The organism is Streptomyces sp. NPDC029466 (assembly GCF_055574515.1).
On sequence record NZ_JBVHZH010000004.1, the window covers coordinates 1 to 55,741 of the forward strand.

At 70.9% G+C, this 55,741-nt stretch carries 51 protein-coding genes and 2 tRNA genes (1 of these 53 cut by a window edge); 31 read left to right on the forward strand and 22 right to left on the reverse strand.

Annotated features, from left to right (window positions below; translation table 11 throughout):
• Nucleotides 1-245: 245 nt before the first annotated feature.
• Nucleotides 246-1,754 carry a serine/threonine-protein kinase gene (locus ACZ4XD_RS05220; protein WP_468038367.1) on the reverse strand — a complete coding sequence of 503 codons (1,509 nt, stop codon included), beginning with the start codon at nt 1,752-1,754 and terminating at the stop codon, nt 246-248.
• Nucleotides 1,755-1,812: 58 nt separating this feature from the next.
• Nucleotides 1,813-2,361, reverse strand: a complete 549-nt coding sequence (locus ACZ4XD_RS05225) for a helix-turn-helix domain-containing protein (RefSeq protein ID WP_042151031.1) — start codon at nt 2,359-2,361, stop codon at nt 1,813-1,815.
• A 127-nt stretch (nt 2,362-2,488) separates the two neighbouring features.
• Here ACZ4XD_RS05225 and ACZ4XD_RS05230 point away from each other — a divergent pair.
• Nucleotides 2,489-2,561, forward strand: a tRNA-Ala gene (locus ACZ4XD_RS05230).
• 173 nt (nt 2,562-2,734) lie between these two features.
• Here the strand turns inward: ACZ4XD_RS05230 and ACZ4XD_RS05235 are convergent.
• Nucleotides 2,735-3,445: a DUF5324 family protein gene (locus ACZ4XD_RS05235; RefSeq protein ID WP_468038369.1), complete on the reverse strand. Its 711-nt coding sequence runs from the start codon at nt 3,443-3,445 to the stop codon at nt 2,735-2,737.
• 319 nt (nt 3,446-3,764) lie between these two features.
• Between ACZ4XD_RS05235 and ACZ4XD_RS05240 the strand changes: the two genes are divergently transcribed.
• On the forward strand, nt 3,765-4,292 hold the full coding sequence (locus ACZ4XD_RS05240) for a peptidylprolyl isomerase (RefSeq protein WP_042151035.1): 528 nt from the start codon (nt 3,765-3,767) through the stop codon (nt 4,290-4,292).
• A 151-nt stretch (nt 4,293-4,443) separates the two neighbouring features.
• Nucleotides 4,444-5,361: a rhomboid family intramembrane serine protease gene (locus tag ACZ4XD_RS05245; RefSeq protein ID WP_468038372.1), complete on the forward strand. Its 918-nt coding sequence runs from the start codon at nt 4,444-4,446 to the stop codon at nt 5,359-5,361.
• A gap of 235 nt (nt 5,362-5,596) precedes the next feature.
• Here ACZ4XD_RS05245 and crgA read toward each other — a convergent pair whose 3' ends face one another.
• Nucleotides 5,597-5,851, reverse strand: a complete 255-nt coding sequence (gene crgA, locus ACZ4XD_RS05250) for a cell division protein CrgA (RefSeq protein WP_468038374.1) — start codon at nt 5,849-5,851, stop codon at nt 5,597-5,599.
• A gap of 181 nt (nt 5,852-6,032) precedes the next feature.
• On the opposite strand from crgA, the gene ACZ4XD_RS05255 reads away from it, so the two are divergent.
• The 6 genes from ACZ4XD_RS05255 (at nt 6,033) to ACZ4XD_RS05280 (ending at nt 10,691) form a co-directional block, all read left to right on the forward strand.
• On the forward strand, nt 6,033-6,803 hold the full coding sequence (locus ACZ4XD_RS05255; RefSeq protein ID WP_042151041.1) for a DUF881 domain-containing protein: 771 nt from the start codon (nt 6,033-6,035) through the stop codon (nt 6,801-6,803).
• Nucleotides 6,804-6,840: 37 nt separating this feature from the next.
• Nucleotides 6,841-7,563: a class E sortase gene (locus ACZ4XD_RS05260; protein ID WP_468038376.1), complete on the forward strand. Its 723-nt coding sequence runs from the start codon at nt 6,841-6,843 to the stop codon at nt 7,561-7,563.
• Between the two features lie 81 nt (nt 7,564-7,644).
• On the forward strand, nt 7,645-7,818 hold the full coding sequence (locus ACZ4XD_RS05265; protein ID WP_018092075.1) for a hypothetical protein: 174 nt from the start codon (nt 7,645-7,647) through the stop codon (nt 7,816-7,818).
• Nucleotides 7,815-8,471, forward strand: coding sequence for an aminodeoxychorismate/anthranilate synthase component II (locus tag ACZ4XD_RS05270; protein WP_468038378.1), 657 nt, complete (start codon nt 7,815-7,817; stop codon nt 8,469-8,471). The genes ACZ4XD_RS05265 and ACZ4XD_RS05270 overlap by 4 nt, the downstream gene beginning before the upstream one ends.
• Complete coding sequence (locus ACZ4XD_RS05275; protein ID WP_468038380.1) at nt 8,468-9,925, forward strand: class E sortase; 1,458 nt, start codon at nt 8,468-8,470, stop codon at nt 9,923-9,925. Before ACZ4XD_RS05270 ends, ACZ4XD_RS05275 begins: the two co-directional genes overlap by 4 nt.
• Before the next feature lie 25 nt (nt 9,926-9,950).
• Nucleotides 9,951-10,691, forward strand: coding sequence for a class E sortase (locus tag ACZ4XD_RS05280; protein ID WP_468038382.1), 741 nt, complete (start codon nt 9,951-9,953; stop codon nt 10,689-10,691).
• 176 nt (nt 10,692-10,867) lie between these two features.
• Here ACZ4XD_RS05280 and pknB read toward each other — a convergent pair whose 3' ends face one another.
• The 6 genes from pknB to ACZ4XD_RS05310 form a co-directional block, all read right to left on the reverse strand.
• The gene (pknB, locus tag ACZ4XD_RS05285; protein WP_468038384.1) at nt 10,868-12,856 is read right to left on the reverse strand and encodes a Stk1 family PASTA domain-containing Ser/Thr kinase; all 1,989 of its coding nucleotides are present in this window, start codon (nt 12,854-12,856) and stop codon (nt 10,868-10,870) included.
• Nucleotides 12,857-13,002: 146 nt separating this feature from the next.
• Nucleotides 13,003-14,472 carry a peptidoglycan D,D-transpeptidase FtsI family protein gene (locus tag ACZ4XD_RS05290; protein WP_468038386.1) on the reverse strand — a complete coding sequence of 490 codons (1,470 nt, stop codon included), beginning with the start codon at nt 14,470-14,472 and terminating at the stop codon, nt 13,003-13,005.
• On the reverse strand, nt 14,469-15,854 hold the full coding sequence (locus tag ACZ4XD_RS05295) for an FtsW/RodA/SpoVE family cell cycle protein (protein ID WP_388190161.1): 1,386 nt from the start codon (nt 15,852-15,854) through the stop codon (nt 14,469-14,471). The genes ACZ4XD_RS05290 and ACZ4XD_RS05295 overlap by 4 nt, the downstream gene beginning before the upstream one ends.
• A gap of 23 nt (nt 15,855-15,877) precedes the next feature.
• Nucleotides 15,878-17,446 carry a PP2C family protein-serine/threonine phosphatase gene (locus ACZ4XD_RS05300; RefSeq protein WP_468038387.1) on the reverse strand — a complete coding sequence of 523 codons (1,569 nt, stop codon included), beginning with the start codon at nt 17,444-17,446 and terminating at the stop codon, nt 15,878-15,880.
• 132 nt (nt 17,447-17,578) lie between these two features.
• Entirely contained in the window at nt 17,579-18,109 is a 531-nt protein-coding gene (locus ACZ4XD_RS05305) for an FHA domain-containing protein FhaB/FipA (protein ID WP_042151061.1), read from the reverse strand.
• Between the two features lie 10 nt (nt 18,110-18,119).
• Entirely contained in the window at nt 18,120-18,953 is an 834-nt protein-coding gene (locus ACZ4XD_RS05310; protein WP_468038389.1) for an FhaA domain-containing protein, read from the reverse strand.
• Between the two features lie 534 nt (nt 18,954-19,487).
• Between ACZ4XD_RS05310 and ACZ4XD_RS05315 the strand changes: the two genes are divergently transcribed.
• Nucleotides 19,488-19,571 (forward strand) — tRNA-Leu (locus ACZ4XD_RS05315).
• A 208-nt stretch (nt 19,572-19,779) separates the two neighbouring features.
• Here ACZ4XD_RS05315 and ACZ4XD_RS05320 read toward each other — a convergent pair.
• A complete protein-coding gene (locus ACZ4XD_RS05320) occupies nt 19,780-20,700 on the reverse strand; it encodes a LysR family transcriptional regulator (RefSeq protein WP_468038391.1) in 921 nt (306 codons plus the stop codon).
• A 113-nt stretch (nt 20,701-20,813) separates the two neighbouring features.
• Here ACZ4XD_RS05320 and ACZ4XD_RS05325 point away from each other — a divergent pair, with 113 nt between their 5' ends.
• Nucleotides 20,814-22,061: an MFS transporter gene (locus tag ACZ4XD_RS05325; protein ID WP_468038393.1), complete on the forward strand. Its 1,248-nt coding sequence runs from the start codon at nt 20,814-20,816 to the stop codon at nt 22,059-22,061.
• 264 nt (nt 22,062-22,325) lie between these two features.
• On the opposite strand, the gene ACZ4XD_RS05330 is transcribed toward ACZ4XD_RS05325, so the two are convergent.
• Complete coding sequence (locus tag ACZ4XD_RS05330) at nt 22,326-22,976, reverse strand: FMN-dependent NADH-azoreductase (RefSeq protein WP_468038395.1); 651 nt, start codon at nt 22,974-22,976, stop codon at nt 22,326-22,328.
• 125 nt (nt 22,977-23,101) lie between these two features.
• On the opposite strand from ACZ4XD_RS05330, the gene ACZ4XD_RS05335 reads away from it, so the two are divergent.
• Entirely contained in the window at nt 23,102-23,464 is a 363-nt protein-coding gene (locus ACZ4XD_RS05335; RefSeq protein WP_042151074.1) for a winged helix-turn-helix transcriptional regulator, read from the forward strand.
• 157 nt (nt 23,465-23,621) lie between these two features.
• Here the strand turns inward: ACZ4XD_RS05335 and ACZ4XD_RS05340 are convergent, their stop codons facing one another.
• A complete protein-coding gene (locus tag ACZ4XD_RS05340) occupies nt 23,622-24,056 on the reverse strand; it encodes a MarR family winged helix-turn-helix transcriptional regulator (protein ID WP_042151077.1) in 435 nt (144 codons plus the stop codon).
• 170 nt (nt 24,057-24,226) lie between these two features.
• Between ACZ4XD_RS05340 and ACZ4XD_RS05345 the strand changes: the two genes are divergently transcribed.
• The 4 genes from ACZ4XD_RS05345 (at nt 24,227) to ACZ4XD_RS05360 (ending at nt 29,264) form a co-directional block, all read left to right on the forward strand.
• Entirely contained in the window at nt 24,227-25,684 is a 1,458-nt protein-coding gene (locus ACZ4XD_RS05345; RefSeq protein WP_468038398.1) for an ABC-2 transporter permease, read from the forward strand.
• Between the two features lie 115 nt (nt 25,685-25,799).
• Nucleotides 25,800-27,293 carry a DUF2252 domain-containing protein gene (locus tag ACZ4XD_RS05350; protein ID WP_468038400.1) on the forward strand — a complete coding sequence of 498 codons (1,494 nt, stop codon included), beginning with the start codon at nt 25,800-25,802 and terminating at the stop codon, nt 27,291-27,293.
• A gap of 803 nt (nt 27,294-28,096) precedes the next feature.
• Complete coding sequence (locus ACZ4XD_RS05355; RefSeq protein WP_468038787.1) at nt 28,097-28,909, forward strand: J domain-containing protein; 813 nt, start codon at nt 28,097-28,099, stop codon at nt 28,907-28,909.
• 10 nt (nt 28,910-28,919) lie between these two features.
• Nucleotides 28,920-29,264, forward strand: a complete 345-nt coding sequence (locus ACZ4XD_RS05360; RefSeq protein ID WP_468038402.1) for a rhodanese-like domain-containing protein — start codon at nt 28,920-28,922, stop codon at nt 29,262-29,264.
• 297 nt (nt 29,265-29,561) lie between these two features.
• Here the strand turns inward: ACZ4XD_RS05360 and ACZ4XD_RS05365 are convergent, their stop codons facing one another.
• From ACZ4XD_RS05365 to paaA, 6 genes are all read right to left on the reverse strand, one after another.
• A complete protein-coding gene (locus ACZ4XD_RS05365) occupies nt 29,562-30,695 on the reverse strand; it encodes an acyl-CoA dehydrogenase family protein (protein WP_468038404.1) in 1,134 nt (377 codons plus the stop codon).
• Between the two features lie 518 nt (nt 30,696-31,213).
• Nucleotides 31,214-32,257 carry a 1,2-phenylacetyl-CoA epoxidase subunit PaaE gene (gene paaE / locus ACZ4XD_RS05370; RefSeq protein WP_468038406.1) on the reverse strand — a complete coding sequence of 348 codons (1,044 nt, stop codon included), beginning with the start codon at nt 32,255-32,257 and terminating at the stop codon, nt 31,214-31,216.
• Complete coding sequence (gene paaD, locus ACZ4XD_RS05375; RefSeq protein ID WP_468038408.1) at nt 32,257-32,754, reverse strand: 1,2-phenylacetyl-CoA epoxidase subunit PaaD; 498 nt, start codon at nt 32,752-32,754, stop codon at nt 32,257-32,259. The genes paaE and paaD overlap by 1 nt, the downstream gene beginning before the upstream one ends.
• Entirely contained in the window at nt 32,748-33,464 is a 717-nt protein-coding gene (gene paaC, locus ACZ4XD_RS05380) for a 1,2-phenylacetyl-CoA epoxidase subunit PaaC (RefSeq protein WP_468038410.1), read from the reverse strand. Before paaC ends, paaD begins: the two co-directional genes overlap by 7 nt.
• Nucleotides 33,464-33,790, reverse strand: coding sequence for a 1,2-phenylacetyl-CoA epoxidase subunit PaaB (gene paaB / locus ACZ4XD_RS05385; RefSeq protein ID WP_468038412.1), 327 nt, complete (start codon nt 33,788-33,790; stop codon nt 33,464-33,466). Before paaB ends, paaC begins: the two co-directional genes overlap by 1 nt.
• Entirely contained in the window at nt 33,787-34,737 is a 951-nt protein-coding gene (paaA, locus tag ACZ4XD_RS05390) for a 1,2-phenylacetyl-CoA epoxidase subunit PaaA (RefSeq protein ID WP_387244655.1), read from the reverse strand. The genes paaB and paaA overlap by 4 nt, the downstream gene beginning before the upstream one ends.
• A gap of 169 nt (nt 34,738-34,906) precedes the next feature.
• Here paaA and ACZ4XD_RS05395 point away from each other — a divergent pair, with 169 nt between their 5' ends.
• From ACZ4XD_RS05395 to ACZ4XD_RS05405, 3 genes are read left to right on the forward strand one after another with little or no spacing between them, the layout of a single operon-like run.
• Entirely contained in the window at nt 34,907-35,578 is a 672-nt protein-coding gene (locus ACZ4XD_RS05395) for a DUF5819 family protein (protein WP_468038790.1), read from the forward strand.
• Complete coding sequence (locus tag ACZ4XD_RS05400) at nt 35,575-36,954, forward strand: HTTM domain-containing protein (RefSeq protein ID WP_468038414.1); 1,380 nt, start codon at nt 35,575-35,577, stop codon at nt 36,952-36,954. Before ACZ4XD_RS05395 ends, ACZ4XD_RS05400 begins: the two co-directional genes overlap by 4 nt.
• Entirely contained in the window at nt 36,951-37,625 is a 675-nt protein-coding gene (locus tag ACZ4XD_RS05405) for a TrmH family RNA methyltransferase (protein WP_468038416.1), read from the forward strand. The genes ACZ4XD_RS05400 and ACZ4XD_RS05405 overlap by 4 nt, the downstream gene beginning before the upstream one ends.
• Before the next feature lie 67 nt (nt 37,626-37,692).
• Here the strand turns inward: ACZ4XD_RS05405 and paaN are convergent, their stop codons facing one another.
• On the reverse strand, nt 37,693-39,375 hold the full coding sequence (gene paaN, locus ACZ4XD_RS05410) for a phenylacetic acid degradation protein PaaN (protein WP_468038418.1): 1,683 nt from the start codon (nt 39,373-39,375) through the stop codon (nt 37,693-37,695).
• Between the two features lie 146 nt (nt 39,376-39,521).
• On the opposite strand from paaN, the gene ACZ4XD_RS05415 reads away from it, so the two are divergent.
• Nucleotides 39,522-41,042 carry a 3-hydroxyacyl-CoA dehydrogenase gene (locus tag ACZ4XD_RS05415; RefSeq protein ID WP_468038420.1) on the forward strand — a complete coding sequence of 507 codons (1,521 nt, stop codon included), beginning with the start codon at nt 39,522-39,524 and terminating at the stop codon, nt 41,040-41,042.
• Between the two features lie 2 nt (nt 41,043-41,044).
• Entirely contained in the window at nt 41,045-41,635 is a 591-nt protein-coding gene (locus ACZ4XD_RS05420; protein WP_468038422.1) for a TetR/AcrR family transcriptional regulator, read from the forward strand.
• 107 nt (nt 41,636-41,742) lie between these two features.
• On the opposite strand, the gene ACZ4XD_RS05425 is transcribed toward ACZ4XD_RS05420, so the two are convergent.
• The gene (locus tag ACZ4XD_RS05425; RefSeq protein WP_468038424.1) at nt 41,743-42,282 is read right to left on the reverse strand and encodes an Lrp/AsnC family transcriptional regulator; all 540 of its coding nucleotides are present in this window, start codon (nt 42,280-42,282) and stop codon (nt 41,743-41,745) included.
• A 225-nt stretch (nt 42,283-42,507) separates the two neighbouring features.
• On the opposite strand from ACZ4XD_RS05425, the gene pdhA reads away from it, so the two are divergent.
• From pdhA to ACZ4XD_RS05470, 9 genes are all read left to right on the forward strand, one after another.
• Nucleotides 42,508-43,701, forward strand: coding sequence for a pyruvate dehydrogenase (acetyl-transferring) E1 component subunit alpha (gene pdhA / locus ACZ4XD_RS05430; protein WP_468038426.1), 1,194 nt, complete (start codon nt 42,508-42,510; stop codon nt 43,699-43,701).
• Nucleotides 43,698-44,732 carry an alpha-ketoacid dehydrogenase subunit beta gene (locus ACZ4XD_RS05435; RefSeq protein WP_468038428.1) on the forward strand — a complete coding sequence of 345 codons (1,035 nt, stop codon included), beginning with the start codon at nt 43,698-43,700 and terminating at the stop codon, nt 44,730-44,732. Before pdhA ends, ACZ4XD_RS05435 begins: the two co-directional genes overlap by 4 nt.
• Nucleotides 44,732-46,354 (forward strand): dihydrolipoamide acetyltransferase family protein, encoded by a 1,623-nt coding sequence (locus tag ACZ4XD_RS05440; RefSeq protein ID WP_468038430.1) that lies wholly within the window; start codon nt 44,732-44,734, stop codon nt 46,352-46,354. The genes ACZ4XD_RS05435 and ACZ4XD_RS05440 overlap by 1 nt, the downstream gene beginning before the upstream one ends.
• A gap of 125 nt (nt 46,355-46,479) precedes the next feature.
• On the forward strand, nt 46,480-47,397 hold the full coding sequence (locus tag ACZ4XD_RS05445; protein ID WP_468038432.1) for a DUF6457 domain-containing protein: 918 nt from the start codon (nt 46,480-46,482) through the stop codon (nt 47,395-47,397).
• Complete coding sequence (locus tag ACZ4XD_RS05450) at nt 47,394-49,049, forward strand: molybdopterin molybdotransferase MoeA (protein WP_468038434.1); 1,656 nt, start codon at nt 47,394-47,396, stop codon at nt 49,047-49,049. The genes ACZ4XD_RS05445 and ACZ4XD_RS05450 overlap by 4 nt, the downstream gene beginning before the upstream one ends.
• Complete coding sequence (locus ACZ4XD_RS05455; protein WP_468038436.1) at nt 49,046-50,185, forward strand: potassium channel family protein; 1,140 nt, start codon at nt 49,046-49,048, stop codon at nt 50,183-50,185. Before ACZ4XD_RS05450 ends, ACZ4XD_RS05455 begins: the two co-directional genes overlap by 4 nt.
• Nucleotides 50,186-50,279: 94 nt before the next feature.
• A complete protein-coding gene (locus tag ACZ4XD_RS05460; RefSeq protein WP_468038438.1) occupies nt 50,280-51,257 on the forward strand; it encodes an NAD(P)H-quinone oxidoreductase in 978 nt (325 codons plus the stop codon).
• A 152-nt stretch (nt 51,258-51,409) separates the two neighbouring features.
• Nucleotides 51,410-52,297, forward strand: coding sequence for a hypothetical protein (locus ACZ4XD_RS05465; protein ID WP_468038440.1), 888 nt, complete (start codon nt 51,410-51,412; stop codon nt 52,295-52,297).
• 140 nt (nt 52,298-52,437) lie between these two features.
• Nucleotides 52,438-53,004 (forward strand): bacterial proteasome activator family protein, encoded by a 567-nt coding sequence (locus ACZ4XD_RS05470; protein WP_468038442.1) that lies wholly within the window; start codon nt 52,438-52,440, stop codon nt 53,002-53,004.
• Nucleotides 53,005-53,130: 126 nt separating this feature from the next.
• Here ACZ4XD_RS05470 and ACZ4XD_RS05475 read toward each other — a convergent pair whose 3' ends face one another.
• Nucleotides 53,131-54,792, reverse strand: coding sequence for a protein kinase domain-containing protein (locus ACZ4XD_RS05475; protein ID WP_468038444.1), 1,662 nt, complete (start codon nt 54,790-54,792; stop codon nt 53,131-53,133).
• A 314-nt stretch (nt 54,793-55,106) separates the two neighbouring features.
• On the opposite strand from ACZ4XD_RS05475, the gene ACZ4XD_RS05480 reads away from it, so the two are divergent.
• A protein-coding gene (locus ACZ4XD_RS05480) for a protein kinase domain-containing protein (RefSeq protein ID WP_468038446.1) crosses the window boundary here: on the forward strand, nt 55,107-55,741 show its beginning. It continues 940 nt past the right edge of the window; only the first 635 of its 1,575 coding nucleotides appear in the window; its start codon is at nt 55,107-55,109; its stop codon lies beyond the right edge, outside the window.

Genomic DNA, 55,741 nt, shown 5'->3' on the forward strand with positions numbered 1-55,741 from the left:
TGTTTTCCTTTGGGATTTGGCGGTGTGTCTTTTGTTTCCCTTTTTTCCTTTTTCGTTTGCTCCCCCCCCCCCCCCCGCCCTGTCCCCCGGGGGCCCCCCCCCCCCCCCCCCCCCGCTGCCGGGACAGTCGACGGGCTCGACCCAACAGACGCCACAGAACACCCGGTTCGGGCCGCCACAGGGCTGGTAGCGGGCTCCCGAGGGGCCGGGTGCACCTCGGGCCCCACCGGTGCCGTGCCGGTGCGTCAGGCGGCGATCAGGGCCCAGACGCCGACCGCGATGCACAGCAACGCCACGATCAGCACCGGAACCGCGACCTTCGCGGGCGGACCCGGCTTTCTGTACGGGGCGGGGTGTGCCGGGGACGGCATGGTGGCGGCGGTGCCTGCCGGGGGCTGTCCCGGGACCGGCAGCGGGCCCGCCGTGTAGGGGCGGGTCGCGGAGCGTTCCGGGTGGGCGGCGGCCGTCGGCTCGTACGTGGGCGCCGGCGGCGGGGGCGGCACCGGTGTCGGTGTCGGGAGCGGCATGCCCGATGAGGCGGGCGGCCCGGCCGGGATGTCATTGCCGGTGGGCGTACCGCCGTGGCCAGTGACGGCGTCGCCGTGGCCCGTGTAGGTGCCCCCATGACCCGTGTAGGTGCCGCCATGCCTTGAGGGGGTGTCGCCGTGACCGGTGGGTGTGCTGCCGTGGCCCGTGTACGGGTTGCCCGGCGTGGCCCTCGGCATCGGGGTGGGCGTGGGGGCCGGGGGCGGCGGGGTGGTCGGCTCGGGCGGGGCGAGCTGGAAGCTGCCGGTGTCCGACATGGAGACCTGTCCGGTGGCCCCGGTGCCCGTGGTGGCGCCGGCCGTCGCGGGTCCCGCCGGGCCACGGGGGCGCAGCGGCCCGTCCGGCCCGAAGCCGGCCGGCAGCGGCCCTATGTGGTCGAAGACCTCGACGATCTCTTCCTCGATCGTCACGTCCGGCAAGAGTTCGACCGCCGAGAGAATCGCCTTCCGCGCCCCCGTGGCCGTCTTGAACCGCGCCTCCGGATCCGGGTGCACCAGGGAGGCCAGCACCTGCCACAGCGGCTCCGGGACGCCCTCGGGCGCGTTCGGGATGCCGTGCTGGGTGAAGTGCCGGCTCATCGCCTCGGCGTCCGGCTTGGTGCCGGTGATCAGATAGAGCGCGACCAGGCCGACCGCGAACAGGTCAGCGGGGAAGTCCGGCTCGGCGCCCAGCAGTTGCTCGGGAGCGAAGTAACCGGGCGTTCCCACCACGTAGTTGGCCTCGGTGAGCCGTGGCTCGCCCTTGCGCATCGCGATGCCGAAGTCGGACAGCCGCAGATGCGGCCGCCCGGTGCCGGTGGCCTCCAGCAGCACGTTCGCCGGCTTGATGTCGCGGTGCACCACCCCTTCCGCGTGCACCGCGGTCAGCCCGGCCAGCAGCTGGTCCAGGAGCGTGCACACGAACCGCGGCGACAACGGGCCGTAATCCCCGATCAGATGCGCCAGCGAGCCGCCGTTCACCAGATCCATGGTGAACAGCACCTTGTCGTCGTCCGCTGCCCAGCTCGCCGGGGCCAGCACATGCGGATGGTCGATCCGCAGTGCCTGTTCGCGGACGAAGCGCAGCAGGGTGTGCGCGTCGCTCTGTTGCAGCACCTTGGCGGCGACGTAGCGGCGGCGCCGGGCGTCCCAGGCGCGCCAGACCGCGCCCACCCCACCCCGGCCGATCGGGTCGATCAGCTCATACCGACCGGCGAAGACCTCACCCATTGCGCCCCGTCCGCTTTCCGAATTCGCGACGTCCCCTGCGGCTGACTCCGGTGTGCCTCTAACTCTGGTGCGCCTCGTAATGGGCGACCGCGTCCGCGGTGCGACCGGCACCGTAGACCCGGAGGAACTCTGCCAGTTCGGGATGAGCCGGGGCGAGGGTGTTCGCCGCATCGATGATGTCCCCGGCATCGGCCACCGACCGCAGCAGCGACTGGATCTCCCGCACCACGCGCCGCACCGTGGTCGCCCCCGTCGACGACGTCTGCTGCGCGGTGTTGTTCAGCACCGAGCCGCCCGCCGTCTTCTTGATCTCCTCCATGCGGTCGGTGGCCTCGGCGGCGCTGACGCTGCCGTCGGCGACCTGTCCGGCCAGGTCTTGCAGCGCCTGCACCCGCTGCACCACGGCCGGGTTGCCTATCTTCGCGCGCTGCCCGCTCATCAGCTGGGACAGCATCGGGGCGGACAGACCGAGCACAGCGGCCAGCCGTGCCTGGTTCAGACCGAGATCGTCGATGAGACGGCGGAACAGCGCACCCAGAGGCTCCCCGTACCAACTGCGCTGGAGCTCCCGGGCCCGCGCGGTGGCTTCCTGCTGTGCTGAGTCCATACCGTCTCCCCTGTCTCCCCGATCGCTTCGCTGCCGCGAATCTCGCGAAGCATCCTACGGAGAGCAACGGTGTGCGGCGATACCCGGTCGGGAAAGCGGTCGGACACCGGGTACCCTGGTCCGCGAAGGGGCCTTAGCTCAGTTGGTAGAGCGCTGTCTTTGCATGGCAGATGTCAGGGGTTCGACTCCCCTAGGCTCCACTCCTCAAAGCCTTCCCGATCGGCGAAATCGCTGGTCAGGAAGGCTTTTCTGGTTCTGACGGAGAGTTGGCCGCGCTCAGTGCCGGTGCCGTCCGCCTCACGCGACCGGGCCGGGCCCGCCGCCCTCGGTGGGGTGACGGGCCCGGCCCGGTGAGGTGTCCGGTGCTCCGGTGTCAGGTCGTGCCGCCGCGGCGTTCATCCGCCTCGGCCTGCTTGGCCTGGACGTCGGGGTCCAGCGCGGCGCCCTCGCTGCCGTCGACCGCGCTCAGCCGGCCGCGGTCGCTGACCTCCGTGGGAGCCGGCGGCTCGACCAGCCAGTCCGGGTTGGCCTGCTTGTCCCACCACTTCCACGCGGCGATCGCCCCGCCGGCCAGGATGCCCAGCACGGTGAGGCGCTTGGCGAGCTTGCCGCACTTGGCCCGGCGGCTGTGCTTCCTCTGGAGCTTGGCGATCTCGGCGGCCGTCACCTGGCCACGGAGCGCGGCGAGCGCGGCGGTACCGCGGGCGACCGCCTCTTCCCGAACCGGCTCGGCCGCGGCACGGGCGTGGGTCACCGCGTGCTCCAGCCGCGGTGCCGTGTAGTCGGCAGCCTGGCGGGCCGCCTTACGGGTCCGGCAGGCAGCCCGGGTCGCCGCGGCATCCACCTTGGGCGGCAGCGTGCCTCGGGCGTGCTCGATACGCGGGTGCAGATGCGCGTCGTACTGCGCACGTGCCTGATGAGCGGCCTCGGCCACCTTGGGGGCCGCTCGTGTGCGGGCCTCGTGAGCGAAGTGCACGGCGGCTTCCTTGGCCGTACCGGCATACGGAGCCACCACCTCCGCGGCGTGCCGCACGCTGTCCTTGGCCGTATCGGTCGCGGCGCGCACGCTTTTCTTGCGGGTCACGGGATCCTCCTCCTCGGTGGCGTGTCCGGGGCTTGGGGGTTGGTCCCCCGTGTCTTCTCTGTCGCCTGTCCACCCGTTTGAAGATCATGCCCGCTCATGCGTCGTACGGCATGTGCGAGCGGGCATCCGGGTCATTGCGGACCTTCCGCCGTCTTGTTGACGACAATGCCACGAATCGCCGCTCCGGGCGCTGGAAATCCGCACGAAAACCGGCAAGAAGTGCGGGCAGGGCGGCGCGCACAGGGCGCGCGGAGGCCTTCGGCGGGCCGGTCCGTGCGAGGATCAGGAACCGTCAGTGAAGACTTATGGAAGGTAGAACGTGGCTGAGCAGCTCTACGCCACCCTGAAGACCAACCAGGGCGACATCGAGATTCGGCTCCTGCCGAACCATGCACCGAAGACGGTCAAGAACTTCGTCGAGCTCGCCAAGGGTGAGCGGGAGTGGACCCACCCGGCGACCGGCAAGAAGTCCACGGACCGGCTCTACGACGGCACCGTCTTCCACCGGGTGATCAGCGGCTTCATGATCCAGGGCGGCGACCCGCTGGGCAACGGCACCGGCGGCCCCGGCTACGAGTTCGGGGACGAGTTCCACCCCGACCTGGCCTTCAACAAGCCGTACCTGCTGGCCATGGCCAACGCCGGGCCGGGCACCAACGGCTCGCAGTTCTTCATCACCGTCGGGGCCACCGCGTGGCTGACCGGCAAGCACACCATCTTCGGTGAGGTCAGCAACGAGGCGAGCAAGAAGGTCGTCGACGCGATCGCCGCCACCCAGACCAACCCGCGCACCGACCGTCCGCTCCAGGACGTCGTGATCGAGTCGGTGGCCGTCGAGACCCGCTGACCCGCGTCGCCGGCCCCGGACGGATCCGGGGAACCATTGCGCCCCGCCCGGTCGTACATCAGGCGGGGCGCGACGCTCGTCCGCGGGGCGGAGGCCGGGCGGAAATGGCGAAGCGCTGACGTGCCCGGACGAGAAGAGGACGAGGGGACGGATGGACCAGGTGCCAGGCAGCCCGAAGGAGCCGCAGGACGCGCGGGATGACGACGGCCTGCCGGGCTGCCACCGCCACCCCGATCGCCCCACCGGCATCCGCTGCACCCGCTGTGACCGGCCCATATGCCCCGAGTGCATGGTCAGTGCCTCGGTCGGCTTCCAGTGCCCGGAGTGTGTGCGGGGCGGTGGTGGCACCGGCCACGCACCGCAGGCCGCCGCGCCGCGCACGATCGCGGGCGGCACGATCGCGGCCGATCCGCGGCTGATCACCAAGATCCTGCTGGGCCTCAACGCCGCCGTGTTCGTCGCCGTGCTGGCGACGGGCGGTGACCTGAGCCCGCTGGTCAACCGGCTCGATCTGCTCGGGCTCGCCGCCGACCCGAGCCAATATCAGCTCATCGGGGTCGCCGAGGGCGAGTGGTACCGCCTGTTGACCGCGATGTTCCTGCACCAGCAGATCGCGCACTTCGCGTTCAACATGCTCTCGCTGTGGTGGCTGGGCCCGCCGCTGGAGGCGGCGCTCGGCCGGCTGCGGTTCATCGCGCTCTATCTGCTCGCCGGCCTGGGCGGCAGCGCCCTGTCGTATCTCCTCGCCGCGCCGGGCCAGCCCTCGCTGGGCGCCTCCGGCGCGATCTTCGGCCTGCTCGGTGCCACGGCCGTACTCCTGCGGCGGCTGAATTACGACATGAAGCCGGTGCTGATCCTGCTCGGCATCAACCTGGCCTTCACGTTCCTGTGGCCGAACATCGCCTGGCAGGCCCATGTCGGTGGCCTGGTGGTGGGCGCCGTGGTGGCGTTCGGGATGGTGCACGCGCCGCGCGACCGCCGGACGCTGGTGCACGCCGCGACCTGCGCGGTGGTGTTCCTGGCGATCACCGCGGTGGTGTGGGTACGGACTCTTCAGCTGGTGGGCTGAGAGTCCGTTCCGGCACGTTGTCCACAGTGCGTGGCCGATCTTGTGCAAGCTGTGCGGAACTTTCCTTCCGCTCCGCTCCGGGCTGCGTTTCCCCAGCAAGGAACGGGGGAGCCGGCGCCCGGCGGAGGGTGCCGCCGATCACACCGGCGTCAACCTCCGGAGGGTTATCCACAGATCTTCTGAAGTTTTCCCCGGCTGTGGATAACCGTGTGGATGGCCTTGGGCAGGGCTTGCGCTACTTCCACTGGGTGGATACGCCGAAGCCCACCGCGATGAAGCCGAAGCCGCACACGATGTTCCAGTTGCCCATGGCCCCGATCGGCAGATCGCCCTCGGAGACGTAGAACATCACGATCCACACCAGCCCGATCAGGAACATCGTCAGCATCAGCGGCGCCACCCAACCACGACCTGAGCTCATCTTCAGGTTGGTGGTCTTCGCCGGCGGCGGCGTGAAGTCGTCCTTCTTGCGGATCCGTGACTTCGGCACGAGGAACTCTCCTGTCGATGCGCTGCTCCCCCGCTCTCGTGGTCGCTCGAGCGGGCGGTGCCCCCATCCGCGGGGGAGGTACGAGGTCTACGCCAGGGCGCGGACGCGGTGGGGAGCGGATTCCTTTCCCGGGCGTCCGTTAGCGTAGTGCTTCCGTGGCGTCGTAAGGAGTAAGGGTACGTTGAGCAATTCCGCTGACTCCCCCGACCGCCCCACCCGTTCCCGCCTGCGGCCCGTGCGGCTCCTCACCCTGGTCGTGTTCGCGCTCGCCGGGCTGCTGTTCTGGCTGAGCTTCGACACCGCGCGGGGCACGAATCTCCGCTCGGACGACTCGATGCTGCGGCTGTCCGACCTCATCCAGGAACGCAGCCACAAAAACGGCGCCCAGGACGACCGCAACGCCACCCTGCGGGAAGAGGTCGACGCGCTCGCGCAGCGCGACAACGGCAGCTCCCGGGCCGAGGAGGCCAAGCTCAAGGCGCTGGAGAAGAACGCCGGCACCAAGCCGGTGAAGGGGCAGGGCGTGACGGTCACGCTCACGGACGCCCCGCCCAATGCCACCGCCAAGATCCCCGGGCTGCCCGAGCCGCAGCCCAACGACCTGGTCATCCACCAGCAGGACCTCCAGGCCGTGGTGAACGCCCTGTGGCACGGCGGCGCCAAGGGCATCAAGGTCATGGACCAGCGGCTGATCTCCACCAGCGCGGTGCGCTGCGTCGGCAACACCCTGATCCTCCAGGGCCGGGTCTACTCCCCGCCGTACAAGGTCACCGCTGTCGGCAACCGCGAGGCCCTCACCAACGCGCTGACCGCGTCCCCCGCCATCCAGAACTACCTCCAGTACGTGAACGCCTACGGCCTGGGCTGGAAAGTCGACCAGCACGAGGCGGTGACTCTTCCCGGCTACTCCGGCACAGTGGATCTCCACTACGCACAGCCTGTGAAGCCGTAGCCCGCACGCCGCGGGCGCCGGGGAGGGGCGGGGCCGGATGACGCTGCGGAGCCGGACGACGGTGCGGTGGATCGTACGGACGCTCAGCGAGATCTGTGTGACCGCCGGCGCACTGATCGTGCTCTTCGTGGCCTACCTCCTCTTCTGGACCGGCGTACGGGCCGACAGCGCCATGGACGGCGAGATCGGCAGGCTCCGGCACCAGTGGTCCACGGGCCGGGGTACCGCCCCCGACCGCACACCGGCCCCCGACAGCGACGCCACTCCGGCCGAGCGGCCCCGCCGCTACACCCCGGGCACCTCGTTCGCCGTCATGTACATCCCGCGCCTGGGCGCCGACTGGACCAAGCCCGTCCTGGAAGGCACCGCGACCGACGTCCTCAAGCGCGGCCTCGGCCATTACGCCCGCACCGCCCGTCTCGGCGAGATCGGCAACTTCTCCGTCGCCGGCCACCGCCGCACCTATGGCGACCCCTTCAAGGACTTCCCGCGGCTGCGCCCCGGCGACGCGGTGGTGCTGACCGACGGCACGACCTGGTTCACCTACCGCATCGACAACCGGCCCTACACGACGCTGCCCGGCGACATCGGGGTGATCGACCCCGTCCCGCGGAAGTCCGGCTTCAACGGCCCCGGGCGCTATCTCACGCTGACCACCTGCGAGCCGGAATGGGGCCACAGCCACCGGCTGATCGCCTGGGCACACCTGGATTCCACCCAACCCGTGGCACAGGGAAGGCCATCGGCTTTGACCGGCTGACCCACCTGGGCCCGCCCTCGCCCCTTACTCTGGTGTCGCAATCGACATCGTCATCGGCATCGGCAAGGGGACAGCGACAGCATGTACGGCTGGATCTGGCGGCATCTGCCGGGCAACACATGGGTGAAAGCGCTGATTTCCCTGGTGCTCGTGCTGGCGGTCGTCTTCGTGCTTTTCCAGTACGTCTTTCCGTGGGCGGAGCCGCTGCTGCCCTTCAATGACGTCACTGTCGATGAAGGGATGGCCGCCCGATGACCGCACGGATTCTCGTCGTCGACAACTACGACAGCTTCGTCTTCAACCTCGTCCAGTACCTCTACCAACTCGGCGCCGAATGCGAGGTGCTGCGCAACGACGAGGTCGCGACGCGGCACGCCCAGGACGGCTTCGACGGGGTGCTGCTGTCGCCCGGCCCCGGCACGCCCGAGCAGGCCGGCGTCTGTGTCGACATGGTCCGGCACTGCGCGGACACCGGTGTTCCGGTCTTCGGCGTCTGCCTGGGCATGCAGTCGATGGCGGTCGCGTACGGCGGCGTGGTGGACCGCGCCCCCGAGCTGCTGCACGGCAAGACCTCGCCGGTCCACCACGAGGACGTCGGCGTCTTCTCCGGGCTGCCGTCCCCCTTCACCGCCACCCGCTACCACTCCCTCGCGGTCGAGCCGGACACCGTCCCCGACGAACTGATCGTCACCTCCTGGACGGAAGCCGAAGACGTCCCCGGCGGACGGATCGTCATGGGTCTGCGGCACCGCGAACTCCCGGTCGAGGGCGTCCAGTTCCACCCCGAGTCGGTACTGACGGAGTGGGGGCACCGGATGCTCGCCAACTGGCTCGTCGAATGCGGTGACAAGGGGGCGGTGGAGCGCTCGACGGGGCTGGCCCCGGTGGTCGGCAAGGCAGGCGGGTGACCGCCCTGCGCCCGGAACGTGAAGGGAGATCCTACGAGCCGAACGAGCCGGACCGGTCCTCCACCCCGCAGGACCCGTACCGGCAGCCCGATCCGTTCGAGGCGGCGGTGGAGCGGCTGGCCGACCCGCTGACCGATCCGCTGCCGGGCCAGGCGCCCCCGGCACCCGCGCCCGGCCCGTACGAACAGCCGGGGCGTGGCCGCCGACGGGGCAAACCCGCTCAGGAGGGCGGGAGGCAGGGCTCACCGTGGTTCCGCCCGCATCTGGAGCCCGAAGAGCCGTCCCCGCCGGATCCGCAGGCGTACGGCCCTCAGACGGCCGCCTACGGCCGCTCGTACGGCCCCGGCTACGTCCCCCGCCCCGCCACCGCCGAGTCGATATCCCGGCGCGAAGCCGCCCCGGAGGCATCGGCGTCCCCGGCCCCCGCTCCGCGGGTGAGCCCGACTCCGGCCGTGAGCCCCGCTCCGGCCGGGACCGCTGCCCCCGCCTCGCGGCAGGACGACGAGACCATGGCGCTGCGGCAGGCGGAGAAGCCCGACGGGGACAGCGTTTCACGTGAAACCGGCACGACGGTTTCACGTGAAACCGCGACAGCGACCCCAACGCCCGGGGGCCGCGCGGCCCGGCGCAAGGCCGCCCAGGAAGCCGCCAAGCGGGGCGGCAGGCGCAAACGCCACACTGGATCCGCCGCCGCTCCAGCGGCCGCTGCTTCCGCTGCTGAACCGGCCTCCGCCCCCATGTCCCGGCTGGAGGCCCGGCAGGCCGCACGAGCCGCCAAGGACAGTCCCAGCCTGATCGCCAGCCGCGCGCTGGGCGAGGTGTTCATCACCCTCGGCGTGCTGATGCTGCTGTTCGTCACCTATCAGCTCTGGTGGACGAATGTGATGGCCGAGCAGGAGGCGGGCGGCGCCGCCAACAACCTCCAGCACGAATGGGACAAGGGCGGCGGCGAGAAGAAGAACCTCGCGGACGGCGAGCGCTTCGGGATCATGTATATCCCCAAGCTGGATGTGAAGGCGCCGATAGCCGAGGGGATCGACAAGCACAAAGTGCTGGACCACGGCCTGATCGGTCACTACGACAAGAACAGCGGGATCAAGACCGCGATGCCCTGGGACAAGAAGGGCAACTTCGCGGTGGCGGCCCATCGCAACACCCACGGCGAGCCGTTCCGCTACGTCAACCGGCTCACCAAGGGCGACAAGATCATCGTCGAGACGAAGAGCTCGTACTACACCTACGAGATGGAGAGCATCCTCCCGCAGACGTCGCCGAGCAACACCAGCGTGATCGGCCCGGTGCCGCCCGGCTCGGGATTCACCGGGCCCGGCCGCTACATCACCCTGACGACCTGCACCCCGGAGTTCACCAGTACCTATCGGATGATCGTCTGGGGCAAGATGGTCGACGAGCGGCCGCGGAGCAAGGGCAAACCGGATGCGCTCGCCGGCTGAGCAAACATAAGAGGGGTGCTACGCGGTGACTGCCACCGGAAACGACGAGGCATGCGACCGGTCCGCGCCGCCACTCAAGCCGCGCCGGGTGCGCCGAGCCCTCGCCTCCATCGTCAGCGTCATCGGTGAGCTGCTGATCACGGTCGGGCTGATCCTGGGCCTGTTCGTCGCGTACTCCTTGTGGTGGACCAACGTCCTCGCCGAACGCGAAGCGCACAAGCAGGGTGACCAGGTGCGTCGGCACTGGGCGAGCGACGGGCCCAAGGGACCGGGCGAGCTGGACACCAAGGACGGCATCGGCTTTCTGCACGTGCCGGCCATGAACAACGGCGAGGTCCTGGTCGAAAAGGGCACCGACTCCGAGATCCTCAACGAGGGGGTGGCCGGCTATTACACCAAGCCGGTCAAGTCGGGGCTGCCCCAGGACAAGAAGGGCAACTTCACCCTCGCCGCGCACCGCGACGGCCACGGCGCGAAGTTCCACAACATCGACAAGCTCAAGGACGGCGACCCGGTCGTCTTCGAGACCAAGGACACCTGGTACGTCTACAAGGTCTTCGCGACCCTGCCGGAGACCTCGAAGTACAACGTGGACGTCCTCGACGACATCCCCAAGGAATCCGGCAAGCGCAAGGCGGGCCGCTACATCACCCTCACGACCTGCACCCCGGTCTACACCTCGAACTACCGCTATGTCGTCTGGGGCGAACTGGAGCGGACCGAGAAGGTCGACGCGGACCGCACGCCCCCGAAGGAACTCCGCTAGGCCGCGCGGGCCGCGGAGCTTCCCAGGAGGGCCGACGCTCCTCGGTAGAGCCCCGGCTTCCCGGCGGGGCCCCGACCCCTCCCGCCTCCGGACCCGCCTCCGCGCAACAGAAAGCCCCGGCGCCCTCTGAAGGGCTGCCGGGGCTTCGTGTCTGCCGGGCCGAAGCGGCCGGGCCGCTAGCCGAACGGTCCGCCGATGAATCCGCCGCCGTCATCGCCGCCGTTGCCGTTGCCGCCCCCGCCGATGGTGGTCAGCGTCACGGTGGTGGTCTTGGGGTCGGACGGTGTCGTCGGCTGCGGGTCCTGGGCGGCCACACGGGCGTTGTCGTCCGGCGAGCTGCCGTCGGCGAACTGGATGTTGGTGAAGCCGGCCTGCTGGAGCGCCTTCTTCGCGTCCTTCACCGTCTGGCCGACGACACCCGGAACCGGCGTCTGCGCCCCGGCCTTGCCGACCGTGAGGGTCACGGTGGAGCCGAGCTTGGCCGGGGTGTTCCCCTCAGGGCTCTGGCTCTGCACCTTGCCGACCTGGGTCGGGTCGGTGACGTCCTGTTCGATCTTGTCGACCTTGAAGCCCAGGGTTTCGAGCTGATTCTTGGCAGCCGCGAAGTCCTGGCCCTTGACGTCCGGGACGTTGGCCTTCGGGGACTCCTGAGCAACGGTGAGGACGATCTGCGTGCTCTTGGCCGCCTCGCTCTGGGCCTGGGGATTCTGGGCGATCACGGTGCCCGGGTTCCGGTCGGACTCCTTCTTGACCTGTCGGACGTTCTTGAAGCCCTTGCGCGCAAGGCGATCGACCGCCTTTTCGTACGAGAAGTCCTCCACGTCCGGAACGGTCACCTTGATGGGCCCGGTGCACAACGTGACCTTGACCGCCTCATCCTTCGCGACCTCGCCGCCGGCCTTCGGGGTCTGCGCGGTGACCTGGCCCTTCTTGACGTTGTCGCAGGCCTTGCGGCCCCCCTCGGTGACCTTGAAGCCGCCGTTCCGGCCGGAATCCTTGGCTTCCTTGAAGTACTTGCCGATGAGGCTGGGCACCGGTGTCGTGCCGCCGCCGTTGGTCTTGGTGAACATCGCCTTGCCGATGAAGATCGCACCGATCAGGACGAGGACCGCCGCGATCACCAGCAGGATCGTCGAGGTGTTGCTCTTCTTCTGGCCGCCACCGCGGCGGCGGTCGCCGCGGTCGTCGTAGCCGTAGCCCCCGTCGTCCGCGTTCATCGGCGGAAGCATGGAGGTCTGGCCGGCCGGGTCCTGCGGACGCAGCATGGTGGTCGGCTGGTCCTGGTCGTAGCCGCCCGCGCCCATCGCGGAGGCCGCCGCGACCGGCTGGCCGTCCAGCGCCGCCTCGATGTCGGCACGCATCTCGTCGGCCGACTGATAGCGGTAATCCGGGTCCTTGACCAGCGCCTTCAGGACGATGGCGTCCATCTCGGGCGTGATCTCGGGGTCGAAGTTGCTCGGCTTCTGCGGCTCCTCGCGGACATGCTGATAGGCCACCGCGACCGGTGAATCACCGACGAACGGCGGCCGTACCGTGAGCAGTTCGTAGAGCAGACAGCCGGTGGAGTACAGGTCGGAGCGGGCGTCGACCTGCTCGCCCTTGGCCTGCTCGGGCGAGAGGTACTGGGCCGTACCGATGACCGCCGCGGTCTGCGTCATCGTCATGCCGGCATCGCCCATGGCCCGGGCGATACCGAAGTCCATGACCTTGACCTGGCCGGTGCGCGTCAGCATGACGTTGGCCGGCTTGATGTCGCGATGGACGATGCCGGCCCGGTGGGAGTACTCCAGAGCCTGGAGGACACCGGTGGTCATCTCCAGCGAGCGCTCGGGCAGCAGCTTTCTTCCGGAGTGCAGCAGCTCACGGAGCGTGGAGCCGTCGACGTACTCCATGACGATGTACGGGATCGAGACACCGTCGACGTAGTCCTCGCCGGTGTCGTAGACCGCGACGATCGACGGATGGTTCAGCGAGGCGGCCGACTGGGCCTCACGGCGGAACCGGGCCTGGAAGGACGGGTCACGGGCGAGGTCCACCCGCAGCGTCTTCACAGCCACGGTGCGGCCCAGGCGGGTGTCATGCGCGAGGTACACCTCGGCCATGCCACCGCGGCCGAGCACCGAGCCCAGCTCGTACCGGCCGCCGAGGCGACGCGGCTCTTCCATAAGCTTCTCCAGCCCTCTCCGTCAGTCCCGACCGCACCGGTGTGTGGTCCGGCGGTGTGCTGTCCGGGCATACGGTACCCGCCACGCCGTACCGGACCGGGCCGGAGCCGCAACCTGATACGTGACCGCTATTGGCATGATCCGCGTCACTTCTCGCCTTCGAGTACCGCCTGCATGACGCGCTTCGCTACCGGAGCTGCGAGCTTGCCGCCGGCGATGTCATCGCGGAGCGTGTCGGATCCCTCAATGACGACGGCCACCGCGACGGGGGTGCCCTTGTCGGTCTTGGCGTAGGAGATGAACCAGGCGTACGGATTGTCCTTGTTGTTCTCGCCGTGCTGTGCGGTTCCGGTCTTGCCGCCGACGGTGACGCCCGGGATCTGGGCGTTGGTTCCCGTACCCGACTTGACCACGGTCTCCATGATGCTCTGGACCTTCTGCGCGTTCTCCGGGCTGAGCGGCTCGCTCATCTCCTGCGGAGTGTGCTGCTGGACCACATTGAGGTTCGGCGCGACCAGCTTGTCGACCATGTACGGCTTCATCAGCTTGCCGCCGTTGGCGACCGCCGAGGCGACCATGGCCATCTGGAGCGGCGTGGCGCGGTTGGAGGCCTGGCCGATGCCCGCCATCGCGTTCTGCGGCCGGTTGTCCTTGGGGAAGATGCTCTCCGAGGCACGGACCGGGGTGTAGATCTCCGGGTTGTTGAAGCCGAACTTCTCCGCCTCGGCCATCATCTTCTTGTTGCCGAGGTCGGCGCTGATCTTGCCGAACACGGTGTTGCAGGACACCCGCAGCGCTTCCCGGAGGGTGGCGTTCTTGCAGGGGATGTTGCCCTCGTTCTTCAGCTCGATGCCCGAGGTGTCGGGGAGCGTGTAGGGCAGCGGCGACCGGGTGTTGGAGTCGACGTCGTCGTAGAGACCGTTCTCCAGAGCGGCCGAGGCCGTGACGACCTTGAAGGTGGAGCCGGGCGGGTAGGTCTGGCGCAGCGCCCGGTTGAGCATCGGCTCGTCGGGGTTTTCCTTCTTCTGGAGCGCGAGGTACGCCTCGGCGTCCTTGTTGCTCATCCCGGCGAAGGTCGAGGGGTCGTAGGACGGGGTGCTGGCCAGGGCCAGGATCGCGCCGGTCTCCGGGTTGATCGCGGCGACCGCGCCCTTCTGGTGGCCGAGACCCTCGAAGGCGGCCTTCTGGGCCTTGCCGTCAAGGGTGGTCACCACGTTGCCGCCCTTCTGCTTGCTGCCGGTGAACATGTCGACCGTGCGGCTGAAGAAGAGCCTGTCGTCGGTGCCGCTGAGGATGCCGTCGTTGAGCTTCTCGAGCTGGTTGGCGTCGAAGGCCTGCGAGGCGTAGCCGGTGACCGGCGCCCACATCTTGCCGTTCTTGTACGTTCGCTTGTACTTGAAGTCGCCGCTGTCGGTGGTCGTGGAGCCGGTGATGGCCTTGCCGTCCACGATGATGTTGCCGCGCGGGGTGCTGTAGCGCTCGATGGCGACCCGGCGGTTGTGCGGGTCGTTCTTGAGCTCGTCACCCTGGACGAACTGCACCCAGTTGACGCGGACCAGCAGGGCGAGGACGAGCAGGCCGCAGAAGATCGCGACCCGGCGCAGAGGCTTGTTCACGGACGGACCACCTGGGTCATCTCGGCGTCGGTGGAGGGGGCGGGGGCCGGCGCCGGGCGGCGCGCGGTGTCACTGATCCGCAGCAGGATGGCGACCAGTGCCCAGTTGGCGATCACGGACGAGCCACCCTGGGCGAGGAACGGCATCGTCATGCCCGTCAGCGGGATCAGGCCCGTCACACCACCGGCGACGACGAAGACCTGAAGGGCGAAGGCACCGGACAGGCCGATCGACAGCAGCTTGCCGAACGGGTCGCGGGCCGCCAGCGCCGTACGGATACCGCGCTCGATCAGCAGGCCGTACAGCAGCAGGATGGCCATCAGTCCGGCGAGCCCGACCTCCTCGCCGACCGTGGCGAGGATGTAGTCACTCTTCGGCGCGATACCGAGGATGAGGCGGGAGTAGCCCTGGCCCAGTCCGGAGCCGAGGATGCCGCCGGAGCCGAAGGAGTACATGGCCTGGGCGGTCTCGGTGACACCGCCGTTGAGCAGCTCCAGCGGGTTGAGCCAGTTGTGGACACGCGTCTGGACGTGCGACTCGAAGGTCGCCACCGCGACCGCGCCGCCCGCGCTGAGCAGCAGACCGAACACGATCCAGCTGGTCCGCTCGGTCGCCACGTACAGCATCACGACGAACAGGCCGAAGAACAGCAGCGAGGTACCCAGGTCGGTCTCGAAGACCAGGATCATCAGGCTCAGCGCCCAGATGACGAGGATCGGGCCGAGGTCGCGGCCGCGGGGGAGGTAGAGCCCCATGAAGCGGCGGCTGGCCAGGGCCAGCGCGTCCCGCTTCACCATCAGATAGCCGGCGAAGAAGATCGCGATGATGATCTTCGCGAACTCACCGGGCTGGAGCGAGCCGAGACCCGGGATCGTGATCCAGATCTTCGCGCCGTTCACACCGGGGAAGAACATCGGCGCGACGAGCAGCACCAGCGCGACCACCATCGAGATGTAGGTGTAGCGCTGGAGGACGCGGTGGTCCTTGAGGAAGATCAGGATGCCCAGGAAGAGCGCGACGCCGAACGTCGACCACATCAGCTGGTTGGGGGCCATCGCCTTGCCCAGCGAGGGTTCCTGGTCCAGCCGCCAGATGAAGATCAGTCCCAGGCCGTTGAGCAGGGTGGAGATGGGCAGCATCAGCGGGTCGGCGTACGGCGCCCACTTGCGGACGACGAGATGCGCGACGCCCGCCAGCAGGCCCAGCCCGAGGCTGTAGCCCAGCACACCGGCCGGCACCGTACCGTCCTTCGCCAGACCGACGTTGACGTATGCGAACACCGGAATCAGCACCGCGAAGACGAGCATCGCGAGCTCGGTGTTGCGGCGGCTCGGGGCTCCGATGGTGCCGATGGTGGTGGTGTTGGTGGTGCTGCTGCTCATGTGATCTACGGCCCCCTACGCCCTCACTGCTGGGTGCTGCAATTCTTTTCCAGCTTCTGCTGCTCCTGGGAAGGGGCCTGGCTGGGAGTGGCTGCGGGAGACGGAGACGTGGTCGCCGCCAGCGTGCCGGCCGTGCCGGTGCCGCCGCTCTTGCCGGTGCTGCCGGGCTTGGCGCTCGGCGACGCGGACTGCGACGGGGAACCGGGCTTGCTCGGCGTGCCCGTCTGGCCGTGACCCGGGTGGCGCGCCGCATCACGCTCGGCGGCCTCCCGCTGCTCCTTACTACGGCAGGCGTTGGCCTGCTTGCTCAACTCGGCGACCTTTTCGCCCGCTTGCGTGCGGCTGTCGACCGCGATCGTCTCCTTGACCTGATTGCGCTGATACGGCGGCAGGTACTTGAGTTCGATCTCGGGGTGGTCCTCGTCCACATCATTGAGCCTGATCCACGCGAGGTCCTGGCTGATACCCCGGTAGAGCGCGATGTGGTCGGCCTTGGCACCGACGAAGTACTGGGTCTGCGTCCAGTTGTAGCCCGCGTAGCAGCCGCCGCCCACAACGGCCAGCGCCAGCGCGATGAACAGCGACCGCTTGAGCCACCGCCCGCGCCGCCGGGGCTTGACGAAGTCCTCGTCCATGAACGCGCCGAACGAGCCCTGCGGCGGCCCGCCGACCTCCGGATCACCGCTGCCGGGCGGCCCGAAGGCACCACCGGGCGCACCCGGGTGCGGCCCGCCGGGCCGGCCGAGCTCGGCGGCCCGGGCGGCGGGTGTCTGCATCGTGCTCGGGTCGCTGAGCTGGTGCTGGTTCTCCGCGACGGCCCCGACGATGACCGGGGTGTCATTGAGCTGGCCGGCCAGCGTCTCGTTGCCGTCCACGTCCAGGACGTCGGCGACGATGCAGGTGATGTTGTCGGGTCCGCCGCCGCGCAGTGCGAGCTGGATCAGCTCCTGCACCGTCTCCTGCGGACCGTGGTAGCTGGCGAGGGTCTCCTCCAGCGTCTGGTGGCTGACCACCCCGGACAGCCCGTCCGAGCAGATCAGATACCGGTCGCCGGCCCGCACCTCACGGATCGACAGATCGGGCTCGACATGATCGCCGCTGCCCAGCGCCCGCATCAGCAGAGACCGCTGCGGATGGGTGGTGGCTTCCTCTTCGGTGATCCGGCCCTCGTCGACCAGCCGCTGCACCCAGGTGTGGTCCTGGGTGATCTGGGTCAGGACGCCGTCGCGCAGCAGATACGCCCGCGAGTCGCCGACATGGACGAGGCCGAGCCGCTGCCCGGTCCACAGCAGGGCGGTCAGGGTCGTGCCCATGCCCTCCAGCTGGGGGTCCTCCTCGACCATCACCCGCAGCTGGTCATTGGCGCGCGTGACGGCCGTGCCCAGGGAGGTGAGGAGGTCGGAGCCGGGGACGTCGTCGTCGAGCTGGACCAGGGTGGAGATCACCTCGGACGAGGCGACCTCACCGGCGGCCTGGCCGCCCATGCCGTCGGCGATGGCGAGCAGCCGTGGCCCGGCGTAGCCGGAGTCCTCGTTGCCCTCGCGGATCATGCCCTTGTGCGATCCGGCGGCGAAGCGCAGTGACAGACTCATGCGCACCTCACCCGTCGGCTCGGGGTACAGCCGGTCTCTTCGAGCCACACTGCCCACCCTCCGGTCGGGAGCACGCCCGGGTCCGCCGAGTGGACCGCCGCGGCTCGCTCGCTCCGCTCGCTCATTGTCGTACTACTTCCGCAGCTCGATGACGGTCTTGCCGATGCGGATCGGGGCTCCCAGCGGAATCGGTGTCGGGGTCGTCAGTCGGGTCCGGTCCAGGTACGTGCCGTTGGTGGAACCGAGGTCCTCGACGATCCACTGGCCGTCACGGTCCGGGTAGATCCTGGCATGCCTGCTGGACGCGTAGTCGTCGTCCAGCACGATCGTGGAGTCGTGCGCTCGGCCCAGAGAGATGGTCTGGCCTTGGAGGGCGACGGTGGTGCCGGTCAGCGAGCCTTCGGAGACCACAAGCTTCGTGGGCGCTCCGCGGCGCTGCCGGTTGTTGTTGCCGCGGCCGCCTTCCTGGCGGCGCTGCTGCTGCGGCGGCGCGGCAGCCTGACGCTGCGCACGCGCTTCCTGCCCGCCGCGACGGGCGGCACCGCGTTGTGTGACGCGCGTGCCGAACAGATCGCTGCGGATGACCTGAACGGCCACGATGACGAACAGCCACAGTACGGCGAGGAAACCCAACCGCATGACCGTGAGGGTCAGCTCTGACATTGCCCCCGCTTCACCCTTCGGCTTGCCGGTAAACGATGGTGGTACTGCCCACGACAATCCGCGAGCCGTCGCGGAGATTAGCGCGAGTGGTGTGCTGCCCGTCTACCACGATGCCGTTCGTGGAACCCAGATCCTGGATCGTGGGGGGCGTTCCGACCCGGATCTCACAGTGACGCCGGGAGACACCCGGGTCGTCGATCCGTACGTCAGCGTCGGTGCTGCGGCCCAGCACGAGCGTGGGCCGCGAGATCTGGTGGCGGGTGCCGTTGATCTCGATCCAGCGCCTGGTTTGCGCCTGGGGCTGCGGTCCTGCACCGGGCGGTGCCGTACGGGGTACGGACTGTGCGCCGCCGGGAGGCGGGGACGAAGGCATGGGGGGCGGGCTCACATGGCCGCCGCCGGGCCGGCCGCCGCGAGGCGCCGCGGCGGAGCGCCGGTCGGCCGCCGGGCCCGGCTGGTCCTGCGAGGAGCTGGAGGCGAGCGTGCGGCTGCGCACGCGGTACAGGCCGGTGTCGAGATCGTCGGCCTTCTCCAGATGGACCTTGATCGAGCCCATGAAGGTGTACCGCTGCTGCTTGGCGTAGTCGCGGACCATGCTGGAGAGCTCGTCGCCGAGCTGCCCGCTGTAGGGGCTCAGCCGCTCGTAGTCGGGGGTGCTCAGCTCGACGATGAAGTCGTTGGGGACGACCGTGCGGTCGCGGTTCCAGATGGTGGCGTTGTTGTCGCACTCGCGCTGCAGCGCGCCGGCGATCTCAACGGGCTGCACCTCGGACTTGAACACCTTGGCGAAGGTGCCGTTGACGAGACCTTCGAGACGCTGCTCGAAACGCTTCAGTACTCCCACGGGGCACCTCCTTCCTCAGTCTTCGTCGGGGTCGTCCTGATCGAGTCGTCCTGATACTGCTTACTGATCGTATCCACGCGTAGGGAAATCGGCTGGTTCCCCTTTCCCGCCTTGAGGACGAGTGTCGCCCCTCACAGGGTTGCCCGGTGCTTGTCTGCTCCTTGTCCAGTGCTTGTGCACTGCGATCGTAGATGTGCCCCGAAGACAGTGTCCCGCAACCGCCGACCACTCCGGCCGGGCGGGGGCCGGAGTCGGTCGTGACGCGGGGCCGGCCGGGTCGGCCGCCCCCGAGGCGGACCGGGCGGCCCGCACCCTGATTGCGGCTACCGCGAGTGTGACCCCTAGGGGCAGCGCGCGGCGAATGCCCGGGGTGAGGCGGGGTGCCGCCCGGGTTGCCGCAGTGCGGGGACCGGGGGAAAGGCGTGTGAAGACACCCCTGACAGCGTGCTAGTGTTCTGGATGTCGGCAGGCGCTCGCACAAGACCCGGACGGAACAGCCCGGATCACGTGAGAGAATCAACCGGCAGCACCCATGCGCGGGTGGCGGAATAGGCAGACGCGCTGGATTCAGGTTCCAGTGCCCGAAAGGGCGTGGGGGTTCAACTCCCCCCTCGCGCACAGATGAGACCCCCGGTCTCCGGAGAAATCCGGCGACCGGGGGTCTTTCGTTGTGTTCGTCACGTGTTGCCCATGTCACGGGTCCGGGGCTCCGGCGGCAGCCCTCAGCCGGGCCGTTGAGGGCTACGTCACATTCGTGCCCTCCACGCCCTCGCCGGGCCCGTTTCCGCCCGCCCGCGCTCCCGATCGCCATGAGCCGTGGCCTCCGTCACCCGGCGATCTCCGTGACGACCGTACGGAAGGCGCGGACGCGGGCGTTTTCCCGGGCGGTGTGGTGGACCAGGCCCAGGACCGACCCCGGCAGGCCGGTGACGGGGACGAAGACGAGGTCGCGGCGGCCGTGGTAGTCGGCGGTGGGACGGCACAGCAGCATGCCGCCGCGGTCGGCTGCGGCGAGGGTGAGGCCCTCCTGGAGCGTGCTGACGGCGGGGCCGGCGGGGATCGGCCGCCCCTGCGGGGTGGTGGCCGGGGCGTGGGCCGCGCGCCAGTAGGCGGGCGCCGGGCCGGCCGCGGAGATCAGGGGGGTGGTCGCCAGATCCTCGGCGCCGATGGTGGCGCGGGACGCCAGGGGGTGCCGTACGGAGACGGCGAGGGTCTGCTGCTGGGCCGGGAAGACGGGGCCGAGGGTGAGATCGGGCTCGGTCACGGGCAGCAGCGTGACGGCCGCGTCGACCGCGCCGCTGCGCAGCGCGCCGAAGGGGTCGCACAGCGGGATCTCGACGATCTCGGTGGCGCAGCCCGGGTGGCGGCGGTGGAAGACGTCGAGAGCCCGCATGATCCGGTCGTCGGCGGTGCCCTGGAAGCCGACCGTCAGCCGGCCGTCGATACCGCGGGCGGCGCTGCGGGCGCGCTCCACGGTGCTGCGCAGTGCGTCGTAGGCGGGGCGCAGCGACGTACGGAACTCCTCGCCGAGCGGGGTCAGGCGGACCCGGCGGCTGGTGCGGTCCACGAGACGGGCGCCGATCCGGGACTCCAGGGCGCGCAGCAGCTGGCTGACGCGGCTCTGCGAGACATAGAGCCGCTCGCCGGTGCGGCCGAAGTGCAGCTCCTCGGAGAGCACGAGGAAGCATTCCAGTTCGCGGAGTTCGAGGCCGGGGGCGGGCAGGCCGGTGGTGGTCGGGCCGCTCATGGGTGGCTCCGGGGGTCGGTCGGTGGTCTGTGCGGTGGATCGATGAGTCCTGCTCATAGAAGCGTGAGAGGTGGGCCGTTGTTCCCCCGTGAGGGCGGGCGTTGGCTGGGGACATGACGAACATCGAGGGCGGGGCGGCGCCGAGTGGCGCCGAAGTGGCCGCGCGGGCAGGGGAGTCGGGGCGGAAGCGGGGCGGTGGGCTGCCGGCCGTCGGGGCGCTGGCCGCGGCGACGTTCACGGTCGTGACCTCGGAGATGCTGCCGGTGGGGCTGTTGACCCCGATCGGCCGGGAGCTGCGGATCTCGGCCGGTACGGCGGGCCTGACGCTGACGGTCACGGGCCTGGTGGCGGCGGTGTCCGCCCCCTTGCTGACGCTGATGGTGGGGCGGCGGGACCGACGGGCGCTGCTGGTGGCCCTGATGGGCACGCTGGCGGGGGCCAATCTGCTGGCGGCGTATGCGCCGAATGTCGTGGTGCTGCTGGTGGCCCGGGTGCTGGTGGGGCTGGGGATGGGCGGGGTGTGGTCGATCGCGGCGGGGCTCGCGGCGCGGCTGGTGCCCGCGCGGAGCGTGGCGGCGGCGACTTCCCTGATCTTCAGCGGGGTCGCGGCGGCGTCCGTACTGGGGGTGCCGGCCGGCACCTTCCTGGGCGAACTGGGCGGCCGGCGGACCGCGTTCGGGGCGATGGCCGTGGTCTGCGGGGCGGTCGCGGTCGCGCTGGCCGTTCTGCTGCCACCGCTGCCGGTAGCCGCAGCGGTGCGACTGAACGGGGTGCGGGCGGTGCTGCGCGGCGCCCCCGTACGGACCGGGCTCGTCCTGGTGGCGCTCCTGGTGACCGGGCACTTCGCCGCGTACACGTATGTGCGGCCGGTGCTCGAGGAGGTGGCCGGCGCGGACGCCGGACAGATCAGCACGCTGCTGCTGGCCTTCGGCCTCGCGGGTCTGGCCGGGAATTTCCTGGCCGGGGCCGGGACGGCGCGGTCGCCGCGGGCGGCGCTGCTGGTGATCTGCGGGGTGCTCGCGGGGGCGGTGTCGCTGCTGCCACTGCTGGCACGCGGCGCAGGGGTACCGGGGGCCGCCCTGGTGGTGACCGTATGGGGGCTGGCCTACGGGGGCGTTTCGGTCAGCACGCAGACCTGGCTGATGGCGGCCGCTCCGGAGGCCCGTGAGGCGGCCTCCGCGCTGTTCGTGGCGGTGTTCAACGGGGCCATCGCGCTCGGGGCGCTGGCCGGCGGGCGGGCCGCGGACGGCTGGGGCGCGACCGGTGTGATGTGGCTGGGCGGGGCGCTCGCCGTGGGGGCGCTGCTGGCGGTGGGGGTGGGGAGGGCGCCGGGACGGGAGGTGCGCTCGGGGCCGGGGTGAGGGCAGGTGCGCGTGAGGGGCAGGCGCGCACGTGGCCGGGGTGAGGGGCAGGCGCACGTGAGGGGCAGGCGCATGTGCGGTCGAGGTGCGGGAGTGGCGGACGCGGGTGCGGGGTGGCGGAGCCGGTGCCGGTGACCCCGGGACGGGCGCGTGGTGGGCGACCGGGCGCCGCGCCCTCCCGGCGGTGCGCGCCGGGAGGTGGCTGCGTCGGGCGCGGGCAGCCGTGCCGCCCGCCCGCGCCCCGTTCGGGTGTCCCGGCCGGGTTCAGGCGGCGAGGCGCGCGACGAGGTCCTTGGCCTTGGCCGCCGCGTCCGCGTGGGCCTTCTCGCGGGAGGTCTCGTACATCGGGATGAGCTCGGCCATCGCCGGGTTGTTCGGGGCCATGGTCAGCTCGGGGACGATGAAGTCGACCTCCAGGCCCAGCCCGCCGTTCAGGACGGCCGCCAGGTAGTTCTGGACGTACTCGAAGGACTCACGGGGCGTGCCCGGTGCGTAGGAACCGCCGCGGCTGGCCACGACGGTGACCGGGGTGCCCTTCGCCGACGGCTCCGCACCCGCCGTACGTCCCATGATGATCACCTGGTCGAGCCATGCCTTGAGCGTGGAGGGGATCGTGAAGTTGTACATCGGCGCGCCGATGACGATCGCGTCGGCCCGCTCCAGCTCCTCGATGAGCTCGACGCGCAGGGCGAAGGCAGCCTGCTGCTCGGGGGTGTGGGTGGCCGGGTCGGAGAAGGCGGCGGAGGCGCCGGCACCGTCGAGGTGCGGCAGCGGATCGGCGGCCAGATCGCGGTGGATCACGGTGCCGTCGGGGTGCTGCTCCTCCCAGGTCTTGCGGAAGGCCGCGGTGACCGAACGGGAGGCGGAACCGCCCTCGGGGAAGACGGACGAGTCGATGAGCAGAAGCGTGGCCATGGGATCGGTCCTTCGGTAGGCGGCCGGGCGGCGCTCGACCACTGGTTGAATTCCGTACGTCACTATTGATAGCACAGGAACTTACTTTTCCGCAGTAGCCAACGGGAAGGCGGTACTCTGGGTGTATGGCGGACCACGGCGAGGCGATGTGCAGGCAGGTCGACGGCAGGATGACGCGCGTCTTCGAGCTGTTCGGGAAGCGCTGGACGGGGTTGATCGTCGCCACCCTGATGCCGGGGCCGGTGCACTTCGCCGATCTGCGGCGGGCCATCCCCGGTATCAGCGAGCGGATGCTCTCCGACCGCCTCATGGAGCTGGCGTCGACCGGCCTGGTCGTCCGCGAGGTGGACGCGGGACCGCCGCTGCGCGTCTCCTACCGGCTGACCGAGGCCGGTCTGGCGATGGAGCCCGCGCTCAAGGAGCTGGGGCGCTGGGCGGAGACCTATCTCGCCGATGGCGGGCAGTGTCCGGAGCGGTTCCGGAAGTAGGAGCAGGCGTCGCGGGCTGAGGGGTGCCGGCGGGTGGTGTGGCGCTGGTGGGCGGTGTGGTGCCGGTGGGTGGTGCGGCGGTCTCCGCCTAGCTAGGGGTGCGGGCTCGGGCGGGTGCCTTGGGTGGGCGCCCTGGGGGGTGTCTTAGACGGGTGCCTTACCCCAGTCGTTCCTGGGCGGCGTTGTAGCGGCGCAGATAGGTCGCGAAGCGGTCGAGATCTTCCTCGTCCCAGTCGGCCAGCCGCTCGTGGAACGCCCGGCGGCGGCTGGCGGTGACGTTGGCGAGCACCCGGTCGCCCTTCTCCGTGGGGTGCAGCACCTGGACGCGATGGTCCTCCGGGTCGACCCGGCGCTCGACGAATCCGAGCTTCTCCAGCGCGGCGATCTGCCGGCTGACCGTGGACTTGTCCAGGAAGTAGTGCGCCGCGAGGTCCGTGGCGCGGCATCCCTGCTGGTCATCGAGGTGCGCCAGCAGGGTGTAGGAGACCAGTGACAGCTCGGGATGCATCCGGGCGGCGGTCGCGCGGGCCCGGCGGGCGAACGCGGTCATCTCCTGCTGGATGGTCTCGACGGAGTCCTCGCGGTGAGCCACGGGTTGCCTTTCGTAGAGGTAGTTGTATAGTACAACGCAGATGATGAGTTGTAATTGCCAACTGATGTCTCACGGCCGTGCCCGAGGCGTCGCGGGCACGGGCTGATGCGAAACCGGCCCCAGTGGCCCCAGTGGCGACAGCTGAGCCGACGAGCGGAAAGACCTGGCCCATGAGTGCGGTCCGACATCCCGACCACCGGAGCGCGCACCGGTCCGCGCGCGCCGCCCACACCATCGGGCTGCGTCACGTCCTGACGCACCTGATCACCCCGCTGCTGATGTGCGTCGGGATGGGCCTGGCGTACCTGGGGGCCTTCGCGCATCCCGCGCCGCACCATCTGCCCGTGGCGGTCGTTGGATCCGGCCGGAGCGCCCAGCTGCTCGCCCAGTCGATCAATGACAAGGCGGGCGGTGACCTGGAGGTACGGACTGTCGCTGACCGGGCGGCGGCGGTCGACCGGCTCACGCATCAGGACATCTTCGGGGCGTATGTGATCCCTGCGGAGAGGGCTCAGGGGGCTCAGGGGGCATCGGGTGTGGCGGATGCGTCGGGGGCGAAGGGCGGGGTGAACGGGTCCAGTGAGGCGGACGCGTCGAGTGGTTCGGCTGGGTCGAGTACGTCGAGCGGGGCGAGTGCGTCGACTACGTCGAGTGGAGCGGCGGGCAGGGGCGGGGCCGGTGAGGTGGCGCGACCCGGGAAGCCGGTGCCCGAGCTGCTGGTGGCGACGGCCGGTTCGGACACCAGCGCAACCGTCGTCCAGAAGGTCTTCACCCCGATCGCGGCGCAACAGGGCGCGCCGCTGAAGGTCACGGACGTGGCGCCGACCGCCGAGGACGACCCGACCGGTCAGGGCATTTTCTTCCTGCTGGTCGCGATCAGCATCGGCTCGTACGCGTCGGTCGCGGTGATCGGCGGCGCCGGAGCCGTGCTCCCGCTCCGGCTGCGGACGGCGCTGGCCATCGGCACCTCGTTCGTCGTCGGCCTCATCGGGGCGGCGTTCGCCGGTCCGGTCTTCCACCTGGTCGACCACGGTCTCAGCGGGCTGTGGGGGATGGCCTGGCTCTACTCGGCGGGCGTTCTGCTGATCGGCACCGGACTGCACACCTTCCTCAAGCGCTGGACGACGCTCGGGGTGATGACCCTCTTCGTGATGCTCAACTTCACGTCCTCCGGCGGGATTTTCCGCCCCGAGATGCAGAACGGATTCTTCGCGGCGCTGCACTCCTTCTGGAACGGCGCGGGCTTCGTGGAAGGCGTCCGCAGCCACGTCTACTTCGACGGCTACGGCCTGGCGGGACACCTCTGGACGCTGGTGGGGTGGCTGGTCGCCGGCCTGGTGGTGATCGGTGTGGCGGCGCTGGCAGAGAAGCGGCGGCGTAGTGCGGAGGCGGAGGCGGTGGCCCACGCCGCGGCGGTGGCGGCGGCCGCGGTGGCGGCGACGGTGCCGGAACCGGCTCGGAGCGGCCGGCCGGCCGGGGGCGCGGAGCCGGGAGAGTGGGCCACGGGTCCGCGAATGCCGCCGCGGCGCCGGCGGAGGAGCTGGAAGAGGAGCTGGAAGAGACGGTGGGCGTCTAGCGCTCCGGAGAGTTATCCACAGGCTCTGCGGGCCGCGCGGGGAGGTCGGTAACGTCATGGGCGTCGGCAGGGCGGAACCGCCCGGCGCGCCGACGAACGCAGAACACAGCGACACTGAAGCGCAGGGACAGCAAGAACACAGGTCGTGAAGGGGGAGGTGGCCCGCTATGCCGCGTGTGCCGTACGTACCGGGGTTTGCCCGTCAGGATGCCCAGGGGCCGTCGCCCAAGGCGGTGGGACGGGCGCTGCGGGAGCGGCTCCCGCGTTCCGAGCAGGCCGGGCTGTCGATCGCGGACGGGCGGCCGGACGCGGTCGCGGCGGTGGAGGAGTCCAACGCCGGCCGGCTGCCCGAGCTGACGCCGATACGGGTCGGCCGGATGGCCGCGAGCCCCTTCGCCTTCCTTCGTGGCTCCGCGGGCCTGATGGCGTACGACCTGGCCGTCGACCCGGTGACCGGCATCGGCACACAGATATGCGGAGACGCGCACGCCGCCAACTTCGGCCTCTACGGCGACGCCCGCGGCGGCCTCGTCATCGATCTCAACGACTTCGACGAGACCCTGCACGGGCCGTGGGAGTGGGATGTGAAGCGCCTCGCGACGTCGGTGGTGCTGGCCGGCCGGGAGGCGGGGGCTAGCGAGGACGACTGCCACCGGGCGGCGCAGGACGTGGCGGGCTCCTATCGGCGCACGATGCGGCTGCTGGCCAAGCTGCCGGCGGTGGAGGCGTGGAACGCGATCGCCGACGAGGAACTGGTCTCGCACACCGACGCCCGGGATCTGCTGGGAACGCTGGAGCAGGTCGCGGAGAAGGCCCGTAAGAACACCAGCGCGCGGTTCGCGGCCAAGGCGACGGAGACGACCGCGGACGGCGGACGCCGGTTCGTGGACGCGCAGCCGGTGCTGCGGAGGGTGCCGGACGCGGAGGCGGCAGCCGTTGCCGCGTCCCTCACCGGCTATCTGGACACGATCACCGAGCACCGGCTGCCCCTCCTGGCCCGGTACGCGGTGCACGATGTCGCCTTCCGCGTGGTCGGCACGGGCAGCGTCGGCCTGCGCTCGTACGTGGTGCTGCTGCTGGACCACCGGGGCGAACCGCTGGTTCTTCAGATGAAGGAAGCACGCGGTTCGGTGCTGGCGCCCTTCGTGGAGAAGGCGGGCTTCCCGGTGCCGTCGGTGGCGCACGAGGGCCGCCGGGTGGTCCTCGGCCAGCGCCGGATGCAGGTGGTCAGCGACATCCTGCTGGGCTGGACGACGGTGCCGGGCATGGGGGCGTCGGGGGTTGGTGGCGGCACAGGTGGTGGTGCGGCGGGCACGGGGGGCGCGGCGGGCTGGGGTGGTGCGGGCGCGGACGACGCCCCGCACGACGGAGTGCCCTTTCAGGTCCGCCAGTTCAGAAACCGCAAGGGGAGCGTGGACCCGACGCAGCTGTCCGGCGACCAGATGGACGACTACGCCCGGATGACCGGCGCCCTCCTGGCCCGAGCACACTCACACAGCGCCGACCCGCGCCTGCTGGCCGGCTACTGCGGCAAGAACGAGGAACTGGACGAGGCCATAGCGACCTTCGCGGTCTCCTACGCGAACCGCACGGAAGCAGACCACGCGGCCCTGACCACAGCGGTGAAGAACGGCCGGATCGCGGCAGAGATGGGGGTGTGAGGGGGAGCGGGGGGCTAAGTCCGGGGGCTTGTGGGCCGGGGGTGCGGCTGGGGCTAGGGCTGGGGTGGTTCGGGCGCGGGGGCGGGGGGCCTGCCGTCCGGTGGCGTGTCCGGGTTGGAGGCCGGGGCTCTGTAAGCGCGGGCCTTCTCTGGGGGCGTAGGGCGGGTGCCCCGTGGGCGCGAGGGTTCCGTGGGGCGGGTGCTCTGTGGGCGCGTGGGCTGGTTTGCGTCTGGGGGCTCCGTGGGGGCCGGGGCGGTCTGGGGTAATGGGCGCAGTTTTTGCGGGGTGGAGGCAGGAGGGGGTGGGTGGGCTTGGGGGGAGGGGAGGCCTCCAAGCCCGGCAGGAAGCGATTGAATGGCCGTGGAGGCCCGCGCCCGGCGGGGCCGTACGCTGGCCGGGTGACGAACTCGCACGCGGAGAACGCGCAGGACGGCCAGCACCGACCGGACGTACCGGGCACCCCGGACGCCCAGGCCGACCCGCAGGCACCGGACGCCCGCGGCAGCGGGCAGGGTGCCCAGCTCGGGCACGTCGGCGGCCCGGAGGATCAGGTCGCGGGCTCGGACGGGCTTGATGCCGGCCATGGGTCCCAGACCGATCACCCCGTAGGCCACCAGGCCGCGGAAGGTGCCGGGCCGGGCCGTGGTCAGGCTACGCAAGGGCCCGAGTCGGGCGTCGGTCAGGCCGGGACGGGTGCCGGGCCGGGCGTCGGTCAGACCGCGGAAGGGCCCGAGCTGGGCGTCGGTCAGGCCGGGGCGGGGGCCGAATCAGGCGCTGATCAGGCCGGCCCGGCGGCCGCCGAGATGGGCGGAGCGGCGGACGAGCAAGCGGCCGCGGCTCAGGACGAGGCGACCCGGCGGCTGGCGAAGGCCGTGCTCGCCGCGGAGCAGGCACTGATCGAGTTCGAGATCGCGGTGGAGACCTTCCGGGTGGAGGTGGATAACTTCTCCCGCCTGCACCACCAGCGGCTCGGCCCCATGTACGCGCGGCTGGACGAGCTGGATGCGCAGATCGCCGAGGCGGTGGCGGCGCGTACGGGCGACCCCGAGGACCTCCGTAAGGCGCGGGAGGCGCGGGCGTCGGTGCTGCCGATGCCGGAGGTCGAGGAGCTGTTCCACGGCTGGATGGGGTCGGACGGGCTGTTTCCGGAGGCTCAGGCGATGCTCACCGAGCAGTCGGTGCGTCCCCCGCAGAAGGTGCGGCCCAGCGAAGAGGCCCGCAAGGTCTACCGCGACCTGGTGCGCAAGGCCCACCCGGACCTGGCGCGGGACGACGCGGAGCGTGCCCGGCGGGACGCGTTCATCGCACGGGTCAACGCGGCGTACGCCCAGGGCGACGAGGCGGTGCTGCGCGAGCTGGCGCGGGAGTGGGAGGCCGGCCCCGCACCGGCCGAGGAGCGGCTCAGCGAGAGCGAGGAGCTCTACGCGCGGCTGGAGTGGCTGGCCGAGCGCAAGGAGCTGCTGGCCGCGATGGCCGCTGAGCTGGAGGAGAGCGCGATCGGCGCGATGATCAAGATGGCGCCGGAGGACCCCGACGCGCTTCTGGACGAGATCGCCGAGAAGCTGCTCGCCGATGTCGCCGAACGCGAGACGTACCTCGCGCAGCTGGTCCGGTAGCGTCGGGACCATGCAATTTGGTTCTGTGCCCACGGTCGGTGTCGACGCTCTCACGTCGGAGGACTTCCTCCTGGACGTGCGCGAGAACGACGAGTGGGAGGCGGGGCACGCCGAGGGTGCGCTGCACATTCCGATGAGTGAATTCGTCGCCCGCTACGGCGAGTTGACCGACGCGGCGCCCGACGCCGGCAAGGTGTATGTGCTGTGCCGGGTCGGCGGGCGCTCCGCGCAGGTGGCGCAGTATCTGATTCAGCAGGGCATCGACGCGGTGAACGTCGCCGGCGGCATGCAGGCATGGGAGGCCGCCGGCCGCCCCGTCTCGGACGGCAAGGGCGGCTCTGGGGCGGTTATCTAGCCGCGGAGACGGAGAGCCGGGCTGCTGGGCAGCTTGGATGGCTGGAGGGTTGTCCGGTGGGGTGGTGGTGAACCGTCCCCCGGGCTGCCGTCAGCCCTGAACGATCGGCAGTCCTCTCCTCCCAGATGATTGGCGGAGGCCGCACCAGATTGATCGTCCGGGGCGCTGAAGGAACGTTCGGCACCGGCGGTCGATTTCCGGGACGAGTGGGGGCGTAACCACCTCCCTGAAACCCGGTGCCCGTACGGCACCCCGCCCGGCCCTGCCCCGGCACGCACCCGTTCCACTTGGTCCGAGTCACCCCAGCGGATGTGCCGCGAGCAGCTCGCCGAGGGACTCTTCGTGGGCGGCGGCCGGGCCGAGGGAGAGTTCGAGCTGTTTGGCCCAGGCGTGGTAGCGGTGCAGCGGGTAGTCGGTGTCGGCGCCGAAGCCGCCGTGCAGATGCTGGGCGGTCTGGACGACCCGGCGTACGCCCTCCGAGGCCCAGATCTTGGCCACCGCGACATCTCCCGCGAGCGGTAGCGAGCCGGCTGCTTCGGTGGTGAGGCGCCAGGCGGCCTGCCAGAGGGTGGCTTCCATGGCGCGGAGATCGATGAAGCGATCGGCGGCCTGGCAGGCGACGGCCTGGAAGGTGGCCACCGGGTACCCGAACTGTTCGCGCTTGCTGGTGTAGTCGCTGGTCATGTCCAGTACACGCGTGCCGAGCCCCAGAGCGAGTGCACAGGTGCCGGTGGTCAGCACATTGCGCAGCCATTCCCAGGCGGCGGGGTCGGCGATCACTTCCCGGTTGCTGATGCGTACGGAATCCAGTCGGACCTCGGCGTGTGGCTCTCCGCTGGTGGAGATCTGGTCGTCGAGCGTGATGCCCGGGTGGGTGCGGAGGACGAGGGCGAGTACGGCGTGCCCGTCGGGGGTGTGGGCGGGGACCAGGATCCGGTCCGTGGTCCGGGCCCAGGGGACAGCGGTCTGGACGCCTTCGAGGACCCAGTCCGGGCCTTCTTGATGGGCTGTCACAGCGAGATCGGCCGGTTCGTGCCCGGTGCGGCCATGGGCGGCGACGGTCACGACGAGGTCCCCGGCGCCGATACCGGGGAGCACCTCCGCGCAGAGTTCTTCGGTCGCATAACGCTGGAGGGTGAGCGCGGCGGCGCCGGACTCCAGCAGTGGTACCCGTGCCAGCACCTTGGCCGACTCGCGAAGTACGAGGCAGAGCGCGATCGGGTCCAGGCCCGCGCCGCCGTGCTCGGGCGCGATCGGCAGGCTCAGCAGATCGGCGTCGGCGAGCTTGCGCCACAGCGCGCGGTCGAAGTCGTCGGCGACCGCACCGGGGGTGAGCGCCGGGCTGGGCACACTGTCCGGAGCGACCCCCGAGAAGACGGCCTTCGCCGCTTCGACGGCGGCCTGCTGCTCCTCGGTGAAGGTGAAGTCCACTGCTCTGTCCTCCCACGCGGCGCCTTGACCTGACGAAGCGTCAAGGTAGAACAGGTTGCAGGAATTGGGAATGGTGGAAGCGGTGGAGGGGCGCGGGAGTTGAGGGTGGCGGGGGGCGAATAGGAGTGGGAGAACGTGCTTGTGGGCGTCGGGCCGACGCCGGGTCCGGAACCGCCTCGCGCCCCGTGTACTGACTACGCCAGTGGCCAGCTGGAACGAACCGCAGCGAGAGCCGAAGTGAAAGCGGAAGCGGAAGCCGAAGCCGGTGCCGGTTGTCGACGCCGACCCTCGCCCGCAGGCTCAGCCCCCGGCCTCCGGCCCTCGGCGTCGAAGTCGGACCCTTGCTGCCTGTTGCAAATGGCTCGGGCGGGCCCCCAAATTCAGCCCGGGACCCGATCACGCACCGTGCGGAGTCCGGTTCCGAGGCGGCCGCCCTCAGCCGGTGGAGCGGACGGGATGGTGGCTGGTGTGGCGTCCGGCAGCACCCGGATCGTGCGGCCGGCCCGCTCGCGTCGACCCTAGCGATCGAAGTCCAGCTCCACCTTCTCCGTGACCGGGTGGGACTGGCAGGCCAACACGTAACCCGCGTCGACCTCGTCGGATTCCAGGGCGAAGTTGCGGTCCATGCGGACCTCGCCCGAGACCAGGAAGGCGCGGCAGGTGCCGCAGACGCCGCCCTTGCAGGCGTACGGGGCGTCCGCGCGGTTGCGCAGGACCGCTTCGAGCAGTGATTCGCCGTCGTGGACGGGCCAGTTGCCGGAGCGGCCGTCGAGGGTGGCGGTCACGGTGCTGTGCGCGGGGGTGGCGGTTATGGGGGCGGTCGGGGTGCCGTTGTCGACGTGGAAGATCTCTTCGTGGATGCGGGTGCGGGGCACATCGAGGGCGCGCAGGGCCCGTTCGGCGCCCTGGACCAGGCCGTAAGGGCCGCAGAGGTACCAGCCGTCGACGGAGTCGATCTTCAGGAGGGCGGGCAGGAGGGAGCGGAGACGGGGCTCGTCCAGTCGGCCGGAGGGCAGGCCGGCCTGTTGTTCCTCGCGGGAGAGGGTGTGGATGAGCTGGAAGCGCTGGGGGTAGCGGTCCTTGAGGTCGGCCACCTCTTCCAGAAACATCGTCGACGCCGCCGTACGGTCGCTGCGGATGAGGCAGAAGCGGGCGTCCGGCTGCTGGGCGAGCAGGGTGGCGGCGATGGACAGCACCGGGGTGATGCCGCTGCCGCCGACGATTCCGACGAAGTGGCCGGGGCGTGGTTCGAGGGTGAAGCGGCCTGCCGGGGCCATGACGTCCACCGTGTCGCCGACCGCCAGTTCCTTGAGCGCGTACGTGGAGAACGAGCCCTCCTCGACCAGTCGGATGCCCACCCGTAGTACGGGGTCGTCGGTGGCCGGGGTGCAGATGGAGTACGTACGGCGAATCTCCTGGCCGTCGACCGATCTGCGCAGCGCGATGTGCTGCCCGGGGGTGTGCCGGAAGGTCGTGCGCAGCTCGGGCGGGACCGCGAAGGTGACGGCGACCGCGTCGTCGGTGAGCCGCTCGATCTCCCGGACCTGGAGCGGGTGGAACATCACAACTCCTTGAAGTGGTCGAAGGGTTCGCGGCAGGACTCACAGCGGCGCAGGGCCTTGCATGCCGTGGAGGAGAACCGGCTCAGCAGGGTGGTGTCGGTCGATCCGCAGTGGGGGCAGCGGATGGTGAGGTCGATGGCGATCGGTCCGCCGGCCGGGCCGGTGGGGCGTGGCGGTGCGATACCGAATTCGGCGAGCTTGCGGCGGCCCTCGGCGGTGATCGCGTCCGTGGTCCACGGCGGGCTGAGGACCGTACGGACCTCGACCTCGCGTATGCCGTGCTCGTGCAGCACCCGCTCTATGTCGGCCGACATCGCCTCGACGGCGGGGCAGCCGGTGTACGTCGGGGTGAGCTGCACCTCGACCCGGCCGGGGGCGGTGAGCTGCACACCGCGCAGCACGCCCAGCTCGGCGAGGGTGAGCACCGGCAGCTCGGGGTCGGGAACCGAGCCGGCCAGCGCGCGCAGTTCCTCTTCGAGGGCGGTGGTGGTCACCATGTTGCCCCCGGGTGGCTGCGGTGGAGGTGCTGCATCTCGGCGAGCAGCCGTCCGAACGATTCGGTGTGCAGTCCCTGGCGGCCCGCGCCGGCCCGCCAGGCGCCGTGCCTGGGGCCTTCGGGGACAGGGAGGGTGGCCTGCTCCAGGGTGGCGGTGATGCGGGTGGTCCAGTCGTGGTGAAGGGCGGACCAGGGCACCGTTTCCAGTCCTTCCACCGGCTCGAAGAGTTCGCCGGTGAACTGCCACAGGGAATCCAGGGCGCGTTGCATCCGGGTGTGGCTCTCGTCCGTGCCGTCGCCGAGGCGCAGTGTCCACTGGTGGGCGTGGTCGCGGTGGTAGGCGACCTCCTTGACGGCCTTCCCGGCCAGGGGTGCCAACTCGCTCTCGGTCGCGGCGAGGTGGTCGAACAGCAGCTCCTGGTAGGTGGAGAAGTAGAGCTGGCGGGCGATGGTGTGGGCGAAGTCGCCGTTGGGCTGTTCCACGAGCTGGAGATTGCGGAACTGCCGCTCCTCGCGCAGATAGGCCAGCTCGTCCTCGTCACCGGCCAGTGAGAGCAGCACCCGGGCCTGGCCGAGCAGGTCCAGCGCGATGTTGGCCAGTGCGACCTCTTCCTCCAGGACCGGGGCGTGGCCGGCCCACTCGCCCAGGCGGTGGGAGAGGATCAGGGCGTCGTCCCCGAGGGGCAGGGCCGGGGTGGCGGTGATGTTCATCAAAGGTGATGCACCCCGTCCGGGATCTCGTAGAAGGTCGGGTGGCGGTAGGGCTTGTCGCCGGCCGGCTCGAAGAAGGCGTCCTTCTCGTCCGGCGAGGAGGCGGTGACCTGCGCCGAGGGCACCACCCAGATGGAGACGCCCTCCGAGCGGCGGGTGTAGAGGTCCCGGGCGTTGCGCAGCGCCATTTCGGCGTCCGGGGCGTGCAGGCTGCCGGCATGGGTGTGCGAGAGACCGCGGCGGCTGCGGACGAAGACCTCCCACAGCGGCCAGTCGGTGGGTGCTGCGGCGGTGGCGCCGGTTTCGGCGGGGCGTGGTGTCGTCATCGGGTGGCCTTCCCGTGCTTGGCCGCGTGGGCGGCGGCTGCCTCGCGGACCCAGGCGCCATCCTCATGGGCCTGTCGCCGGCGGCTGATGCGTTGTGCGTTGCAGGGGCCGTTGCCCTTGAGGACCTCGCGGAACTCGGCCCAGTCGATCGGGCCGAAGTCCCAGTGACCGCGCTCGTCGTTCCAGGTCAGATCCGGGTCGGGGAGCGTCAGTCCGAGGGCCTCGGCCTGGGGGACGCAGATGTCCACGAAGCGCTGGCGCAGCTCGTCGTTGGAGTGCCGCTTGATCTTCCAGGCCATGGACTGCGCGGAGTGCGACGACTCGTCGTCCGGCGGGCCGAACATCATCAGGGACGGCCACCACCAGCGGTCCACCGCGTCCTGCGCCATGGCGTGCTGCGCCTCGGTGCCGCGGCTGAGGGTCAGCAGGAGCTCGTAGCCCTGGCGCTGGTGGAAGGACTCCTCCTTGCAGACGCGGACCATGGCGCGGGCGTAGGGACCGTACGAACACCGGCACAGCGGGACTTGGTTGGTGATCGCCGCGCCGTCCACCAGCCAGCCGATGGCTCCGACGTCGGCCCAGGTCAGGGTCGGGTAGTTGAAGATCGAGGAGTACTTCTGGCGGCCGGAGTGCAGTTTGTCCAGCAGTTCGTCGCGGCTGGTGCCCAGGGTCTCGGCGGCGCTGTAGAGATACAGGCCGTGGCCGGCCTCGTCCTGCACCTTCGCCATCAGGATCGCCTTGCGGCGCAGGGACGGCGCCCGGGTGATCCAGTTGGCCTCCGGCTGCATGCCGATGATCTCGGAGTGGGCGTGCTGCGCTATCTGCCGCACGAGTGTCGAGCGGTAGGCGTCCGGCATCCAGTCCCGCGGTTCGATGCGCTCTTCCGCGGCCACGGTGGCGTCGAATACGGCCTCTCGGGCCGTCTCTTCCGGCGCGATCGTCGTCATGTGGTGCCCCCTCGCTGCTCCCGACCGACCGATCGTTCGGTTCAATGGTGAGTGGGCGGACCTCGGGTGTCAAGCCTGTGGATAACTCAGGAGAGGTGTGCCCGGCCGGGCCGCCTAGGTACGGTTCCGAAGCGGAGTTGGCCGCATGGATTCTGGGAACGGGGCGGGAATGCAGTCATACGGGGACGAATCGCGGCCACTGGCCGCGCTCTCGCTGCCCTCGCGGATCGTCATAGGAGTGGCGGCCTGTGCCATCGCGGTCGCCGTCGCCATTCATCTCGCGATGATGTTCCTGCATGTCGCACCGTCGAACACGCTCAGCAAACAGCAGGGCGCCCTGCTCAGCGACTATGTCTATCCCGAGTACGAGCAGAACTGGAAGCTGTTCGCACCCAACCCCCTCCAGCAGAACAACGCGGTCCAGGTCCGCGCGCAGCTGCGCACCGAGGACGGCACCGCGCGGACCACCGGCTGGACCGATCTGACCGCCCGCGACGGCCAGGCCATCCGGCACAACCCGATGCCCAGCCACACCCAGCAGAACCAGCTGCGCCGTGGGTGGGAGCTCTTCGTCAACACCCACAACGCGCAGAACCGCCCGGTCGGCCTGCGCGGTGAGATGTCCGAGCGCTACATCCGGCGGCTCGTGCTGTTCCGGATGGACGACGAGTGGACCAGGGGCGGCGGCCGGGTCGAGCAGATCCAGGTCCGTTCGCAGACGACGGCGGTCCGCCCGCCGCCGTGGAGTACCGAGAAGATCAGCGACAAGCCCGTGTTCCGCGTGCTGCCCTGGTGGCAGGTCACCGCAGCCGACCTGCCCGAGGGAGCGACCCACCAGTGACGTCACCGACGCCCCAGCAGCCTCAGCAGACGCCCGGCGCACAGCAGCCCGCGCACCCCACCGAGCCGACCGACGTGCCTCAGCAAGCGCCGGGATCTCAGGCGCCCCAGGAGCCCGAGCCCTACGAAGAGACCCGGATCGAGCGCGCCATCGGCCGCGGCTTCCGGTACGCCACCGGCCGGGCGCTGGCCCCGTACCAGACCGCCGTGATCCGGATCGGCTTCTCGGCGACCTGGCTGCTGTTCCTGCTGCGGGAGTGGCCGCACCGCGCGGTCCTCTACGGGCCCGACAGCCCCTGGAGCCTGGACATGGCGCGCCGCCTGCTGGGCGGCAACCATGCCTTCTCCGTGTTGCCCTGGTCCGACGGCCGCGGCTGGTTCGAGTGCGTCTATCTGCTGGCCATCGTGGCCGCCGCGCTGCTGATGCTCGGCTGGCGCACCCGCACCATGTCGGTGCTCTTCATGATCGGCGTGATCTCGCTCCAGAACCGCAGCATCTTCATAGGGGACGGCGGCGACAACGTCATCCACCTGATGTCGATGTATCTCGTGCTGACCCGGTGCGGGCAGGTCTGGTCGCTGGACGCGCGCCGTGCGAAGCGGGCCGCGGCCGCCGCGGACGAAGCCGACGGCGCGGCCTCCCGCGATCTGCCCGGCATCATTCTGTGGGCCGTGCTCGGCCTCGCCCTGGCCGTCGCCCAGCTGGGCGGCAACTACGGCCTCAGCTGGTTCGACGGCGGCCCGTTCCCGCACCTCGGCTGGAGCCTGGTGCTGTGGGGACTGTGGGTGACGCACGGGCTGTGGTGGGCGGTGCAGCGGTACGCGCCCGGCGAGCCCCGCGTCGTACTGGACACCCTCGCCAAGCTCGCCCACAACGGCGCACTGCTGGTGATCATGGTCGAGGTCTGCCTGATCTACGCCACCGCCGGCTGGTACAAGATCCAGGGCAGCCGCTGGCAGGACGGCACCGCCGTCTACTTCCCGATGCACCTGGACTACTTCTCCCCCTGGCCGGCGCTGTCCGAGCTGCTGGGCAGCAACGGCGTGATGATCATGCTGATCACCTACGGCACGGTGATCGTGCAGGTCGCCTTCCCGTTCACGCTCTTCAACCGCCGGCTGAAGAACGTGCTGCTGGTCGTGATGATCTGTGAGCACCTTTCGATCGCGATCCTGCTGGGGCTGCCGTTCTTCTCGCTCGCGATGATCACCGCGGACGCGGTCTTCCTGCCGACGAACTTCCTGACCTGGCTCTCCGCGCGCCTCTCCGGCCTGCGGGAACGACTGTTCTCGCGCGGCGGGCCGGCCCGCCCGGCCGGCGGTGAGCCGGACACCCGTATGGAGCACAGCGGCGGTGGCCATACGCTCGTGGGGTGAGCAGCGAGAAAACCGCCCCCGCCGAACCCCTCCAGTACGACGAGGGGTACGGGCCGCAGATCGGCGTCGGGCCGCACCCGGAGCCCTGGCCGCAGGATGAGCGGTTCGACCCCGAGCTGCTCGCCCACGGCGACCGCCGCAATGTCGTCGACCGGTACCGCTACTGGACGCGCGAGGCGATCGTCGCCGACCTCGACACCCGCCGCCATGACTTCCATGTGGCCGTCGAGAACTGGGGCCACGACTTCAACATCGGCTCGGTCGTCCGGACCGCGAACGCGTTCCTGGCCAAGGAGATCCATATCGTCGGGCAGCGGCGCTGGAACCGCCGGGGCGCGATGGTGACCGACCGCTACCAGCACATCCGCCACCACCCGGACACCGCCGACCTCACCGCCTGGGCGGCGGCCGAAGAGCTGCCGATCATCGGGATCGACAACCTGCCCGGCTCCGTCCCGCTGGAGACGACCGAGCTGCCGCGCCGCTGTGTGCTGCTCTTTGGCCAGGAGGGCCCGGGGCTGACCGAGGAAGCACGCCGGCACGTCTCGCTGGTCTGCTCGATCGCGCAGTTCGGCTCGACCCGCTCGATCAACGCGGGGGCCGCGGCCGCCATCGCGATGCATGCCTGGATCGGCCGGCATGCGCGGATCGAGGGGCCGGGCGCCGGCTGACGGGCCCTTGCCCGCCGACGGCCCTTGCCGGGGCCCAGGAACGGATCCCGGGCCCCACCCGTACCGGTTACGCCGGGCGCCGCACCTCCACCGTCCGGAAGCGGTTCGCCACGAACGCGCTGTCGCACAGCACCGCATTGGCCGCCGGGTTGCCGCCCGAGCCATGGAAGTCCGAGAACGCCGCGGTCTGGTTCACATAGACCCCGCCGGTCAGATTCAGCGACAGCTGGGCGCACTCCTCCAGGCAGGCCTCCTCCACCAGCTTCTCGACATCCGGCGAGGTGGTGTACGCGCCGACCGTCATGGCGCCCTGGTCGCGGACCGTGCGCCGCAGCAGATCCACCGCGTCGGCCGCGGAGTCGACGGCCACCGCGAAGGACACCGGGCCGAAGCACTCCGACAGATAGGCCGCCTCGTCGTCCGGCTTGGCGCCGTCCAGCTTGACGATCACCGGCGTACGGACCGTGGCCCCGGGGAACTCGGGGTTGGCCACCTCACGGGAGGCCAGCGCCACCTCGCCGAGCCCGGCAGCCGCGTCGATCCGCTCCTTGACCTGCGGATTGACGATGGCGCCCAGCAGGGCGTTGGCCCGTGCGTCATCGCCCAGCAGGCTGCTCACCGCGCCCGCGAGATCGCTGACCACCTCGTCGTACGACTTCGGTCCGGCGTCCGTCCCGATACCGTCCCGCGGGATCAGCAGATTCTGCGGGGTGGTGCACATCTGGCCGCTGTAGAGCGACAGCGAGAAGGCGAGGTTGCTGAGCATGCCCTTGTAGTCGTCGGTGGAGTCGATGACGACGGTGTTGACGCCGGCCTTCTCCGTGAAGACCTGCGCCTGCCGGGCGTGCGTCTCCAGCCAGTCGCCGAAGGCGGTCGAGCCGGTGTAGTCGATGACGCGGACCTCGGGACGGACGGCCAGCGTCTTGGCCAGGCCCTCCCCCGGCTTGTCCACGGCCAGGCACACCAGGTCGGCCGGGAAACCGGCCTCGGCGAGCACCTCGCGGGCCACCTTGACGGTCATCGCCAGCGGCAGCACGGCACGCGGATGCGGCTTGACCAGCACCGGGTTACCGGTCGCCAGAGAGGCGAACAGGCCCGGGTAGCCGTTCCACGTCGGGAAGGTGTTGCAGCCGATCACCAGGGCGACACCGCGCGGCACGGACGTGAAGCTCTTGGTCAGTTCGAGCGGGTCACGCTTGCCCTGCGGCTTGGACCACGGCGCCTGCTCCGGGGTGCGGACCTGCTCGGCGTACGCATACGCCACCGCCTCCATGCCGCGGTCCTGGGCATGCGGCCCGCCCGCCTGGAACGCCATCATGAAGGCCTGTCCGCTGGTGTGCATCACGGCCTGGGCGAACTCATGGGTACGCGCACTGATCCGGGCCAGGATCTCCAGGCACACCGCCGCCCGCGCCTCCGGGCCGGCGTCCCGCCAGACGGGGAGCGCGGCGCGCATGGCCGGCAGCAGCTCGTCCACATCCGGATGCGGATAGCTGATGCCCAACTCCGGCCCGTACGGCGAGACTTCCCCGCCCGTCCAGTCATCCGTGCCGGGCTGGTCGAGCTCGAACCGCTTGCCGCGCAGCGCCTCGAAGGCGGCCAGCCCGTCCGGTGCGGCGGTCTCGCCGTACGCCTTCGGGTGCTCGGGGTGCGGGGACCAGTAGGCGCGGGTGCGGATCGCCTCCAGCGCCTGGTCGAGGGTCGGGCGGTGCTTCTCGATCAACTGCGCTGCGGTCATTTCGGCGGCCATCGATGACCAACTCCTCGTCGAGCTGGGCGGAAGTGGATAAGGACTGGGAGCGGAAAGGGCAACGGAGTTAGAGTAACCGAACGATCGGTCGGGGCAAGAGGGCCCGGCCAGCCTGTGGAAAAGTCGGTCGGGGAGGATCAGCTGGCATGACGGCACTCGGGACCAGCAGCACCGTGGCAGTGGTGGGCACCGGCACCATGGGACAGGGCATCGCGCAGGTGGCGCTGGTCGCCGGCCATCGCGTACTCCTCTATGACACCGCCCCCGGGCGCGCCGAACAAGCCGCCGAGGCGATCGGGAGCCGGCTGGACCGGCTCGTCGAAAAAGGCCGGATCCCGGCGGGCGAGCGGGACGCCGCCCGCACGCGCCTCTCCCCCGCCACCGCCCTCGCGGAGCTGGCCGACGCCGCACTGGTCATCGAGGCGATCCTGGAGCAACTTCCGGCCAAACAGGAGCTGTTCGCCGCCCTGGAGGACATCGTCACGGCGGACTGCCTGCTGGCCACCAACACCTCCTCGCTGTCCGTGACCGCGGTCGCGGGCCGGCTGCGCCACCCCGGCCGCTGCGTGGGCCTGCATTTCTTCAATCCCGCGCCGCTGCTCCCCCTGGTCGAGGTGATCAGCGGCTTCGCCACCGACGAGGCGGCCGCCACCACGGCGTACGACACCGCCGCGGCCTGGGGGAAACAGCCGGTGCGCTGCGCCGACACCCCCGGTTTCATCGTCAACCGCGTCGCCCGCCCCTTCTACGCCGAGGCCCTGCGGGCGTACGAGGAGCGGGTCGCCGACCCCGCCACCATCGACGCGGTGCTGCGCGAGGGCGCCGGATTCAAGATGGGGCCCTTCGAGCTGACCGACCTCATCGGACAGGACGTGAACGAGGCGGTCACCCACTCCGTGTGGCAGGCCTTCTTCCAGGACCCGAAGTTCACCCCCTCCCTGGCACAGCGCCGACTGGTCGAGTCCGGGCTGCACGGCCGCAAGGCGGGGCGCGGCTGGTTCGACTACTCCGAGGGCGCGCCACGGCCGGAACCACGGACGGCGGAGCCCTGCCCGGCGCCCGAGTCCGTCGGCCTGCACGCGAAGCTGCCCGGCCCCGCCGCGGTGCTGCGCGAGCTCATCGAGGAGGCGGGCATCAAGGTCACCCGCGACCGCACGCCAGGGGAGTCGGAGGGCTTCCTCCGTCTTCCCGGCGGGGCCTGTCTGGCGCTGACCAACGGCTATCCGGCCACGACCCGCGTCTATGAGAACTACATCCGCTTCGACCTGTCACTGGACTACCGTGCCGCGACCCGGATCGCCCTGGCGGCCTCGGCGACGGTGTCCGAGGAGGCCCTCGCGGAGGCCGTCGGGCTCTTCCAGGCACTGGGCAAGCAGGTCAGCGTGATCGAGGACGTCCCGGGAATGATCGTCGCCCGGACGATCGCGATGATCATCGACTTCGCCGTGGACGCCGCGGCCCGCGGGGTCGCCACCCCCGAGGACATCGACACGGCCATGCGGCTGGGCGTGAACTACCCCGGCGGCCCCATGGAATGGGTCGAGCGGCTGGGCGCCCACTGGGTATGGGATCTGCTGGATTCGATGCACCACCAGGATGCCGGTGGCCGCTACGTACCGTCCTGGGCGCTGCGGCGCCGTGCAGACCTCGAGGAATTGGTGCTCTAATCATGACCATGGCCAAGCGCGACACCTATACGCCCGATTCGCTGCTCGCGGTCGCCGTCGAGGTGTTCATCGAGCGCGGCTACGACGGCACGTCCATGGAGCACCTCTCCAAGGCGGCCGGCATCTCGAAGTCCTCGATCTACCACCATGTGCGCAGCAAGGAAGAGCTGCTGCACCGTGCCATAAGCCGTGCACTGGACGGGCTGTTCGGCGTGCTGGAGGAGCCGGCCGCCCTCCAGGGGCGGGCGATCGAGCGGCTGGAGCATGTCACCCGGCGTGTGGCCGAGGTGCTGATGGATGAACTCCCCTATGTGACGCTGCTGTTGCGGGTGCGCGGAAATACGGACACCGAACGGTGGGCCATGGAGCGCCGCCGGGAGTTCGACCACGAGGTCTCCGACCTGCTCAAGCAGGCCGCCGCCGACGGCGATCTACGGGACGACGTGGACATCCGGCTGGCCACCCGGCTGCTCTTCGGCATGATCAACTCGATTGTGGAGTGGTACCGGCCGGGCCGGGGCGGCTCGGCGAGCCGTGACGAGGTCGCCGAGGCCGTGGTGCGTACGGCGTTCGCGGGGCTGCGCAAGGCCTGATCCGCGCGATCGGACGGCCCCTGGGAGCCGTGATCCAGGGGCGTGATCCCGGCCTCCCCTGAGGGGCGGCGCACGGTGAGCCCCGGCGGCGGCCCGGCCGGTCATTCTCATTCCTCTTCGGGGCCGAGATCGGTCTCCTCGAAGACCAGCAGGGTGCGGGTGCTCAGGACCTCCGGTATCGACTGGATACGGGTGAGGACCAGCTCGCGCAGCTCGCGGTTGTCCTTGGTGTGGACCAGCAGCAGCACATCGAAATCGCCGCTGACCAGCGCGATATGTGTGGCCCCCGGCAGCGCCGTGAGCTGCTTGCGCACGGTCCGCCAGGAGTTCTGCACGATCTTCAGCGTGATGTAGGCAGAAGCGCCCTGACCTGCTCGTTCCTGGTCGATGAGGGCACTGAAGCCGCGGATCACCCCGTCGTCGATCAGCCGGTTGATCCGGGCGTAGGCATTGGCGCGCGAGACATGCACCCGCTCGGCCACGGAGCGTATCGAGGCCCGGCCGTCGGTCTGGAGCATGCGCAGGATCGAGCGGTCGATGGTGTCCAGCGGGCGCGCGGACGGCGGGGGCGGGGCGGACGGCGTCGGTGGCGGGCCGGCTGCCGTCGCCGGTTGTCCCCCGGAATTGGCCATCTGTTCGTCCGGCATATGGTCCCGCCTCCCCTTGGTGGACGCCCTGGCTTCATCTCAAGCTGTGGAGAACCGTTTGTCCACAGGCTGAGCCCGCCTGTAGCCAAAATGCATCAGCGACCGAACAATCGGTAGGGCAGGGCGTACCCGCCCTGGCCGATTCCATCCTGTCCGCCCGCCGTCCGCCCACCACCCCTATGAGGCGCCTGGCGCCGCCCCCTTCGATCCGAGGAGGTGCTCGACATGACGGTCCTTGAGCAGCCCGGCAGCAGCAGGAACAAGAGCAGCCTGGCCGGTCCGCCGCCCGCCTGGCAGCCGCGAGTCGACCCCACGCCCCTCCTGCCCGACGCGGAGCCCTACCGCCTCCTGGGCACGGACGCCGCCGCCCGGCTCGACTCCGGACTGCTGACCCGGCTGTACACCGAGCTGGTCCGCGGCCGCCGGTACAACGCCCAGGCCACGGCACTGACCCGGCAGGGACGTCTGGCGGTCTACCCGTCCTCCACCGGCCAGGAGGCCTGCGAGGTCGCCGCCGCGCTGGCCCTCGAAGACCGGGACTGGCTCTTCCCCAGCTACCGCGACACCCTCGCCGCCGTGGCCCGCGGGCTGGACCCCGTACAGGCCCTGACCCTGCTGCGCGGCGACTGGCACAACGGCTACGACCCCCGCGAACACCGCATCGCCCCCCTGTGCACCCCGCTCGCCACCCAGCTCCCGCATGCCGTGGGCCTGGCGCACGCCGCCCGCCTGAAGGGCGACGAGGTGGTCGCGCTGGCCATGGTCGGCGACGGCGGCACGAGCGAGGGCGACTTCCACGAGGCGCTGAATTTCGCGGCCGTCTGGCAGGCGCCGGTCGTCTTCCTCGTGCAGAACAACGGCTTCGCGATCTCCGTGCCGCTCGCCAAGCAGACCGCCGCGCCGTCCCTCGCCCACAAGGCGGTCGGCTACGGCATGCCGGGCCGCCTGGTGGACGGCAACGACGCCCCCGCGATGCACGAGGTGCTCACCGAGGCCGTGGCGCGCGCCCGCAGGGGCGGCGGTCCCACCCTCGTCGAGGCCGTCACCTATCGCATCGAGGCGCACACCAACGCCGATGACGCCACCCGCTACCGCAGCGACGCCGAGGTCGAGACCTGGAAGGCACACGACCCGATAGCCCTTCTGGAGCACGAACTGGCCGCCCGCGATCTGCTGACCGATGATTTCGTCGGTGCCACCCGGGACGGTGCCGAGCACATGGCCGCCGACCTCCGGGAGCGGATGAACGCCGACCCGGAGGTGGACCCGATGGACCTGTTCACCCACGTATTCGCCGAGCAGACCAGCCAATTGCGTGCCCAGGCCGCACAGCTGCGTGCCGAGCTGGACGCCGAGGCCGCCGGACACACCGAGGACGCAGCGGGCACCGACGGGTCCGCCGAGGAGGCCAGGCCATGACGACCACCGCTCCGGCGACCGCGCGCAAGCCCGCCACCATGGCGCAGGCGCTGACCCGCGCGCTGCGCGATGCCATGGCCGACGACCCGTCCGTGCATGTCATGGGCGAGGACGTCGGCACCCTGGGCGGCGTCTTCCGGGTCACCGACGGCCTCGCCAAGGAGTTCGGCGAGGACCGCTGCACGGACACCGCGCTCGCCGAGGCCGGTATCCTGGGCACCGCCGTCGGGATGGCGATGTACGGGCTGCGGCCGGTCGTCGAGATGCAGTTCGACGCGTTCGCCTACCCGGCGTTCGAGCAGCTGATCAGCCATGTCGCCCGGATGCGCAACCGCACCCACGGCGCGCTCACGATGCCGCTGACCATCCGTGTCCCTTATGGCGGCGGCATCGGCGGCGTCGAGCACCACAGCGACTCCTCCGAGGCGTATTACCTCGCCACCCCGGGGCTCCAGGTCGTCACCCCGGCGACCGTCGAGGACGCCTATGGACTGCTGCGCGCCGCGATCGCCTCTGACGACCCGGTCGTCTTCCTCGAACCCAAGCGGCTCTACTGGTCCAAGGCCGACTGGTCGCCCGACGCACCCACCGACGTCGCGCCCCTGGGCCGGGCCGAGATCCGGCGCCGCGGCAGCAGCGCCACGCTGATCACCTACGGCCCGTCGCTCCCGGTCTGCATGGAGGCCGCCGAGGCCGCCCGCGCCGAGGGCTGGGACCTGGAAGTGGTCGATCTGCGGTCCCTGATGCCGTTCGACGACGAGACGGTCTGTGCCTCGGTGCGGCGGACCGGGCGGGCCGTGGTCGTCCATGAGTCCAACGGATTCGGCGGCCCCGGCGGTGAGATCGCCGCCCGTATCACCGAACGCTGCTTCCACCACCTGGAGGCGCCGGTGCTGCGCGTCGCCGGCTTTGACATCCCGTATCCGCCGCCGATGCTGGAACGGCACCACCTTCCGGGCGTGGACCGGATTCTGGACACCGTCGCCCGCCTGCAGTGGGAGTCGGACTGGACCGAGGGACGTGGTGAGTGATGGCCGTGGTCCGCGAATTCACCCTGCCCGACCTGGGGGAGGGCCTCACCGAGGCCACGATCGTGCACTGGATGGTCGAGGTCGGCGAGGTGGTGGCCATCGACCAGCCGGTGGTGGAGGTCGAGACCGCCAAGGCGATGGTGGAGGTGCCGTGCCCGTATGGGGGCGTGGTGACCGCCCGCTTCGGCGAGGAAGGGGCCGAAGTCCCGGTAGGGGCACCGCTGGTGACCGTCGCCGTGGGGGCCGTGCCGGACGACCTCGCGGGGGACGGTCCTGGGCCGGACGCCGGGGCGGGTGCGGAAGGCGGTGCGCCCGATGCGGGTGCGTCGACCGCGCCGGCTGCCGGTGGGGCCGCGGGGGCGCCCGGGGACGGTGCGGCGGATGCCGGGTCCGGGAATGTGCTCGTCGGGTACGGCACGAGTGCGGCGGCGGCGCGTCGCCGCCGTATCCGGCCGGGGCCCGGAGCGGGACCCATGGCGGGAGTGTCACGGCCGCCCGGCGGCGTGGCGGACGGCTCGGCCGGGGCCGGTGCGGCCGAGGGGACGCCCGGTGTCTCCGGGCCCGTTGCGGCCGGGGCGACGGCCGTGGGGGCGGTCGGCGTCACCAGGACTTCCGGGACCTCCGGGGCTGCCGGGGCCGGTGCGGTGGAGGACGACAGCCGTACGGTGGCCGTCATCTCCCCGCTGGTGCGCCGGATGGCGCGGGAGAACGGCCTGGATCTGCGGGAGTTGACGGGGTCCGGACGGGACGGCCTGATCCTCCGTATGGACGTCGAGTGCGCGATCCGGGCACGGCAGGAGCGGGAGACGGCCGGTGCCGCCGGAACGGCCACCGCCCCTGTCGGTGCCGACAGGATGACCGGTGCCGGTCTGACGGGCGGGGCGCGGGCCGGTGCCGTGACGCCCGTCGGGGCCGCGTCCGGTGCCGTGGCAGGTGAGGAGCGGATCCCGCTGAAGGGGATGCTCGGTGCGGCCGCCGAGAAGTTCAGCCGCAGCCGCCGGGAGATCCCGGAGGCGACCTGCTGGGTGGAGGCCGACGCCACCGAGCTGCTCGCCGCCCGTAGGGCGATGAATGTGCCGGGCGCCCCCAAGGTGTCGCTGCTGGCAGTGCTGGCCCGGATCTGTACGGCCGCGCTCGCGCGGTTCCCGGCGCTCAACTCCACCGTCGACACCGAGGCCCAGGAGATCGTCCGGCTGCCCGCTGTCCATCTGGGCTTCGCGGCGCAGACCGACCGCGGCCTGGTGGTGCCGGTCGTCCGGGACGCCCATGCCCGTACGGTCGAGGAGCTGTCTGCCGAGATCGCCCGGCTCACCGAACGGGCCAGGGCCGGCGGGCTCTCCCTGGCCGAGCTGACGCACGGCACCTTCACCCTCAACAACTACGGCGTGTTCGGCGTCGACGGCTCCACGCCGATCATCAATCACCCCGAGGCGGCGATGCTCGGCATCGGCCGGATAGCCGCCAAACCCTGGGTACACGAAGGTGAGTTGGCCGTCCGGCAGGTCGTCCAGCTCTCGCTCACCTTCGATCACCGGGTGTGCGACGGCGGCACCGCCGGCGGCTTCCTCCGGTTCGTGGCCGACTGCGTGGAGCAGCCCGCGCTGTTGCTCCGGACGCTGTGACGGAGTGCGGCCGGCGGCAGCAGCGATGCCGCCGGCCGCCCCGGCCGCGTCCGCTGTGGCGGAGCTGACATCCGCTGTCGCTCCGGCAGCGGTGTGAAGCGGGTGCCCCCGGCGATACTCAAGGGGTGAACGACCTCACCGACCACGACGTCGTCGTGCTGGCCGGCGGCGCGGCCCGGCGGCTCGGCGGGGCGGACAAACCCGCCCTGTCCGTCGGCGGCCGCCCGCTGCTGGACCGGGTGCTCGCCGCCTGCCCCGATGCGGCGACGACGGTGGTGGTCGGCCCCGCGCGTCCGACCGCCCGCGCCGTCGTCCACGCCCTGGAGGACCCGCCGGGCGGCGGTCCGCTCGCCGCACTGGACGCCGGCCTGCGGCACACCACCGCCCCCACGGTGCTCGTCCTCTCCGCCGATCTCCCGTTCCTGACGGCCGCGACGGTACGGGGCCTCCTGGCGGCTACGTCCACGCCAGGCGCTGCCGGGCCGGGCGGGAGCCCCGCGCCGCGCGACGGGGCGATGCTCCGGGACGCTGCGGGGCGGGACCAGCCGCTGGTGGCGGCCTACCGGGCCGAGCCGCTGCGCCGTGCACTGACACGAATTCGAGCCGCACACGGCGGCCTGGCCGGACTCCCGCTGCGCGCGCTGCCGGCCGAGTTGGCGCTCGAACGGATCCCGGACCCCACCGCCACGGCCTCCTTCGACTGCGACACCTGGGAAGACATCAGCGCAGCACGCGCCCGTATCAGGGAGCATGGGAACGTGTTGGACGAATGGATCACCGCAGTCAAGGCCGAACTGGGCATCGAGCTCGATGTCGACACGGCGGCGCTTCTCGATCTCGCGCGGGACGCGGCCCATGGCGTGGCCCGCCCCGCCGCGCCGCTGACGACGTTTCTGATCGGTTACGCGGCCGGCCGCCAGGACCGGGATGTGCAGGAACTGGCCGACCGGGCGGCCGCGCTGGCCCACCGCTGGGCGGCCGAGGCCGAGGACGCGTCCGACGCCGGCGGCGCCACGGGTGCCGAAGCGAAGCCCGCGGAATGACCGACCGGGAGTGGGGCGGGGAGGCCGGCGGCGTGGTGGGCCGACCGTGGGACGAACCCCCGGCCGAGGGCCGTGGTGACCCCTTCGACGACGCGCTCGCGCTGGCCAACGGCAGGGCACCGCTGCGCGTAGGGCCCGGCGAGGGGCCCAAGATCACGACCGTCGCCGCGCCGTACGCCGCCGGAGGGGCCGTGGCAGCCGCCTCCTCCGCGACCGGTGGCGACGACGACGCCCCGTACACGCCGGACGACCCCTTCGCGCCGGACGACCCCGCCGCCGCCCGCAGCGGCCCCTCCGGCCCCGTGGACCCCGCGCCTCCCACCGGCCCCGGCCCGCGCCCCACCCCGGCCGCCGTTCCCTGGCACACCGCCCGCCGCCTCGCCGAGCGCGCCGCCCCCGGGCCGCTCGCGCCCGAGACCTCGGCGCTCGGCGCGGCGCTCGGCCGTACGCTCGCCGCACCCCTCACCGCGCTCACCGATCTGCCGTCGTTCGACACCTCGGCGATGGACGGCTGGGCGGTCGCCGGCCCCGGCCCCTGGCGCCTGGACCAGCCCGCCGACGACTCCGAGGCGGGCCCCCCGACCGGCATCCTCGCCGGTCACGCCCCCGCCGAGGCGCTCCTCGACGGCCATGCGATCCCGATCGCCACCGGCGCGCGCGTCCCGTCCGGAGCCACCGCCGTATTGCGCAGCGAGCACGGTGAGGTCCGTGAGCTGAGCGACGGCGGACGACGGCTGTACGCGCCGCGGCCCGCGCCGCCCGGCCAGGACATCCGCCCGCGGGGCCAGGAGTGCCGCCGCGGCGACCAACTGCTGCCCGCGGGCGCCCTGGTGACCCCCGCCGTCCTCGGCCTGGCCGCGGCGGCCGGCTACGACGAGCTGACCGCCTACCGCCGCCCACGTGCCGAAGTCTTCGTCCTGGGCGACGAGTTGCTGGACGAGGGGCTGCCGCGGGACGGCCGGATCCGCGATGCCCTCGGCCCGATGCTCGCCCCCTGGCTGCATGCGCTGGGCGTCGAGGCGGCGGCGCCCCGCCATCTCGCCGACGAGGCCGATGCTCTGTACGCCGCCCTCGCGGAGTCCACTGCCGACGTGGTGATCACGACGGGCGGTACCGCGTCGGGCCCCGTCGACCATGTGCACCCCACCCTGCGGCGGCTCGACGCGGAGGTGCTGGTGGACGGGGTGGCGGTACGCCCCGGGCACCCCATGCTGCTGGCCCGCCTGGCCCCGCGCCGGCATCTCGTCGGCCTGCCGGGCAACCCCCTCGCCGCCGTCTCCGGCCTGCTCACCCTCGCCGAACCGCTGCTCCGTACGCTCGCCGCCCGCCGTCCCGCCGCGCCGTACCGCACGCCGCTGGCCGCCGCGGTCACCGGGCATCCGCGGGACACCCGGCTCGTCCCGGTGTCCTACCGCGACGACGAGCGGCACGGCCTGACGGCGGTACCCCTGCGCTTCCACGGCCCGGCCATGCTGCGCGGGATCGCTGCCGCCGAGGGGCTGGCCGTCGTCCCGCCCGGGGGTGCGGAGCGTGGCACCGCACTCGAAATCCTGGAACTCCCCTGGTCAGCAGGCTGGTCGGCGGGCTGGACACCCGGCTGGGCCGCCCCCGGGGACCCCTACGGCCCTGAGGCCACCGGAGGCCGTACGTGAAGCTCCCGTCCCAGGACGCCGCGGCGCGGGAGGTGCCCGAGGACCGTTCGCACCGGGTACTGCTGCCACGCCGCGCCCCCAAGCCGCCGCTGCGGCAGGTCGCCCGCCGGCTGCTGATGGCGCTGCTCGTGCTGCTCGCGACGGTCCTCATCGTCTGGATCGACCGCAACGAGTACCACGACAACGCCGATGACAAGGTCGATCTGCTCGACTGCTTCTACTACGCGACCGTCACGCTCTCGACCACGGGGTACGGCGACATCGTCCCGTACGGCGACAGCGCGCGGCTGCTGAACATCCTGCTCATCACGCCGCTCCGGGTGCTGTTCCTGATCATCCTGGTCGGCACCACACTGGAAGTGCTCACCGAGCGCACCCGCGAGCAGTGGCAACTGAAACGCTGGAGAAACGCCTTGCGCGACCACACCGTCATCGTCGGCTTCGGGACGAAGGGCCGTTCCGCCGCCCAGACCCTGTGTGCGACGGGACTGGACCGCGACCGCATCGTCATCGTCGACCCCAGCAGCAAGGTCATCGACGCGGCGGTGGCCGACGGGTTCGCGGGGGTGGTCGGCGATGCGACCCGTAGCGATGTGCTCCTCCGGGCCGAGATCCAGCGCGCTCACCAAGTCGTGATCGCCACGCAGCGCGATGACACCGCCGTGCTGGTCTCGTTGACCGCCCGTCAGCTCAACAAGCGGGCGAACATCGTCGCGGCGGTGCGGGAGGAGGAGAACGCCCCGCTGCTGCGGCAGTCCGGCGCCAACTCCGTGATCACGTCGGCCAGCGCGGCCGGCCGGCTGCTGGGGCTCTCCGTGCACAGCCCCAGCGCGGGCACCGTCATGGAGGACCTGATCCAGCAGGGCAGCGGCCTCGACCTGGTGGAACGCACGGTGGTGAAGGCGGAGGTCGGCAAGTCCGTACGGGAGACGGACGACTTGGTCGTCTCCGTGCTGCGTGGTCACCGGCTCCTCGGTTACGACGATCCGGAGGCCAGTCCGCTACAGAGCACGGACCGTCTGATCACCATCGTGCGGGCGGCTCCGGCGGAGGCGGCGGAACACTCCGGCAAGCAGTCCGCCAAGCCGACTCTCCCCGGCACCGGCGTCGCCCCGATGCGCCGCGCGGATGAATAACCGCACGTCGTGCGGGGGCGGATGGCCGACCCGGCGGTAGTCGTCGGCCCCCGCACCTTCGCTCCGTGCGGGGACGGCGAGTAGCCTCGCGCCCATGCGAGCGATCACTATCCCGGAGCCCGGTGGCCCCGAAGCACTTGTCTGGGCGGACGTGCCCGATCCGCAGCCCGCCGAGGGCGAGGTCCTGATCGAGGTCGCGGCCAGCGCCGTGAACCGCGCGGACCTGCTCCAGCGCCAGGGCTTCTACGACCCGCCGCCCGGCTCCTCCCCCTATCCGGGGCTGGAGTGCTCGGGGCGGATCAGCGCGCTCGGCGCCGGGGTGCACGGCTGGGCCGTCGGCGACGAGGTGTGTGCGCTGCTGGCGGGCGGTGGCTACGCGGAGAAGGTCGCCGTCCCGGCCGGCCAGGTGCTGCCGGTGCCGTCCGGCGTGGACCTGGTCACGGCCGCCGCGCTGCCCGAGGTGACCTGCACGGTCTGGTCGAACGTCTTCATGATCGCGCACCTGCGGCCCGGCGAGACGCTGCTGGTCCACGGCGGTGCCAGCGGCATCGGCACGATGGCGATCCAGCTCGCCAAGGCCGTCGGCGCACGGGTCGCGGTGACCGCGGGCGGCCCCGAGAAACTGGCCCGCTGCGCCGAACTGGGCGCGGACATCCTCATCGACTACCGCGAACAGGACTTCGTCCAGGAGATCCGCAAGGCCACCGACGGTACGGGCGCGGATGTCATCCTCGACATCATCGGCGCCAAGTACCTCCAGCGGAACGTCAAGGCGCTGGCGGTCAGCGGCCGGCTGGCGATCATCGGGCTCCAGGGCGGGGTGAAGGCGGAGCTGAATCTCGCGGCCTTGATGGCCAAGCGCGCCGCGATCACCGGTGCCGGGCTGCGCGCCCGCCCGCTGAACGAGAAGGCGGCCATCGTCGCCGCGGTACGCGAGCACGTCTGGCCGTTGATCGCCAACGGTCAGGTCCGGCCCATCGTGGACCGCGGTCTCCCGATGGCGGACGCCGCCGAGGCACACCGGGTCGTGGACGCGAGTGCCCATGTCGGCAAGGTCGTACTGACGGTCTGAGCCCCCGGCCGCGCCCCGGCCACGCGCGCTGGCCGCGCCCACCCCTCCCGCGTATGCGCCCGGTAACCCGCCCGACATGTCCAGGATGCCGTGAATCTCATCACATGTGACGCTGGGCAGGTCACTCGACGGCTCGGCACGGGAGGGGCACCGTGGTCGCTCCAGGATTCCGTTCGCGCATCGCCACCGGTCTGTTGGTGGCTGCCGTCGTGCTGCCCGTGCCGATAGGGGCCACCTCCGCGATGGCCGCGGACCGGCGGGCCACTCCGGTCGACCGTCCCCCGCTTCTTGCCCGCCCGGGCGACCAGCCCGACGACCTCCCCGGCGCCGACGGCTTCGGTCTGGACGGGTTCGATGACTTCGCGATCGGCCCGCCGCCGGTCGAGGGCCCCGGGGCCGGAGGGGGCGGGGTGCGTGCCGGACACCGGGGCCACCCGGGGGCCCCGGCGCTGCCGGACCGCTACCCCGGCCTGCCGGACGCCCTTCCGGGCGTTCCGCACCGGCCGTCGCATCACCACCACTTCGGGGGGCTCCGCGGGCACGGACGGTGGCACCACCACCCGCATCACCCGTTCGGCCCAGGCTTCCCGCCGTACTCCATCGCGGGGCCCGACGGTGGCAGTGCCGACTTCCCGAGGCCCGGCAGGCATCGGCACGCGGACGCGACGGGGCCCTCCGAAGCCGACCGTGCGCATCCGCGGCCCGGTCGGCGCGCCCCGAAGAAGCACCGCAAGCCTGCCGCGTCCGAATCCCACGCGGCAGCGGCCACCCCGTCACGGCCCGCTCCTTCCCGCCGCTACGACGTCGCGGACCGGTTCAGCCGGCGGACCTACGAGGCCTTGCCGCCCCTCCCCACGCCCGCCCCGGAGGGGGTTCGCCCCGCACCGGAGCGCACGGACGACGACGTGGCGGCCACGGCGACCCCGTACGCCATGGAGACCCCTGTGGCGCCGGTCGAGCGGGTTCTCCCGATGGGTGCCGGGCTTGCTCTCACCGGTCTGGGGCTGGCCTTCTTCGCTCTGCGGCTGCGCCGGGGCTGACGATTTCGGTGGTTTCACGTGAAACGGCGAGAATCCGCTGTTTCACGTGAAACAGCGGCTGCCGGGTCCGCTCGGAAGGGTGGATCACCTTCTCCCCGGGGCACCACTTGTCTGGAGCCCGCGTACGAGAGAATGGCGGCATGGATATGCCGATGAATGAACGGTCGCAGGAGAATCCGCACGTCCTGGTGGTCGGCCCGGACGGCATGGCGCTCGGCGGCGGCGCGGGCTCCGGCGGCGGGGAAGACGGCGAAGAGTCCCGGGAGACCCCCTTGACGGACATGGTCGAACAGCCTGCGAAGGTCATGCGCATCGGCAGCATGATCAAGCAGTTGCTGGAAGAGGTGAAGGCCGCTCCTCTGGACGAGGCGAGCCGGGTCCGGCTCAAGGAGATCCACTCCAGCTCGGTCAAGGAGCTGGAGGACGGCCTGGCCCCCGAGCTGGTCGAGGAGCTGGAGCGGCTGTCGCTGCCGTTCACCGATGAATCGGTGCCGACGGATTCGGAGCTGCGGATCGCCCAGGCACAGCTGGTCGGCTGGCTGGAGGGTCTCTTCCACGGCATCCAGACCGCGCTGTTCGCCCAGCAGATGGCGGCCCGTGCCCAGCTGGAGTCGATGCGCCGTGCGCTGCCGCCCGGTGCCGTTCCGATGGAGGGCGAGGAGGGCACGCCCGGTCACGGCGGCGCCCGCTCGGGCCCGTACCTCTGAGCCCGGGGTCCGCGGGCCTGCCGGGGCACACCTGCCCCGCAGCACCAGGACACACAGAAGGGGCCGGCACGCAGTCCGCGTGCCGGCCCCTCCGTCATGTACGCAAGGCCCGTGGGCCGTACAGCGTCAGTCGCTGCGACCGGTCGAGACGGTCAGCTCGATGGCGTCGTTCTTGTTGGGGTACCACCAGTCGGACGACGGGTTCTGGTTGGTGACGGTGTTCTTGCCCCAGAGCGCGCTGTCCTCATGGGCGACGATCTTGTACTTCCAGCCGGCCGCCTCGATGCACTTCTTCACCGAGTCCAGATTCTTGAAGCGGAAGTGCGGAATGAGGATCTTGCGCGGGTCGACGGAGCTCTTGGTCGGGTTGGTGCACTCGGACGTCAGGATCGTCGCCGTCTTGTCCTCGGGCCGGACGCTCTCGGTGGGCGAGGCGGTGTCGGAGTACGCCGACGTCGGGCTGAGGTCCCCGCCGTTGTCGTCGCTGGAGCCGGCGCTCAGACCGATACCGACCGCGATCGCGGTGACCACGACGACCCCGATGATCGCCGAAACGACGATCACCGCGCTGTTGTTCTTCCGCGGGGCGGGACCGCCGGTCGACGGCATCGAGGCCGTCACCGGGGGCGGGGTGTACGCCGACGGCTGGTAGCCACCCGTGTTGAACGGCGCCGGACCGGGAACGGGGCCCGGCGCGGGGGTCGGGTAGGTGTTGTTCGGCGGCAGGGGCGGGGGCGTCGAGGGACCGAAGGCGGCCGCCTGCGTGGGCTGGTACGGCTGCTGCACGCTCGGCGGGGCCGGGGTGTGCGGGTTGCCGGAGGCGGTGGGGAAGACCGCGGAGGAGACCGACGCACCGCTGGTACGGGCCCGCGGGCCCTCGCTGATGATCAGCGGCGTCGAGCCGGACTGCCCGGACCCGACGATCCGCAGACACTCGTCCCGCATCGCCTCGGCGGTGGGGAACCGTTCGTTGGGGTTCTTCTTCAGCGCACGGGCCACCAGCGCGTCCACGGCCGGCGGCAGCGAGCTGTTGATGCTCGACGGGACCGGGGGCTCTTCCTGGACATGGGCGTAGGCGATGGCGAGCGGGGAATCCGCGTCGAACGGCAGCTGGCCGGTCAGCAGCTCGAAGAGCATGATGCCGACGGAGTAGAGGTCGGAGCGGGCATCCACACCGCGGCCCAGCGCCTGCTCGGGCGACAGATACTGCGGGGTGCCGACGACCATGCCGGTCTGCGTCATGGACGTCACACCGGACTGCATGGCCCGGGCGATACCGAAGTCCATGACCTTGACGACGCCGCGCTTGTTCAGCATCACATTGCCGGGCTTGATGTCCCGGTGGACCAGGCCCATTTCATGGCTGACCTCGAGCGCGGCCAGGACATCGGCCGTGATCTTCAGGGCTTTTTCCGTCGGCATCGCGCCATGTTGGGCGACGTCGGTGTCCAGATCGGAGCGCAGCGGCTGACCTGCGACGTACTCCATGACGATGTACGGCACCATGGCGCCGTCGAGCTCGTCCTCACCGGAGTCGAAGACGGAGACGATATTGGTGTGCGTGAGTTTCGCCACGGACTGGGCCTCGCGGCGGAAGCGCTCACGGAAGGCCTGCTCGCGGCCGAGCTCGGTGTGCAGCGTCTTGATCGCGACCTCGCGGTCCAGCACGCTGTCGTAGGCGAGGTGTACGGAAGCCATTCCGCCCGCGCCGAGGAGATCACGAAGCTGGTAACGTCCCCCGCCGACCGAACGGCCCTCGAATTGGCCCTGAGCGCCGTCCTGGCTCATCGTTCCGCTTCCCCCTAGGCCGCACTACCCGTACGTATAGCGATCAAAATCTGGAATTTCGCAGCCAAGTCTGCCCCAGGCCCCGGACACGTCAAGCTGTGTGCCCGTTCCGTGACCAGATGTGCAAGATCCCGTCACGGCGGTGCGACGTTTTGGCGCCTGATTACCCCCGGTGAACTTGCGATATGTGGCTTCCGGCGGGTGTGATGACCGGTCCACGACGGACCGGCGGGTGTCGTGGAACCTGTAGCGTGCTCTAGCGAAGACCGATGACCTTACCGCTCTCATGCGGATTGATTCGACGGCGAGGACCGATGGCACCGACGCAGAGCCCCCAGGGCCCGTCCGACCCTGAGGCCACCGGCTCCAACATCTCCGACGCACCGGAGATGTGGGGCAACGGCGGGCTGGTCGGCGATGGCCGCTACCGGCTCACGCGACGGCTCGGCCGCGGTGGCATGGCGGAGGTGTTCGCAGCCGAGGACGTCCGTCTCGGCCGTACCGTCGCCGTGAAGCTGCTGCGCGCGGACCTCGCCGAGGACCCGGTCTCCAAGGCCCGGTTCACGCGGGAGGCACAGTCCGTGGCCGGACTGAACCACCACGCCGTGGTAGCGGTCTACGACTCCGGTGAGGACCTGGTCGGCGGCAACACCGTGCCGTACATCGTGATGGAGCTGGTCGAGGGCCACACCATCCGCGATCTACTGCTCAACGCCGACGCCCCGCCGCCGGACCAGGCGCTGATCATCGTCTCCGGTGTGCTGGAGGCGCTGGCCTACAGCCACCAGCACGGCATCGTGCACCGTGACATCAAGCCCGCGAACGTGATCATCACGAACAGCGGCGCCGTCAAGGTCATGGACTTCGGCATCGCCCGTGCGCTGCACGGCGCCCAGTCGACCATGACCCAGACCGGCATGGTCATGGGTACCCCCCAGTACCTCTCCCC

Excerpts from the sequence above, each read along its gene's own strand:
- ACZ4XD_RS05220 (WP_468038367.1), bottom strand. The coding sequence starts at position 1,754 with ATGGGTGAGGTCTTCGCCGGTCGGTATGAGCTGATCGACCCGATCGGC.
- ACZ4XD_RS05225 (WP_042151031.1), bottom strand. The coding sequence starts at position 2,361 with ATGGACTCAGCACAGCAGGAAGCCACCGCGCGGGCCCGGGAGCTCCAG.
- ACZ4XD_RS05245 (WP_468038372.1), top strand. The coding sequence starts at position 4,444 with ATGGACCAGGTGCCAGGCAGCCCGAAGGAGCCGCAGGACGCGCGGGAT.
- ACZ4XD_RS05260 (WP_468038376.1), top strand. The coding sequence starts at position 6,841 with ATGACGCTGCGGAGCCGGACGACGGTGCGGTGGATCGTACGGACGCTC.
- ACZ4XD_RS05265 (WP_018092075.1), top strand. The coding sequence starts at position 7,645 with ATGTACGGCTGGATCTGGCGGCATCTGCCGGGCAACACATGGGTGAAA.
- ACZ4XD_RS05270 (WP_468038378.1), top strand. The coding sequence starts at position 7,815 with ATGACCGCACGGATTCTCGTCGTCGACAACTACGACAGCTTCGTCTTC.
- pknB (WP_468038384.1), bottom strand. The coding sequence starts at position 12,856 with ATGGAAGAGCCGCGTCGCCTCGGCGGCCGGTACGAGCTGGGCTCGGTG.
- ACZ4XD_RS05295 (WP_388190161.1), bottom strand. The coding sequence starts at position 15,854 with ATGAGCAGCAGCACCACCAACACCACCACCATCGGCACCATCGGAGCC.
- ACZ4XD_RS05300 (WP_468038387.1), bottom strand. The coding sequence starts at position 17,446 with ATGAGTCTGTCACTGCGCTTCGCCGCCGGATCGCACAAGGGCATGATC.
- ACZ4XD_RS05305 (WP_042151061.1), bottom strand. The coding sequence starts at position 18,109 with ATGTCAGAGCTGACCCTCACGGTCATGCGGTTGGGTTTCCTCGCCGTA.
- ACZ4XD_RS05320 (WP_468038391.1), bottom strand. The coding sequence starts at position 20,700 with ATGAGCGGCCCGACCACCACCGGCCTGCCCGCCCCCGGCCTCGAACTC.
- ACZ4XD_RS05325 (WP_468038393.1), top strand. The coding sequence starts at position 20,814 with ATGACGAACATCGAGGGCGGGGCGGCGCCGAGTGGCGCCGAAGTGGCC.
- ACZ4XD_RS05330 (WP_468038395.1), bottom strand. The coding sequence starts at position 22,976 with ATGGCCACGCTTCTGCTCATCGACTCGTCCGTCTTCCCCGAGGGCGGT.
- ACZ4XD_RS05335 (WP_042151074.1), top strand. The coding sequence starts at position 23,102 with ATGGCGGACCACGGCGAGGCGATGTGCAGGCAGGTCGACGGCAGGATG.
- ACZ4XD_RS05345 (WP_468038398.1), top strand. The coding sequence starts at position 24,227 with ATGAGTGCGGTCCGACATCCCGACCACCGGAGCGCGCACCGGTCCGCG.
- ACZ4XD_RS05350 (WP_468038400.1), top strand. The coding sequence starts at position 25,800 with ATGCCGCGTGTGCCGTACGTACCGGGGTTTGCCCGTCAGGATGCCCAG.
- ACZ4XD_RS05355 (WP_468038787.1), top strand. The coding sequence starts at position 28,097 with ATGGGCGGAGCGGCGGACGAGCAAGCGGCCGCGGCTCAGGACGAGGCG.
- ACZ4XD_RS05360 (WP_468038402.1), top strand. The coding sequence starts at position 28,920 with ATGCAATTTGGTTCTGTGCCCACGGTCGGTGTCGACGCTCTCACGTCG.
- paaE (WP_468038406.1), bottom strand. The coding sequence starts at position 32,257 with ATGTTCCACCCGCTCCAGGTCCGGGAGATCGAGCGGCTCACCGACGAC.
- paaD (WP_468038408.1), bottom strand. The coding sequence starts at position 32,754 with ATGGTGACCACCACCGCCCTCGAAGAGGAACTGCGCGCGCTGGCCGGC.
- paaC (WP_468038410.1), bottom strand. The coding sequence starts at position 33,464 with ATGAACATCACCGCCACCCCGGCCCTGCCCCTCGGGGACGACGCCCTG.
- paaB (WP_468038412.1), bottom strand. The coding sequence starts at position 33,790 with ATGACGACACCACGCCCCGCCGAAACCGGCGCCACCGCCGCAGCACCC.
- paaA (WP_387244655.1), bottom strand. The coding sequence starts at position 34,737 with ATGACGACGATCGCGCCGGAAGAGACGGCCCGAGAGGCCGTATTCGAC.
- ACZ4XD_RS05395 (WP_468038790.1), top strand. The coding sequence starts at position 34,907 with ATGCAGTCATACGGGGACGAATCGCGGCCACTGGCCGCGCTCTCGCTG.
- paaN (WP_468038418.1), bottom strand. The coding sequence starts at position 39,375 with ATGGCCGCCGAAATGACCGCAGCGCAGTTGATCGAGAAGCACCGCCCG.
- ACZ4XD_RS05415 (WP_468038420.1), top strand. The coding sequence starts at position 39,522 with ATGACGGCACTCGGGACCAGCAGCACCGTGGCAGTGGTGGGCACCGGC.
- ACZ4XD_RS05420 (WP_468038422.1), top strand. The coding sequence starts at position 41,045 with ATGACCATGGCCAAGCGCGACACCTATACGCCCGATTCGCTGCTCGCG.
- ACZ4XD_RS05425 (WP_468038424.1), bottom strand. The coding sequence starts at position 42,282 with ATGCCGGACGAACAGATGGCCAATTCCGGGGGACAACCGGCGACGGCA.
- pdhA (WP_468038426.1), top strand. The coding sequence starts at position 42,508 with ATGACGGTCCTTGAGCAGCCCGGCAGCAGCAGGAACAAGAGCAGCCTG.
- ACZ4XD_RS05435 (WP_468038428.1), top strand. The coding sequence starts at position 43,698 with ATGACGACCACCGCTCCGGCGACCGCGCGCAAGCCCGCCACCATGGCG.
- ACZ4XD_RS05440 (WP_468038430.1), top strand. The coding sequence starts at position 44,732 with ATGGCCGTGGTCCGCGAATTCACCCTGCCCGACCTGGGGGAGGGCCTC.
- ACZ4XD_RS05450 (WP_468038434.1), top strand. The coding sequence starts at position 47,394 with ATGACCGACCGGGAGTGGGGCGGGGAGGCCGGCGGCGTGGTGGGCCGA.
- ACZ4XD_RS05460 (WP_468038438.1), top strand. The coding sequence starts at position 50,280 with ATGCGAGCGATCACTATCCCGGAGCCCGGTGGCCCCGAAGCACTTGTC.
- ACZ4XD_RS05470 (WP_468038442.1), top strand. The coding sequence starts at position 52,438 with ATGGATATGCCGATGAATGAACGGTCGCAGGAGAATCCGCACGTCCTG.
- ACZ4XD_RS05475 (WP_468038444.1), bottom strand. The coding sequence starts at position 54,792 with ATGAGCCAGGACGGCGCTCAGGGCCAATTCGAGGGCCGTTCGGTCGGC.